The organism is Flavobacterium melibiosi (genome assembly GCF_048158545.1).
GTDB classification, from domain to species: Bacteria; Bacteroidota; Bacteroidia; order Flavobacteriales; family Flavobacteriaceae; genus Flavobacterium; species Flavobacterium melibiosi.
Map to the genome: position 1 here is coordinate 112,019 of NZ_JBLNKU010000007.1, position 57,671 is coordinate 169,689.

Genomic DNA, 57,671 nt, shown 5'->3' on the forward strand with positions numbered 1-57,671 from the left:
AGCCTTTGCATTATCCAATATTGATGATAAAAATGGGCAAGTGATGTTGCAGAACACCGCTGCAAAAAAACTGACCTATGCCTTAAAATCGTATGCTGATTATAAAGCGCAAATTCTGGAAAATCAATTGTCAGGTTTGTTGTTGAAAATAAACGGAAATGAAGTTTGGGTAAAATTGATAGGAACATTTAATGCGTATAATTTATTGGCTATTTATGGAACTGCGATTGAACTTGGTATGGAAAGTTTGGAAGTGCTTCGGTTATTGTCAGATTTAGAAAGTGTTTCGGGGCGTTTTCAATTTATTGTATCCTCTTCAAATATTACGGCGATAGTGGATTATGCGCATACACCGGATGCATTAGAAAATGTGCTGAAAACAATCAATGACATTCGTACAAAAAACGAACAATTAATTACGGTTGTAGGTTGTGGAGGAAATAGAGATAAAACCAAGCGACCAATTATGGCTGGTATTGCATCTGATTTGAGTGACAAAGCAATTTTTACTTCGGATAATCCTAGAAATGAAGATCCCGAAGTTATTATTACTGAAATGGAGCAAGGAGTTGCGCCACAAAATTATAAAAAGACATTGACTATAACAGATAGAAAGCAGGCTATAAAAACGGCATGTCAATTGGCTCAGCCCAATGATATTATTTTAATTGCTGGAAAAGGGCATGAGACGTATCAGGAAATAAATGGCGTTCGCCATGATTTTGACGACATGAAAATAGTTAAAGAAATATTAGATCAACTTCATAAATAGAAAAATATGCTGTATTACTTATTTGAATATTTAGACAAAACATTAGACGTTCCAGGGACAGGCGTTTTTCAGTATATTACTTTTAGATCTGCATTGGCATTGATGCTTTCTTTATTGTTATCTACAATTTATGGAAAAAGAATAATCCGTTTCCTGCAAAGACAACAAGTGGGAGAAACCGTTCGTGAACTTGGTTTAGCAGGTCAAAATGAAAAAGCGGGTACGCCAACAATGGGAGGATTAATTATCATATTTGCCACTCTGGTTCCGGTTGTGCTTTTTGCAAAACTGCATAACATCTACATTGTTTTATTGATTGTGACCACACTTTGGATGGGGACAATTGGTTTTATAGATGATTATATTAAAATTTTCAAGAAAGATAAAGAAGGTTTAAAAGGAATATTCAAAGTTGTAGGACAAGTAGGTCTTGGTTTAATAGTAGGTACTGTTCTTTATTTTAGTCCCAGTGTAACGGTTCGTACAGATACTTCTACATCAGATATTTTTAAAGTGCCAACAGAAACCGTAATTTTGCCTGCGCCAGTTGAAGAAAAATCTACAGCTACAACAATTCCTTTCTTTAAAAATAATGAATTTGATTATGCTGAATTATTAGCATGGACTGGCGAAGGATATGAAAAATGGGCTTGGTTAATTTTTATTCCGGTTGTTATTTTCATTATAACTGCAGTTTCTAACGGTGCTAATTTAACGGATGGTATTGATGGACTTGCCGCGGGGACTTCTGCTGTTTCAGTTCTTGCATTAGGAATATTTACGTTTGTTTCGGGGAATATAATTTTCTCCAATTATTTGAATATTATGTATATCCCTAATTCGGGGGAAATGACAGTTTTTATTGCCGCATTTGTAGGGTCATTGATTGGTTTTTTATGGTATAACTCCTATCCGGCATCAGTATTTATGGGTGATACAGGAAGTTTGACTATTGGTGGGATTATTGCTGTTTTGGCAATTGCCGTTCGAAAAGAAATGTTGATTCCTTTATTATGCGGTATTTTTCTTGTCGAAAATTTATCTGTGGTTTTACAAGTAAGTTATTTCAAATATACCAAGAAACGCTTTGGTGAAGGCCGAAGAATATTCCTAATGTCGCCTTTGCATCATCATTATCAGAAGAAAGGGTATCATGAAAGTAAGATTGTAACCCGTTTTTGGATTGTTGCTATAATGCTGGCCATATTGTCAATTGTCACTTTAAAATTAAGATAATATGAGGTTAGTAATTTTAGGTGGAGGAGAAAGCGGAGTAGGAACTGCTATTCTAGGTAAGAAAAAAGGATACGATGTTTTTGTGTCTGATTTTGGAAAGATAAAAGGAAATTACAAAGAGGTTCTTATCATTAATGAAATTTCTTGGGAAGAAGAAAAGCATACGGAAGATTTGATTTTGAATGCTGATGTGGTGATGAAAAGCCCGGGAATTCCGGATAAATCTCCAATAGTGAAAAAGCTTTTGGCAAAAGAAATTCCGGTATTGTCGGAAATTGAGTTTGCGGCTCCTTTTACAGATGCAACTATAATAGGAATCACCGGAAGCAATGGAAAGACTACCACCACGATGTTGACCCATCATTTGTTGAAATCAGCAGGATTAAATGTAGGACTGGGAGGGAATATTGGAAAGAGTTTCGCCTGGCAAATAGCAGATAATAAATACGATTCTTATGTGCTTGAATTGAGTAGTTTTCAATTGGATGGGATTGTAAATTTTAAACCACATATTGCGATTATTACGAATATAAGTCCTGATCATTTAGATCGATATGATTACAAATATGAAAATTACATTGATTCAAAGTTTAGAATTACAATGAATCAAACCGAGGAAGATTACCTCATTTACGATGCCGATGATGAAGCCATTTCAGAATGGTTTAAAACACACACAACAAAAGCCAAATTAATTCCTTTTTCATTGACAAAAACTTTCAGCGAAGGAGCTTATATAAAAAACAACAAAATGGAAATTTCAATCAATCAAGAAGAGTTTACAATGGACACAGAACATATTGCCTTAGAAGGAAAACATAACATGAAAAACGCAATGGCAGCAACCTCTGTGGCAAAATTGATGCAGATTAGAAAATCTACAATACGTGAAAGTTTATCTAATTTTCAGGGAGTAGAACACCGTCTTGAAAAAGTATTGAAAATTCAAAATGTACAGTACATTAATGATTCAAAAGCAACTAATGTAAACGCTACTTTTTTTGCATTAGACAGTATGAATACGCCTACAGTTTGGATTGTGGGAGGTGTTGATAAAGGAAATGATTACAATGAATTAATGTCGTTAGTACGTGAGAAAGTAAAAGCTATTATTTGCCTTGGTGTGGATAACAAAAAAATTATTGATGTTTTTGGAAATGTAGTTGATATGATGATTGAAGTTGACAATATGAATGATGCTGTGAGAATGGCGCAACGATTATCAGAAAAGGGAGATACAGTATTATTATCACCGGCTTGTGCTAGTTTTGATTTATTTGAAAACTATGAGGACAGAGGAAATCAGTTCAAGCAAGCAGTTAAAAATTTATAAAAAAGTTTTATTTATTTAGATTTTGAGGCTCCCCAACCTTAAAGTTTAAATAAGTAAAACTTTAAACAAACACAAAAATGAAACAACTAGTTAACAGTTTAAAAGGAGATAAAGGAATTTGGTCATTCGTGGCTTTATTAGCCTTGTTTTCATTTATGCCTGTTTTTAGTGCGAGTAGTAATTTGGCCTACTTAGGTCAAGGAAATGGAAATACATTAGGTTATTTGGTAAAACATTTGGCACATATTTGTATCGGTTTTTCTATTATTTATTGGGTGCATAAAGTGCCTTATCATTATTTCAGAGCTATTTCTAAAGTTGGATTGCCAGTTGTTTGGATATTATTGGCTTACACATTAATTAAAGGAACTGTTATAGCCGGTGCCAATGCCAGTCGATGGATTCAAGTACCTTTTATTGGAATAACCTTCCAAACATCAACATTGGCGTCCATGGTGCTATTTATATTTGTTGCACGTTATTTGTCGAAAACAAGAGAAGAGCCAGTGACATTCAAATCTTCTTTGTGGGAACTTTGGGTTCCGGTGTTTGTAACTTTGATGTTTATTTTGCCAGCTAATTTTTCTACAACAGCATTGATTTTTTCCATGATTCTGATGCTAACTTTTATTGGAAAATATCCATTAAAATATATTGCTGTTATAATAGGTTCAGGAATAGTATTTCTTGCTTTTTTTATTCTGATTGCTAAAGCTTTTCCTGATTCTAGGTTTTTTAGTAGAGTAGGAACTTGGGGAAATAGAATTGAAAATTTTACTACTGACAAACCTGATGAAGATGATTACCAAATAGAAAAAGCTAAAATCGCTATTGCATCTGGTAAAATATATGGGTTGGGTCCTGGAAAAAGTGTTCAAAAGAATTTCTTGCCGCAATCTTCATCTGATTTTATTTATGCCATTATTGTTGAAGAATACGGACTTTTAGGAGGTTTGGGAGTTCTTGCGTTATATTTATTATTGTTGTTTCGATTTGTCATTGCTTCGCATAAAGCCAATACATTGTTTGGGAAATTAGTGGTTATAGGATTAGGTTTTCCCATGATATTTCAGGCGATGATTAATATGGCTGTTGCAGTAGAATTATTGCCTGTTACAGGACAAACATTGCCATTAATAAGTAGTGGAGGAAGTTCTATCTGGATGACCTGTTTTGCACTTGGAATTATCATAAGTGTAACTAAAAAAGAGGAAGAAATCGCCCAAGAATTAAAAGATGCTGCCAAAAGAGAAGAAGCACTGCAGAAATTAATCGATAGAGAATTAGAAGAGGAAGATCTAATAGAGGAAAATTATTCTATTGAAGATAAAGCTAAGAATCCAATGCATGCAGTTTTAAATAAGTAATTCGGTTTTCAGAAAAAAGTAATTTTTAAAAACTTAGGAACTCAGTAACTTTAAAAAAAATGAAACAGTATAAATTCATATTAAGCGGTGGCGGAACAGGAGGACATATCTATCCGGCAATTGCAATTGCCAATGAATTAAAATCTCGTTTTCCTAATGCCGAAATTCTTTTTGTAGGTGCCAATAATAAAATGGAAATGCAAAAAGTACCTCAGGCAGGTTACAAAATCAAAGGACTTTGGATTGCAGGATTACAGCGAAGACTGACATTTGATAATGTGCTTTTTCCAATTAAATTGCTTTCAAGTTTATTAAAATCCAGAACAATAATAAAGGATTTTAGACCAGATGTAGTTATTGGAACTGGAGGTTTTGCAAGTGGTCCGTTGTTGCAGATAGCTGGGATTGCAGGTATTCCAACAGTAATTCAAGAACAAAATTCCTATCCTGGAATTACCAATAAATTATTGAGTAAAAAAGCAAGCAAAATTTGTGTTGCTTACGAAAATCTGGAGCGATTTTTTCCAAAAGGAAAAATGATTTTGACCGGAAATCCAGTGCGTCAGGATTTAATAGATATCGACAGCAAAAGGACTGAAGCCATTCAATATTTTAATCTAGACTCTAAAAAGAAAACATTGTTAGTTCTTGGAGGAAGTTTGGGAGCGAGAAGAGTAAACCAATTAATCGAAAAAGAATTGGAAAATATTCTTTCTCAAAATGTTCAGGTGATTTGGCAATGTGGAAAATTATATTTAGAAGATTATAAAAAGTATAATGCAGCCAATGTTCAAGTTGTTGCTTTTATCGAAAGAATGGATTTAGTCTATGCTGCTGCAGATGTTATTATTTCCCGAGCAGGAGCGTCATCAGTTTCGGAGTTGTGTATTGTTGGGAAACCAGTGATTTTTATTCCGTCACCTAATGTAGCTGAAGATCACCAAACTAAAAACGCACAAGCGATTGTAGATAAAAAAGGAGCGTTAATGCTCAAAGAATCGGAGCTTGATTCGCAATTTGGTCTTGTTTTTGAAGCCTTGTTGAAAGATCAGGGAAAACAAAACCAACTGAGTGAAAATATAAAACAATTGGCTATGCCAGAAGCAACAAAACAAATTGTTGATGAAATAATAAAATTAATAAAGTAGTCAATGGATGATGCTTTTAAAGATTGTATTTTTCTTTTAATTGGCATTGTCACTTTGTCTTATGTATTCAATAAAAGAAGAAAGCATAAAGATATAAATGATTGGAGAGGTTTTATTGGGGGATTTGGCTCTATTATATTCGGCTTATATCTAATCATACAATCATTATAATAAATATTTTAAATAAAATTCGTGTCTTAGCGCCTTTGTGGCAAAATAATAATAATATGAACTTAAATCAAATACATAACGTCTATTTTATAGGAATTGGAGGTATCGGGATGAGTAATCTGGCTCGTTATTTCAAGAATTTGGGAAAACAAGTTTCAGGTTATGATAAAACACCTTCAGCTCTTACCAGTGAATTAATAGAAAGCGGAATTTCAATCCATTTTGAAGACAGTATCTATTTAATTCCTGCAGATTTTTACGTAGAAAATACGTTGGTGATCATTACTCCAGCAGTTCCAAAAGCGCATTCGGAGTGGAATTATTTCTTGGAAAGAGATTTTCAGGTTAAAAAAAGAGCGGAAGTTTTAGGAATAATCACAAAAGATACTTTTTGTTTTGCAGTAGCGGGAACACATGGAAAAACGACTACTTCAGGTATTTTAGGACATATTTTATATGAAAGTGGCGCTGATGTTACTGCTTTTATTGGTGGAATTGTAGAAAATTACAATTCGAATTTAATAGGAAGCGGAAAAACGGTAACGGTTGTTGAAGCGGATGAATTTGATCGTTCGTTCTTGCATTTGCATCCTAATATTGCGTGTATTACATCAATGGATGCGGACCATTTGGATATATATGGAACCAGTGAAGCGATAAAAGAATCTTTTGTTGAATTTGCTTCAAAAGTGGAAGATAAGAGCAAGCTTTTTATAACGAAAGAATTACCATTAGAGGGTATAACGTGTGCTGTAAATGAAGACGCTGTTTTCAAAGCTTTTAATGTTAGAGTAGGAAATGGTAGTTATGTTTTTGACGTACAAACGCCTACGGAGATAATCAAAGATTTATATTTTGGATTACCGGGAAAACACAATTTGATGAATGCATTAATGGCTATTGCAATGGCAAATATATTCGGCACCCCAACCGATGCCATTGCAAAAGCCATTGCTTCATTCAAAGGAATAAAAAGAAGATTTTCTTACCAAATTAAAACGGATAAGTTAGTTTATATTGATGATTATGCACACCATCCAACGGAGATAAATGCAGTACATCAGGCCGTTAGGGAATTATATCCTAACCAAAAAGTTTTGGCAATTTTTCAACCACATTTATTCAGCAGAACGAGAGATTTTGCTGATGATTTTGCCAAAAGCTTATCTGCTTTTGATGACGTTGTTTTATTAGATATTTATCCGGCCCGTGAATTGCCAATGGAAGGCATAAATTCACAATGGTTGATGGATAAAATGACCAATAATCATAAAAAAATAGTCTCTAAAAGTGATTTAATTTTAACAATTTTAGCTAGCGATGCTACCGTTATTGTAACTATTGGAGCAGGGGATATTGGAGAATTAGTGCCATCCATTAAAAAAGCAATAAATGAAACTCTTTAATTGGACAAATATTCGGTTAATACTAATGTTTATAGTAGTAATTTTTCTGTTTTCGTTTACCTCAAATCGAAACAAAAATAGAAAATTGACTAAATCTGTAGTGGTTTTTGTTGGAGATAATGCGCCTTTTGTTAAACAGGAAACGGTTAATAAATTGTTAATAGAAAATAAACGAGAGGCATCAGGCATTCAAAAAGTTAATTTAGATTTGAATAAACTGGAAAGAACTCTAGATGCACAAGAAATGATTGAAAAATCAGATGTATTTGTGAGTATTGACGGTGTGTTGAAAGCAGTAGTAAAACAAAAAACTCCTATAGCTAGAGTTTTTGATGAAGGAGGCTCTTTTTATATTGATTACGAAGGGAATAGAATGCCATTGTCAACTAATTTTACAGCGAGAGTTCCACTTGTATCCGGGGGGATAAATAAAAAAAATAACGAAGATTTAGCCGACTTATTTCGCGCAATCTATGACGATGCGTTTTTGAAAAAAAACATCATTGGAATTGAAATTATGCCGAATGGTAGCTTAAAAATGCTCAATAGAAATTTTGATTATCAAATTGATTTTGGTAGAATGATAAATGTGGAGCGAAAATTTAAGAATTACAAAGCTTTTTTTCAAAAGGCGGTTTTAGATAGTTCGTTGTATAAATATAAAAAGATTGATCTCCGATTTACGGAACAAGTAGTTTGCACTAAATAATAGATAATGGAAAAAGAGAATATTGCAGTAGGTCTAGATATTGGGACAACTAAAATAGTTGCCATGATAGGCAAGAAGAATGAATATGGAAAACTAGAAATTTTAGGTGTAGGAAAATCTAAAAGTTTAGGTGTGGCAAGAGGCGTTGTAAATAACATCACTCAAACCATACAATCGATACAACAAGCGATACAAGAAGCCGAAAATAATTCTGGCTATAAAATAAAAGATGTAGTGGTGGGAATTGCGGGTCAGCACATCCGTAGTATTCAACATACGGATTACATAAGCAGAAGCAATCCCGAAGAAGTAATTGGAGGATATGATATTCAGCTTTTGATTGACCAAGTAAATAAATTGGCAATGTTACCTGGCGAAGAAATAATTCATGTTTTGCCACAAGAATTTAAAATTGACGGACAATCTGAAATTAAAGAGCCTATAGGAATGTATGGCGGAAGATTAGAGTCTAGTTTTCATGTTGTAGTAGGACAAGCCTCGTCAATTCGTAATGTAGGCAGATGTATTCAAAGTTCAGGAATTGAATTGTCAGGTTTGACATTAGAACCATTAGCTTCGGCAGATGCGGTTTTGAGTCAGGAAGAAAAAGAAGCAGGAGTTGCACTTATCGATATAGGTGGTGGAACAACTGATTTAGCCATTTTCAAAGATGGTATTATTCGTCATACTGCGGTAATTCCTTTTGGAGGAAATGTGATCACAGATGATATCAAAGAAGGATGTTCTATAATTGAAAAGCAAGCCGAATTATTGAAAGTTAAATTTGGATCAGCTTGGCCAGGGGAAAATAAAGACAACGAGATTGTTTCTATTCCGGGATTAAGAGGCAGAGAGCCAAAAGAAATTTCATTAAAGAATCTTTCTAAAATTATTCATGCTCGTGTTGTTGAGATTATTGATCAAGTTTTTACGGAAGTGAAAGCATACGGACACGAAGATCCCCGTAAAAAACTAATCGCAGGGATAGTGCTTACTGGTGGTGGTGCTCAATTGAAACACATCAAACAGTTAGTAGAGTATATTACAGGAATGGACACGAGAATAGGATATCCAAACGAACATTTAGCTGGAAATTCAGACGAGGAGATTTCAAGTCCTTTATATGCTACTGCAGTTGGATTGGTAATGAACAGCATTGAAAATAATACTCAAAGTGCGGTTAGAATGGATGCAATTGAACAACCAAAAGCACCAGTTTACAGACAGCCAATAGTTCAAGCGCCAGTGATTGAGGTTTCTGAAGAGGAAGTTGAGGAAGAGGCACGAAACACTAATGAAAAACAGAATTCGACAGTAAACAGAATTCAGAGAAATTTCTTCGACCGTTATGTGGATAAGATTAAGGATTTCTTAGATAATGCAGAATAAGGGCAGTGCCCAAAAAACACAATAAATAATAAATATCAAAAACCAAATAAAATGATGAGCAACTCAGAATTTGGAAGTATTTCATTTGATTTACCAAAGAACCAATCAAATGTAATAAAAGTTATTGGTGTAGGTGGAGGCGGAAGTAACGCCATAAATCACATGTTTAAACAAGGGATCAAAGGCGTAGATTTTATCGTATGTAATACGGATTCTCAGGCCTTACAGAGCAGTTCTGTGCCTAACAAAATACAGTTAGGAGTACATTTAACTGAAGGACTTGGTGCTGGAGCAAACCCAGATGTAGGTCAGCAATCCGCTATTGAAAGTATTTCCGAGATTGAAAAAATGTTGGATCGCAATACTAAAATGGTGTTCATCACTGCCGGAATGGGTGGTGGAACTGGAACTGGAGCTGCACCGGTAATTGCACAATTGGCTAAAGAAAGAGATATTCTTACTGTAGGAATTGTGACATTACCTTTCTTATTTGAAGGGAAAGTGCGTCAGGAACAAGCATTAATTGGTATAGAAAAATTACGTAAACAAGTCGACTCTTTAATTGTTATCAATAATAACAAATTAAGAGAAGTGTATGGAAATCTTGGTTTCAAAGCTGGATTCTCAAAAGCAGACGAAGTTTTGGCGACAGCCTCAAGAGGAATTGCTGAAGTAATCACGCATCACTATACTCAAAATATCGATTTAAGAGATGCCAAAACAGTATTGTTTAATAGCGGAACGGCTATTATGGGATCTTCTGTTTCTTCAGGTGAGAATAGAGCTAAGGAGGCAATTATTGCTGCTTTAGATTCTCCATTGTTAAATGATAATAAAATTACTGGTGCCAAAAACGTATTGTTGCTTATCGTTTCTGGAACTAATGAAATTACAATTGACGAAATTGGAGAAATCAATGATCATATTCAAGTTGAAGCAGGTCATAATGCTAATATTATCATGGGGGTTGGTGAAGACGAATCGCTTGGAGATGCTATTGCAGTGACTATAATCGCTACAGGTTTTGATATTGAACAACAAAATGAAATCGTAAATACAGAGCCAAAAAAAATCATTCACACATTAGAAGATGAGCAAAGAAGTGTTCATAATCTAAGTAATAAAACGGTTACTGCATTCGATTTGAATACAGAATCTCCGGTTTCTAATTCAAACGAAAGAATTGTTTTCGATTTGTTAGAAGATACTGTAGTTGTGCCTGAACCAGTGGTGGTAATACCAACACCAGCGCCAACAATCAATAAAGAAGAGTTGATGGTTATGTCTGAATTTATTAAAAATTTAGATGTCACTTTCGAAATCGTTTCTCCTATCACTGATATTGATTTCACAATCACATCACCAGTAGCTGAAGTTAAAGAAGTAAAAGCAGTACAACCAAAAGTTATTGAAAGACAAGAACAAACTACTTTCTCTTTTGATTTGCCACTTTTCAAAACAGAGCCAGTAGCACAAGTGGAAGAAAACAAAGTTTTGTTTGAACTAACGAATGAAACTCGTGATATTAAAGTAAATGAAGCAGTTCAATTTGTTCCGGTAACGGAATTGAGTGATAACGGAATTATCAAGTATTCTCTTGAAGAATATATGGAGCCTGAGAATGATTTCATGGCCAAGCCAGTTGCTAAGACTCCAGAAGTTGTTATTCCGGCGGAGTTGAACATTACCATGAAACAAGTGAATACACCAGTAAATACGCCTGTTGATTTTGACGCCATTTCTCCTATGGAAATGACTATCGAAGAATCATTAAGAATGAGAGCTGATGAAAGAAGAAAAAAATTAAAAGAATTCAATTATAAGTTTCATAACAATGTTTCTAAAATTGATGAGTATGAAAAAGAGCCTGCTTATAAAAGATTAGGAATAGACATTTCAAACAATCAAACTAATAATACAAATTCGAGAATTTCTGTTGGAACAGACAGCAACAACGATCTACAGTTGCGTTCTAACAACTCGTATTTGCATGACAATGTAGATTAACTAACTCAAACCAAAATGAGACAGCCCGAAAATTCAATTTAATTTTCGGGTTATTTTTTTGTGTAGTGAGAAGAAAGCAATCTATTGTTAATTCCAGTAAATTTCTTTAAATTTGTCGGGCCTTAATCCAGCTGTCGTTTCAAGCTTTTTCTCGAAAATGCTTTTTTCTAAGTCCTTAAAAGAGCTTCTAAAGTCGCTTTTTAAGTCCAAGAAAAAATCCATTTCCTCCTAAAAAGGCTTTTCACTACCATTTGGGGCATTTAAAAAGTAATCAGTTTGCAGTATTCAGTTTTTAGATTGAAAAGCAAATTTAAAATTAAATAGTAGTATGAGTTTATCAGTACAAATCATGGACGAAATGAAAACCGCCATGAGAGCCAAAGATACAGTTGCATTAGAAGCTTTAAGAGCTATAAAATCTGAAATCCTATTAGCTCAGACAGCAACAGGATCTAAAGAAGAAATAACTGAAGACGACGAGGTTAAATTGCTTCAGAGATTAGTAAAAACCCGTAAGGAAAGTGCTAGAATTTTTACAGAGCAAAACCGTTTGGATTTGGCTGAACCAGAATTGGCTCAAATTGCAGTAATCGAAAAATTCTTACCAGCACAATTAAGTGAAGCAGAAGTAGAAGCAGTGATTGCAAAAATCATCTCCGAAACTGGAGCTGCAGGTATTGCTTCAATGGGAAAAGTGATGGGATTAGCTGCTGCGCAATTAGGCGGAACTGCAGAAGGAAAAACCATTTCTACAATAGTTAAAAAATTATTGACATAACATATTTATGATTTTAGATTTAGGAATTGGGATTTCAAAATCCCTAAACCTAAAATCAAATGACTGCGTAGTTCAACTGGATAGAATATCAGATTTCGACTCTGAGGGTTGCAGGTTCGAACCCTGCCGTGGTCACGAATAAATAGAATAGGATAGAAAAAATATCAAGCTCGCTTGGAATAATTTTTTCTATCCTATTCTATTTTCAAAGCGGAGCTTTGAAGGTAGGACGAAGTCAACCCTGCCGTGGTCACGAATAAACAAAAATACTCCAAAATAATTTCAAGTAAACTTGATTATTTTGGAGTATTTTTGTTTTTAAAAGGAGACAAAAATATGAAAGAACAATTTTTTATTTCTATACTTTTTGGGACATTATTCCTTCTAATAATTATTTTTAGAGTTCTGGAACCTACTTATCTCTTACGGTTCAATAAACCACTTTATATTCATTGGTATCCTTTCTCCAAGAAATTAAAATCAAACCAACGACAAATTTTAGTAAATGAATTTCCATTTTATAATAGGCTTTCTTCTAAAAGGAAAATGTATTTTGAACATCGAGTGAATAAGTTTATTGGAAATTATCAGTTTGTAGGTAAAGAGATTGCTATTACGGAACAAATGCAAATGTTGATTGCTGGAACTTATGTAATGTTGACTTTTGGAATGAGGAATTATCTTGTTAGTTTATTCAATAAAATAATAATTTATCCTTCCAGTTATTTTTCTACCATAAATCAAGCGTACCATAAAGGAGAATTCAATCCTAAAATGAAAGCAATAGTTTTTTCATGGGAAGATTTTTTGCTGGGGCATGAGACTTCAAATGATAATGTCAATCTTGGTTTACATGAGTTTGCTCATGTGTTGCATTTTCATTGTTTAAAAAGTAATGATCCAAGTGCCATTATCTTTTTTGATGAGTTCAATGAAGTGATAAAATATTACAGCGATCCAGTTTTAAATAACGTGTTAACTCAAAAAGATTATTTTAGATTGTATGCTTATGAAAATCAATTCGAATTTTTATCGGTTATCTTGGAACATTTTTATGAGACTCCTCATGTTTTCAAAAGGGAGTATCCAGAATTATATGGTCACATTTCAAGAATGATTAATTTTAAAGAAGAATATTTAAAATAAAAGGAATAATTCAAATATCATTTTTATCATCTAAATTCGGTTTTATATTTTATTATTGTTTTTTTTTTTTGATAAAAAACCAATAAATCTCTAAAAATAAAATCGTTATGTAATATGAAATAATAATGCCATATTTTTATATATTTGTCTATAATTGTAAAAATCATTTTATACTCAAAAGAAAATGATATTAGTTCTACAAAAAAAGAACAATTACTACACGATTGAAATTATCATAATCAGGAATCATTTTTGTAAGATTAAGAAAGTCTATAATTATGGACATGATTTTAGAAAAATCAATTACAAGAATAACTGAAATTACTCTAAATTTTTTATATTGTTATTTTTATAATCATAAATCGTATGTCAAGAAGAGGCTGTTTTATACTACTGGCAAGTTTTATATGTATACTGAATTCCTGTAATTCATCAGAAAGCGATAAAGAAAAAATTTCTATTGGATTTTCACAAAGCGTTGATGACGATATTTGGAGAACATCGATGAACCATGCTATGGAAGTAGAAACTTCACTTCATCCAGAGGCTAGCCTGACAATTTATAATGCAAATCGCCAACCCAAAAAACAGATTCGTGATATTGAAAAATTTATCGAAAATAAAGTAGATATCATCATAGTTTCTCCTTTTGAATCAGATTCTATTGTTCCAGTAATAGAAAAAGCCAAGTCCAAAGGTATTCCGGTAATCGTAGTTGATAGAAAAGTAAATACCTCTAATTATACCGCATATTTAGGAGCAGATAATATTGAGGTAGGACGAATTGCTGGGAAACACATTGTTTCATTATCTAAAGGGCATGCAAATGTGATTCAAATTTATGGAGATTTAACTACATCGCCTGGTCTAGAAAGAAGCTTGGGGTTTAAACAAGTTGTTAAACAATATCCTGGTATTAAAGTTTTTGACCTAGACTCAGATGACTTCGGACATCCAAAACCAAATTATGTAAAGTTATTAGATAGCTTGCCTAATATTGACTATGTATATGCTTTTAATGATTTAATTGCATATAATGCATGGAAAATTGCCAAGGGTAAAGGTTTAGAAAACAAAATAAAATTTATAGGCGTAGATGGACTTAACGGACCTTTCGGAGGGATACAATTTGTTAAAGATAAAATATTAGAAGCGACTGTTTTATATCCAACAGGTGGAAGTGAATCCATAAGATTGGCTTTGAGAATAGCCAATCAAGAAATTGTTCCTAAAAATAATAAACTTAACACGATATTGATAGATTCGCTTAACGCGGATATAATGAGCAATCAATTTGATAAAATAACAATTCAACAATCTGATATTGAGCAGCAACAAAAAATTATTAATGATCAGGAAAAGAAATATTCGACCAGGAGTAATCTTCTGAAACTATTAATTGCTTTATTTGTTATTGTGCTAAGTTTAGCGTTATATAATATTTATTCTGGAATCACTATTCGCCGTAAGAAGAAAGAATTAGAAGAGACAAATAAAAAAGTTGTCAGTCAAAGAAATGAAATTGAAAAATTTTCTGAAGAACTAAAACTAAGTAACGAAGCGCGGCTTAATTTTTTTACAGGTTTGTCTCATGAATTCAAAACACCGTTAACTTTGATATTGAATTCCATAGAATCTTTGGGAAGTGAATTTAAGAATAAAGGAGCGACCGTGAATAAAGAAGTTAATCTGATGTATAATAACTCAAGAAGATTACTCAGATTAATCAATCAATTATTGGACTATAGAAAAACAGAGGATCAAAAATTTACTTTGAGAGCATCAAAAACTAATATTTTAGATTTTTCGAATAGTATTATTAGTGATTTTTATAGGGAAGCAAAGAAAAGAAATATTGATTTTTCATTGACAACTAACAATCCGGAACTGGAAGTTTATCTAGATCGAAATCTAATGGATAAAGTCTATTTTAATTTGTTATCCAATGCCTTTAAATTCACTCCTGAAAACGGTAAAATTTCGATTGCAATAAAAGAAGATAAAGTCAATAGCACAGTTAAAATCTACTTTAAAGATTCGGGTATAGGGATTCCGGAAAATGAGCTGAAGGAGGTTTTTAATGCTTTTTATCAAGGTTCAAACAATTACAGAAATAGTTCTGGAATAGGACTTCATTTATCAAAAAATTTTGTCGAATTGCACAAAGGGAAAATAGAAATTAATTCAAAAAATGGAGCAGAATTTATAATTACATTGCAATTAGGAAAAGAGCATCTTGATGAAAAAGATATAATAAAAGAGCCAATTCTGGATTTTGTTCATGAGCCTGATTATCTGGATTCGGAGTTTATTCAAAGTGTCGAACCCAAAAACACCGAAGATAAATATTCGATTCTATATATAGAGGACAATAAGGAGCTTTTAGACTTTGTGTCTCATAAATTCTCCGCAGAATATACTTTTTTTGCCTCTGATGGTACCAATGCAATTGAAAAAGCATTGGAGTTAATTCCAGATATTATTATATGTGATTTGAATTTGCCTGAAAAGAATGGCTTTCAAATTTGTGAAATACTCAAGAAAGATTTAAGAACCTCCCATATTCCTATAATAATGCTAACCGCTTCGGATGATCAAGAATCCTATTTAAAAGCTTTAGAAAGTGGCGTTGATATCTTTTTGACAAAGCCTTTCAATTTAAAAGTACTGGGGCAATCGATAAAAGGATTGCTCTTTAATAGAGAAAAACTACGGTTCTATTATACCAATAATATTTTAAATATAGAGGATCGTGATTTTGGTGTTTCTGAACAAGATTTTCTAGGAAAGTTAAATGATTTTATTGAAAAAAACTTAGATAATTCTGCCTATACTGTTGAAGATCTTGCGCGAAGTTTAACTATTTCACGGGTACAATTGTATCGAAAAGTCAAAGCTATATTAGGGATTAGTGTCAGTGATCATATTAATAATAGACGATTGGATAAATCAAAAGAGTTGCTGAAAAAGTCGGACTTAAACATATCAGAAATTGCATATGCAGTTGGGTTCTCATCACCAAATTATTTTTCAACTTCCTTTAAAAATAAATTTGGGGTTTCCCCGAAAGAATATAAAAGTAAAATATAGATTTTTGCTATTGATTTACTTTCTTTTTTTAACAATACTAGCGTATGTAATTATATCTATATATCCACTTATCTCTAAAAATTAATATTAAGGAAATGAAAATAATTCAGATACCTCTGTAAATTTTATAACAATTCTACTCGTTTATAAATTAGAATTGAAGAAAAGAATTATATTTCAATTCAAATAGTAGTTCAATACTAATAAATAATTATAAGAAAAGCGTAAATTTGAGTAGACTTTACATGAGGTCTGTTTTTGGCTGTTTTTTTCTTAGAAAAGTTGGCTTAAAAAAATTGTTTTTGAAATAAAATTTTGACTGTATTAATGTTGTAGTTTTTTCTTTAATATTTTTATTAATCAGTTGTTTATATTGTTATTGTAATTAACGAAACGCAAATACCCACTCAATGTCAAAGCACCCTTGAATTAAAAATAATGGTGGGAAAAACTACATTTACTGTCCTTTATTGAATATACTTAAAGCCGATTAGTGTAACCATTAAGAAATCTTAATTACCAAAACGTAAAAAACAATCATGAGAAACTTACTGTAATATTGCTTGTTTTTTTCGACCAAGCAGCGTAATGGGCAGCGACTATAATAGTGTTATTTTACTTTATCAAGATTTTTAAGAATCTATATTGGTAAGGTATTTGTAAAGTTTAAAAAACTAAATATGGGAATATATTGGTTGTACGAGGAAAGGTTCTCTGTCTTCTATGATTTTTTTAAACGATTATATGGATGCTAATGAACCCATTTATGAAACGGAACAAAAAGCTATGGTTGTCCGTGATTCCTTTATCAGTGCAAAAAGGAAAATAGAATACGCTTGAATTGGTAGATTATGTTTGGAAAAAATAAGATTGGAATTATTTTATCCATAAAAAAACGAATCATTAATTTAAAAATAAACTACAATGAACAAATTATTCGTATTTGTAGCCCTTTCCTTTTTTGCTTTTACTACAAAAGCACAAAGTTACCCCGAAATGATAATAGTCGAAGGCGGCACTTTTGATATGGGCGATGAACAAGGTATTGGAGAAGCTGATGAACAGCCCGTTCATCCCGTGACCCTAAAAACATTTAGCATTGCTAAGACAGAAACCACTGTCCTACAATGGAAAACCTACTGCGATGCTACTGGTCGAAAAATGCCAGATCCTCCATCTTGGGGTTGGATAGACAGCCACCCAATAGTAAACGTAAGTTGGGATGATGCCGTTGCCTATTGCGACTGGATGAGCGATAAAACTGGCAAAATATGTCGCTTGCCTACAGAGGCAGAATGGGAATATGCCGCTCGTGGCGGAAAGACAAGCAAAGGCTTTAAATTTAGTGGTGGACAAAGTATAGATTTGACTGGCTGGTACAAAGAAAATAGCGGTGATAAAACTAATTCAGTAGCTCAGAAACGTGCTAACGAACTAGGTTTGTATGATATGAGTGGTAATGTGTGGGAGTGGTGTGAGGATTGGTACGGTGATTATTCCGCCGGAGCACAAACAAATCCAAAAGGCTCAAAATCAGTGGGTTTCCGTGTGTTACGTGGTGGTAGTTGGTTCCTTGCTTCTACATACTGCCGTGTGGCGAGCCGCAGTCTTATGATGCCTAGCTTCCGGTATTACTACTACGGTTTTCGGATGGTTTTTATCGAGTAAACAGCGGTATCTCTGTCCTGCTCCTTTAAGCAAAAAACGTTTTCCCAAAGGGGAAGACTGACTGATAAGGCAAAACGTATAATAATCGTTTTTCGGTGTAGCCGAAAATTTTGCAGTAGTTTATAAATTATATCAGTCACTACAAAAAATTGTATTTATACGAAAGGGTGAAGCAAATAATAAATCAAATGTAAATATAATCATTCATATTCCTTTAATGGATGGTATTGGAAGCCTTGCTGAAATGAATAAATAGAGGGATCCATATATATCCACTTATCTTTAAAAAAAACATTAAGGATATGAAACAATTCACAAGGCAAGGAATAATAGAATACTTCAATATGTTTAAAAGCGATTTAGACTGTTTGGAATATTTAGTAAATAATAAATTGTAGGAAGACTATAAATGTTTCAAATAGTCATCCAAAATTGACAATCCGAAAATAGAATTTTTAAGACTTTTTTATTGATAGAAGTAATTTTTGGGAATTTATCATTTTCAGATGTTTTTGCAAAGCAAATTTCTAAAGCTCCAATTACGGAAGATTTTGATAAAATGGATGTAAGAGTAATTATTGATAAAACCTTAATCGAAGTGTTTTTGCAATAATGGTAAAACATTTTGAGAGAGATATTTTTCCCGGAAAAACCGATGGAAACATTTTTAGTCACTAAAGAGAATTTCAATTTTATTATTGAAAATTTAATAATTAGCCAATTAAGTTTTAACTAAATAATCTAAATTATGAAACGAAAAATTATCCTCTATTTAATTTTAATGGGTTCCTTCTTTTCACTTACGGCCCAAAATATAAGAATAAAAGGAGTCGTAACTTCTTCCGAAGACGGAATGGCACTTCCTGGAGCATCAGTGATGATTTCTGGAATAAATATTGGAGCCACGACGGATTTTGACGGTCATTATATACTTAACAATGTAGATGAAAACGCTGTCTTGATATTTAGTTTTGCAGGTTTTGCAATTCAAACAATTCAAGTGAATGGACAAGAATCAATAGATGTAGTTTTGAAACCAGAATCGATACAATCAATACAATTAAGCGAACTTGTTTTAACGGGTTATACAAAAGAACGAAAAGTAGATGTAACAGGGGCTATTACTGTGGTAGATTTAAAGCCATTGTTAGGGCAAAGTCTAAGTTCTGGAAACATTATGCAAGCTTTACAAGGAAGAGTGGCAGGGCTATTCGTTGAAAAATCCGGAGATCCCAGTGGATCGAATAGCAGAATTTTAATCAGGGGGGTAAGTACGCTGGGAAATACAGACCCTTTGTATGTGATTGATGGTGTCCCTACAGTAAGACCGGAAGTATTTGCCAGTTTAAATCCAAGTGCTATAGAATCTGTTCAAGTATTGAAAGATGCCTCTGCGTCTTCTATTTATGGTTCCAGGGCTGCAAACGGTGTTATAATTGTAACAACAAAGAATGTTGCTAAAGGTGGAGCAATGAGCGTTTCTTATAGTACTAGCGTTTCATCACTTTCTGAAAAGAAGCAACGGTATAAAATGCTTAATGCACTGGACAGAGGAAAGGTTTTGTGGCAGGCATCAGTTAATGATCATGCGGATCCAGCCGGAGGATATGGTGAAATATATGATTTTGATTGGAATCATGATCCTAATAATCCAGTATTAAACAGCGTAAGCGTTAAACCTTATGTTGGTGGTGATACAAATGTTCCTGCCGGAGATACCGATTGGCAGGATACGATGTACAAAACAGGGTTTGTTATTAATAATGATTTATCGGTATCAGGTGGATCAGACGATGCAAATGCAATGCTGAATTTAGGGTATTTAGATAATTCAGGAATGCTGAAATATACCAATTATGAAAGGTATTCTGCCAGACTTAATACCAGTTTTAAGTTGTTCAATGATAAAGTTAGATTTGGTATAAATTCTCAATTTACCCAATCAAACGAAAGAAATGCCGCTAATGATGTAGGAAATGTACCAATACCAAGTTTGGCTATTTCATTAGCGCCAACTATTCCTGTATATACTGCTTCGGGTGATTATGCGGGACCATTAGGGTCTGGTTATTCAGATAGGAATAACCCATTATTAATACAATATCTAAACAGATGGGATAACAACAAAAGAATTTCTTTGTTTGGAAATGTTTTTACAGAAATTGATCTGTTAAGAAATCTTACTTTCAGGAATAGTATCGGAATGGATTTTAATGACTTCAATAGAAAAGACATTGAACCAATTGTAAAAAATGGGTTTGTTAATAGAACTACAAATAGTTTGACTGTTGATGCCAATAAATATTCAAGTTTAACGATTTCAAATACTTTAAATTATAATTTTAAAATCGGAAACCATAAAATTGGAGTAATTGTAGGTACAGAAGCAATTAAAACAGATTTGAAGACTTTGTATGCTCGAGCTGAGGGATTTGCGGTAGAAACAGAATCTTATTTTACACTTTCTGCAGCTACAGGAGCCAGGACAAATAATGGTTTATCTACAGGAAGCAGGCTGCTTTCTCAGTTTGGTAAAATTAACTATGCATTTTTAGATAGGTATTTGGCTACGTTTATCATCCGAAGAGATGGTTCATCAAGATTTGGAGAAGACAACAGATATGGTATTTTTCCGGCTGCTACTGTAGGTTGGAAGATTAATAATGAAGATTTTTTCAAAAATATAACAAAGGTTTCAAGTCTTAAACTACGTGCAGGTTATGGAGAAGTGGGGAATCAATCCATTGGTGACAATGCTCGTTTTGGTTTATATGAAGCCCGATACGGACCTAATCAAGCGGTATTTGTTCCGGATTTCTTTAATGTCTTTTATAATGTAGGAACTGCCTATGATTTAAATAGTTCAAACACTGGGAATTTACCTTCTGGTTTAGTATCAATACAAGCCGCTAATTCAGGGCTAAAATGGGAAACTACCAAAGAGGTTAACGTAGGTCTTGATTTTGGTTTTTTCGGAGATAAATTATCCGGTTCATTTGATTACTTTTCAAGAAATACAATTGGAATTTTGATTAAACCACCTATTGCATCAGTTATTGGGGAAGGGCAACAGCGTTTCTTGAATGGGGCTTCTGCCCAAAATAGAGGTTGGGAATTTACATTGGGATATTCAAATACGTTAAAAAATGGATTAGATTTTAATGTTTCCACAAATTTTGGTGCAACAAAAAATAAAATAACGGATCTACCGGAAGAAGTTAGGGCAGCATATCCAGGGACAGCTGCAAACTCCATAATTGGTCATTCACAATTTGAAATTTTTGGTTTTAAAACCGATGGTTTATTTCAAAGTCAGGCAGACATTGATTCCCATGCGACCCAAATAGCTCCTAGACTTGGAGGGATCAAATATGTTGATATTAGTGGTCCTAATGGAAAGCCTGATGGGATTATCAATTCAGATGACAGGACTTTCATTGGTACAACACTTCCAAAATTAGAATATGGCATTAATATTAGTTTAGCCTATAAGAATTTTGACTTCTCCGTTTTTGGTTCCGGAGTAGCAGGAAGAATTGGAGTTGATCCTTATATTTTTTGGAATAATTTTGTCCAAGGTAGAGAAAATGCAGGCCCAGGAACATTAAATGCTTGGTCAATAACTAATACAAGTTCAACTATACCTTCTCTTTCTTTGGTAAATAATGATACGCAAACATCAGATTATCTTTTTAGAAATAACTCTTATTTTAAAATTAGAAGTATGCAAATTGGATATTCTCTTCCGGATAGTTTAGTTGATAAAACGGGTTTTATAACTAAATGCAGAATTTATGCACAAGGAGAAAATTTATTCTGGTTTACTCCCAAGGGCTATATAGGTTCCGATCCAGAGCGAACAGATGTTAACAGAATACCAGTGCCTACTACTTTGTCATTAGGAGTAAATTTAAATTTTTAAATAATAATTCTCATGAAAAAATATAATAAAATAGTTGTCAGCTTCTTGTCAATTCTATTTTTGGCATCCTGTAGCTCAAATTTTTTAGATTACGAACCTACAGGAGTATTGTCTCCTGAGAATGTAGCAACAGCTGAAAATGCTGATGCCCTAGTTAACGCGGCTTATGCAGCCATTGGTAATGACGAAATGGTGGGGCCAATAACGCACCAATGGGTTTATGGAAGTGTACGATCAGACGATGCTTACAAAGGCGGAGGGGGTCGAGGAGACGTTGATGTTGTGGATCGTTACGAACAATATAATCTGACTATTGCGGATTATGGAGATTTGATGTTACCTAGAACTTGGACTAATCATTATAAAGCGATTTCAAGAGCCAACTTTGCTTTATCGGTTATCAATAATTTACCAGATGCAGATTATCCGCTAAAAAAAACGAGACAAGCGGAATTGCGTTTTTTAAGAGCACATTCTCATTTTATGTTGAAGTTGTTGTTCAAGAAAGTTCCTTACATCACCGAAGATTTAACTCAGGAACAGATTCTGAAAACTTCTAATGATTTGTCAAATGAGGATTTATGGAATAAAATTGCAGATGATTTTCTTTTTGCATTCGATAATTTAGAGCAATCACAAGAGCAAGTTGGTAGAGCTGATAAAAATGCTGCGGCTGCTTATTTAGCAAAATTAAGATTGTATCAGGCTTACGAACAAAATGATACACATCAAGTTGTAAATATTAACCAAGCCAGATTACAGGAAGTTATTGATTATGCCGATAAAGTAACCGGAAGTTTAGAACCGGACTTTGGTTATAACTTTTTAGATGGCCATGATAACGGACCAGAATCTATTTGGGCGGTTCAATTTTCTATCAATGACGGTACCAATACCGGTAGAGTAAGTTTTGTAACAGGATTGAATTCTCCTCACGGTACTCCTCTTTATGGATGTTGTGGTTTTCACATGGCAAGCCAGAATATGGTAAATGCTTTTAAAACAGATGCTGACGGCTTACCATTGTTGGATACTTTTAATAATGATAATGATGATAATACGGATGATGATATTTTTAATACTATCAGCAATGGGGATGCACCTTTAGCTGCTGGAGTTACAATTGACCCTAGAATTGATCATACGGTAGGTATTCCGGGAAGACCATTCAAATATAAAAATACACTGAAAACTGCCGGTGATATGGTTTACAAATTCAGTTGGGCCAGAGACCCTGGAGTTTATGGGTACTTTGGTAACATGAAAGAGCAACAATCTCCGGACTGTTCCTGTTATGTGAAAAACGGACCATTCATTGGTACTTCAAAGAATGTTGATTTCATTAGATATGCAGATGTATTGTTATTTAAAGCGGAGGCATTAATACAAAAAGGCGATTTAGAATCAGCAAGAATTATAATCAATAGGATTAGAGAAAGAGCTGCCACCAGTGCTACAATGCCTTTAGCTGCAGGAGCTTCAAATGATTATAAAATTGATATATACAAAATTCCTTTTCCTTCAAAAGAGTATGCTATGAAAGCGCTTATGTTTGAAAGACGATTGGAGTTTGGAATGGAAGGGGCTCGATTCTTTGATCTTGTGCGATGGGGAATAGCAGAAAAAGTTTTGAACGAATATTTAGCTGTAGAAGAAACAAAAAGAGATTTTCTTTCAAATGCTGAGTTCACTGCGGGTAGAGATGAATATTATCCGATACCTCAAAGAGAAATTGACTTCACAGGAGGATTATACATTCAAAATCCCGGGTATTAAAAATAAGGTTAATAATAATGTTTGTTAGTGTTTTAAATTAGATCAGGAGGCTGTCTGAAAAGATAGTCTCCTAATCTATTTATTAGGGATGTCAGCGACTCCAAATCAATAATAGTTTCTATAGGGCCTTAGGCTTCAAAAACAAAACTCCCCAGACAAGTACATCCGCTCCGGCTTCAACTAGTTGTTTTGTGTTTTTATTGGCTGCACACCATCAAATTTCTATTATTGTAATTGCCCCTTTTTCTAATAATTAGTTTTTTAATCTCTGAATAGGTGTTTTCTATAAAAAATTGTTTTCAAAAACCTGGATTTAAAAACCTGATATGGGATAAACAAATTGTAAAATAATGTATATTTGTTTAATACTTTAAAATATCATTTGACATTTAATATAAAAATGATATGTGATTTCTGCAAAAAAACTAATTGTCAATGCAATTAGAAGATATTCATAAGTCTGAAAACCTTTAGGACTTTATAAAAATATTCTTTTATTATATTCTTAAGATTATTTTTACGGATATGAATTTAGAAAAATCAACTACAAGAATAGCTATTAATTACCTAAAATATTATATTAATAAACCATAAATCGTATGTCAAGAAGAGTTTGTTTTATGCTACTGGCAAGTTTCTTATATATATTGAATTCTTGCAAATCATCTGATAAAGATAAAAAAGAAGTTTTCATTGGATTTTCACAAAGTATAGATCATGATATTTGGAGAACATCGATGGACCATGCGATGGAGGTAGAAACTTCACTTCATCCAGAGGTTAGTCTGAAAATTTATAATGCAAATCGCAAATCAAAAAAACAGATTCGAGATATTGAAAAATTTATTGAAGATAAAGTAGATGTCATCATAGTTTCTCCTTTTGAATCAGACTCTATTATTCCGGTAATAGAAAAAGCAAATGCAAAAGGTATTCCTGTAATCATAGTGGATAGAAAAATAAATTCTTCAAATTACACGGCTTATTTAGGAGCAGATAATGTTGAGGTGGGACGAATTGCTGGAAAGCATATTGTTTCATTGTCTAAAGGGCATGCAAATGTGATTGAAATTAAAGGGTCTTACAATACATCACCTGGTTTAGAAAGAAGTTTGGGGTTTAGACAAATCGTTAACCAATATCCAGGAATTAAAGTAATTACTTTAGAAGCGCAAAATGATGAATTGCCTAAGAATGAGTTTGTGAAAGCGCTGGAAAGTTATTCTGATATTAATTATGTCTTTGCATATAATGATGTAATTGCATACCAATCGTGGTCAGTAGCTAAGCAGAAAAAGCTGGAAAATAAAATAAAATTTATAGGGGTAGATGGAATTAATGGTCCAAATGGAGGGATTCAATTAGTAAAAGACGGAGTTTTAGAATCAACCGTTTTATATCCAACTGGTGGTAGCGAAGCTATTAAGCTTGCATTGAGGATTGTAGGAAAAGAGATTGTTCCTAAAAATAACAAACTAAATACCTTATTGATAGATTCTCTTAATGCAGACATAATGAGCAATCAATTTGATAAAATAACAATTCAACAATCTGATATTGAACAACAACAAAGTATTATAAAAAATCAGGAAAAGAAATACTCTACTCAGAGTAATCTTCTGAAACTATTAATTTCTTTATTTGTAATTGTACTCAGTTTAGCGATATATAGTATTTATTCTGGAATCACTATTCGCCGTAAGAAGAAAGAATTAGAAGAGACAAATAAAAAAGTTGTCAGTCAAAGAAATGAAATTAAAAAATTTTCTGAAGAACTAAAACTAAGTAATGAAGCAAGGCTTAATTTTTTTACAGGTTTGTCTCATGAATTCAAAACGCCGTTAACTCTGATATTGAGTTCTATAGAATCTTTGGGAAATGAATTTAAGAATAAAGGGGCTTCTGTTAATAAAGAAATTAATCTGATGTATAATAACTCCAGAAGATTACTCAGGTTAATCAATCAATTATTAGACTATAGAAAAACAGAGGATCAAAAATTTACTTTGAGAGCATCAAAAACTAACATTTTAGATTTTTCAAAAAGTATCATTAGTGATTTTGATAGGGAGGCAAAGAAAAGAAATATTGATTTTTCATTGACAACTAACAATCCTGATCTGGAAATTTATATAGATCGAAATCTAATGGATAAAGTCTATTTTAATTTGTTATCCAATGCCTTTAAATTCACCCCTGAAAAGGGTAAGATTTCGATTGCAATAAAAGAAGATAAACTTAATAGTGCAGTTAAAATCTACTTTAAAGATTCGGGTATAGGGATTCCGGAAAATGAGCTGAAGGAGGTTTTTAAGGCTTTTTATCAAGGTTCAAATAATTACAGAAATAGTTCTGGAATAGGACTTCATTTATCAAAAAGTTTTGTCGAACTGCACAAAGGAAAAATAGAAATTAATTCAAAAAATGGAGCAGAATTTATAATTACATTGCAGTTAGGAAAAGAGCATCTTGATGAAAAAGATATAATAAAAGAGCCAATTCTGGATTTTGTTCATGAGCCGGATTATCTGGATGCGGAGTTTATTCAAAGTGTCGAGCCCAAAAATACCGAAGATAAATATTCGATTCTATATATAGAGGACAATAAGGAGCTTTTAGATTTTGTGTCTCATAAATTCTCGGCAGAATATACTTTTTTTGCATCTGATGGTACCAATGCAATTGAAAAAGCATTGGAGTTAATTCCAGATATTATTATCTGTGATTTGAATTTGCCCGAAAAGAATGGCTTTCAAATTTGTGAAATACTCAAGAAAGATTTAAGGACGTCACATATTCCTATTATAATGCTTACTGCTTCAGATGCTCAAGAATCCTATTTGAAAGCTTTAGAAAGCGGAGCTGATATCTTTTTGACTAAACCTTTCAATTTAAAAGTACTGGCTCAATCGATAAAAGGATTACTCTTTAATAGAGAGAAACTACGGTTTTATTATACCAATAATATTTTAAATATTGAGGATGGTGATTTTGGTGTTTCTGAACAAGATTTTCTAAGAAAGTTAAATGATCTTATTGAAAAAAACTTGGGTAATTCTGCCTATACCGTTGAAGATCTTGCGCGAAGTTTAACTATTTCACGGATACAATTGTATAGAAAAGTGAAAGCTATATTGGGAATTAGTGTCAGTGATCATGTTAATAACAGGCGATTAGATAAATCAAAAGAGTTGCTGAAAAAAGCGGACTTAAACATTTCAGAAATTGCATATGCAGTTGGTTTTTCATCGCCAAATTATTTTTCAACTTCGTTTAAAAATAAATTCGGGGTTACGCCTAAAGAATATAAAAGTAAAAAATAGATTTTTTCTATTGTACATTTTCTTTTTAGCAAGATCGTGTAACCTAATTGTAATTTATGTAACATAGAAGCAACTACATCCAAGTAGTTGCTTCTATTTTTATTACATAAAATACTGTTGTTCAGTATCTTGTTTTGTTTTTTTATAATTTTAAAAAGCATTGTATAAAATCATAAGATTCCTATAACAAAACTGATTTTTTAAAAATATCTTAGGAATTGAAATTTTGGATTTAAACATAATTAATTTTTTGTTTGATTTTAAAATTACATCTGAGAAATTTTTTTCATTTCTTTTAATCAATCCATTTTTCTGATAAAAAATAATAATCTGAGATTATCAAGTCTGCGTATTTGATAGTTATCGTAAACCATCAAAATATGAAAATAAACCTTAAGTTTCTATGTCTTCCACTTTGTTTTATATTATTTTATAATTGTAGTAAAGATGATAAACCTGAAAGACCCACTGTAATCACAAATGCTCCGCCTTGCCAGACTGTTAATGAGTTAGACAGAGCGTATACAATTTTCTTCAAACCAACAGTAGGTTGGGTTGGTGATCCCATACCATTTTATGAAAATGGAGTATTCCATATTTTCTATTTGCATGATGCGAGGAATACATTACCAACATTTCATCCTTGGTACAAAGTGGCTACAACTGATTTTGCGACATTCACAGGCAATAGCGAAATGATTGCTACTGGAACCGCTATTGATCAGGATGGAGCATTGGGTACAGGAGCTATTTTTAAATTGAATGGTATTTATTATGCTTTCTATACAGGACATAACGGAAATCTTGATCCGAAAGAAAAAATTATGCTTGCAACGTCTACGGATTTAAAAAATTGGACAAAAGACACTTCCTTTTTGTTACAGGCTTCTTGGGGATATGATCGTAATGAATTTAGAGATCCAATCGTGATAGAAGATAAAAGTACAGGAACGTATAAAATGTTGATTGCCACACGTTCTGAGGTTGGTTTAGTTTCTGACAATACTGTGCCATGGCGAGCAGTGATCGCGCAATACAGTTCCACTAACTTAAGAGATTGGACTTTGGAAAAGCCATTTTATGAGGATACAACTACTTTTATAACGGAATGTCCAGACGTATTTATTATAGGGGATTATCAATATTTGATTTATTCTAATATTGATGATCGAATGGTACACTATAAATACCGTCTGCTAACATCGAATACTTGGATTAATCCTATAAATAATAAGTTAGATGGAGTTGCTTTCTATGCTGGAAAAACAGTTAGCGATGGCATAAAACGATATATAAGCGGATGGTGTCCTACTAAAAATAAAAACAGTGATGCTACTATTTTTGATTGGGCTGGATCGCTAGTAACACATCGCCTTGTTCAGCATCCAAATGGAACATTAGGCATTACGATACCTGATGGTGTAAACAACAAGTTTATTATTAATGAAGCTTTAAATCCGACAATAGGTTTTGGAACTACAAAAAAAGGAGATGCATATACATTAACTGTTAATGGGGCCGAAAAAGCATTTTCAGTATTTGACAGAAAAACGGGAGCGTTTAAAATTAAAGCGCATGTAAAAGCGACATCGTCTACTCAATTTGGTTTTGAATTTGGAGCGTGTGAAACACGAAATGAAGTATTTGCCATTGTATTTGATTTGGTCAAGAATCAATTAAGATTAGATAAGGTAATAAAAAATGCCGCTTCATTAAATTTAACTCAACTCCCGCTAAATGTCCCTGCTAATAAAGAGTTTGATATTACAATCATTTCTGAAAATTCGGTTTGTGTTATATACATTAATGACGAAATAGCTTTTACAAACCGTATTTATAAAATGAATCAAAATCCATGGGCTATTTTTGCAGATAATGGGGAAGTGGTTTTTTCAAATCTAAAAAGTTTTAAATAAAATACTACAATAATTGTTCACTGTAGTATTTCCAATCTTTATTAGCTTATTTTATAAAGGCTCAGTAAAGAAATAAATCAGGTTGTCTTTTTTTTAAGCACGTTTTTTATAAGAGCGCTCATTTCCTATCTGTTTAATGTTAACATCAGGACCATCAAAATTTGATTTTGGTGGTTTTTTTATGAAAAGGGTAGAAAAACAATCAAAAGATCAGATGAAGCCTGCTCGCATAAGGTGGTGTGAGGGAGGGAGGCAAAGTTCGGTTCAGTTATTTTTAGGAGCAAAACGGAAAAAATTTAGAGAACCGTGTTTACTTCTCAATTTTCTTGTCCTCGATGCAATTTTCTATGAATAGATATATAAAAATGCTTTAGGTCTTGTTGTTATTTTGTATTTCCTTCCCGCATTTTTTTTTAAGTAGGCAATAGTCTGAATTACTTAATAAATTCATTTTTTTTGTTGATTATTTTTATACTTCTTTTAAAAATAAATTTAAAATATTATTAAATGAATAAAATCTATCAAGTAGGTTTTTTTTTAATTGTGGAACATCCATTATTTTTTAAAACTGGAGTAACATAGTTATAACAAGGGTAACATAATCAAACTATAACGAAATAGTTCTTTGTTTGTTTTTAAACGTAAGATGTTTAAAAACAGCTTGTTATGTTTTTATTTGTGGTTCTATAGTAGTATTAAATAAAATTGTAACATCCTCAAAATACAAGCAAAACTTTTCCGGATATCTTAGCAATCTAATTTAATATTTTTTGATAATGAAAAAAATTGTTGTTTGGTCTTTGATTGCGTCATTAGCAGGATTCCTTTTTGGTTTCGATACTGTTGTTATATCTGGAGCTGACAAAAAGCTACAGGATTTATGGCATTCCTCCGATGCTTTCCATGGAACAGTGGTCATGGGGATGGCTTTGTGGGGTACTGTCTTCGGAGCAATATTTGGAGGGATACCCACTAATAAAATAGGAAGAAAAAATACCTTATTATGGATAGGAATTCTATTCTTCATTTCTGCGATCGGTTCTGCTTTTGCAAATGATCCAATTATTTTTGCTGTATTTAGATTTATTGGAGGGCTTGGTGTCGGAGCTTCTACAATTGCTGCACCAGCATACATTTCTGAAATTGCGCCAGCAAAAGATAGAGGTAAACTAGTTGCTTTCTATCAATTTAATATTGTATTGGGAATTCTGGTTGCCTTTCTTTCGAATTATTTGTTAAGAAATACTGGTGAAAATTCATGGAGATGGATGATGGGAGTACAAGCAATTCCTTCTTTTATTTATACATTATTTATTTTTACGATCCCAGAAAGCCCAAGATGGTTGTTGTCTAAATCAAGAAACGAAGAAGCTAAGGATGTTTTACAAAGAATGTATCCTGGTGATGATGTAGAAGAACTAATTTCAGAAATTCATCTTGATAATAATTCAGCTGCTGCCAATGAGAATATTTTTCTCAAAAAATACCGTACTCCTTTAATTCTAGCTTTTTTCATAGCCTTTTTTAATCAGTTATCAGGAATTAATGCATTCTTATATTACTCGCCTAGAATTTTTCAAGAGGCAGGCTTAGGGGAAAGTACCGCTTTGCTAAGCAGTATCGGTATTGGTGCAACCAATTTGGTTTTTACTCTAGTGGGCGTTTTTCTAATAGATAAACTGGGAAGGAAGGTCTTAATGTACATTGGTTCAATAGGATATATTATTTCTCTTAGCCTTGTAGCTATGGCTTTCTTCTTGCATTGGCAAGGAATGGCAGTTCCAATCTTCTTATTCTTATTTATTGCTTCACATGCAATAGGTCAAGGAGCAGTCATTTGGGTCTTTATTTCAGAAATTTTCCCAAATCATCTGAGAGCTTCCGGACAAGCTTTTGGGAGCACAACACACTGGATTTTAGCAGCAATAATTCCTTCTCTTATTCCATTTTTATTTTCCACGATAGGTCCAGGAGTTGTGTTTTTGTTTTTTGCTGTAATGATGGTTTTTCAACTCGCGTTTGTAGCAGTTTTAATGCCGGAAACCAAAGGAATTTCTTTAGAAGAATTAAGTAAAAAATTAATAAAAAAATAACGTTATGAGCAAAGCGAATAAAAAAAGATGTTTCATAGTTATGTGCTGTGCAATGGGATTACTAGCCTTAATTAGTTGTAAAGAATCTTCCCTTTTGGATAAAAAAGCGTATTCTGAGGAAGAGCTTTATAGACCTAATTTTCATTTTACGCCAAAAAAAGGATGGATGAACGATCCAAATGGGATGTTTTATTATAATGGATATTACCATCTTTTTTACCAACACTATCCTGATTCAAATGTTTGGGGGCCAATGCACTGGGGACACGCTATAAGTAATGATCTTATAACTTGGACAGAAAAGCCAATAGCTATTTATCCAGATGAAAAAGGGTATATCTTTTCGGGAAGTGCTGTAGTTGATTTAAAAAACACCTCTGGTTTTGGCAGTTTGCAAAACCCGCCCATTGTAGCCATGTTTACCTATCACGATCCTATAAAAGAGAAAGCGGGTAAGACCGATACTCAATCACAAGGGATTGCCTATTCGTTAGACGAAGGATTGACTTGGACTAAATATGAGAATAATCCAGTTATCAAGAATATAAATATTCCGGATTTTAGAGACCCAAAAATGACTTGGGATAATATTCACAAGCAGTGGTTAATGGTCTTGGCGGCAGGGGATAAAACCATTTTTTATGCATCAAAAAACTTGAAAAATTGGGAATTGCTTTCTGATTTTGGTAAAAACATTGGGGCTCATGGAGGTGTTTGGGAATGTCCAGATTTTTTCCCAATGCTTGTTGATGGCTCTGATGAATACAAATGGGTGCTTCTGCTAAGTATAAACCCTGGAGGTCCTAATGGAGGTTCAGCAACCCAATATTTTATTGGAGATTTTGACGGTAAGAATTTTAAACTGGACGCTTCTTTTTCTCAGGATTTGAAACAGCATAAATCACTTTGGATTGACTATGGCCGAGATAATTATGCGGGTGTTACTTGGTCAAATATCTCAGAGACAGATGGTAGGAAGTTGTTTACGGGTTGGATGTCCAATTGGCAATATGCCAATAAAGTTCCTACCCAAAAATGGAGAGGGAGCATGACGTTGCCAAGAGAATTAAAACTTATAAAAGCAGGAAATCATTTCAGAGTTTCTTCTCAGCCAGTTAAAGAATTACAAAATTATGTATCAAAGACTATAAAAAAAGAGGTGCTTAAAATTAGTGAGAAGAAAAACATATTAATTGATAAATCACTAGTTGATCTGTCAAGATTGGATATTCAGTTTACAATGAAGAACTTGAAAAAAGATGTCTATACTTTTTCACTTTCCAATAATTCTAATAACACCATACATTTTGGCATCAATACAAAAGACAAGTACTTTTTTATCGATAGAAAAAAATCGGGGGATTTGTCTTTTTCAGATGTTTTTGCAAAGGAAGTTTCTAAAGCGCCATTTACCGAAGATTTTGATAAAATGGATGTACGGGTAGTAATTGATAAAACCTCAATAGAAGTATTTTACAATAACGGACAAACAGTTATGACCGAAATATTTTTTCCGGAGAAACCAATGGAAACATTTTCAGTCACTAAAGAAAATTTCAATTTCACTATTGAAAATTTAATAATTAACCAACTAAAATTTAACTAAACTATCTAAATTATGAAACGAAAAATCATCCTCTATTTAATTTTAATGGGTTCCTTTTTTTCACTTACGGCCCAGAACATAGGAATAAAAGGAGTGGTAACCTCTTCCGATGACGGAATGCCACTTCCCGGAGCAACAATTACAGTCTCCGGAACAAAAAATGCAACCGCAACAGATCTTGATGGTCATTATACGTTTAACAATGTAGATAAGAATGCTACTTTGGTATTTAGTTTTACAGGTTTTACAAGTCAAACAATTAAAGTTAACGGTCAAGAATCTATAAATGTTGTTTTAAAACCGGAGTCAATAAGTTTAACCGAAATTGTTGTAACTGGGTATTCTAAAGAGAAAAAAGCCGATTTAACTGGTGCTGTTACGGTGGTAGAATTGAAACCTATTACTGGGCAAACCATGAGTTCTGGAAATGCTATGCAGGCTTTACAAGGTAGAGTTGCCGGATTAACTATTGAAAAATCGGGTGATCCAAGTGGAGCGAACAGCAGGATTTTAATCAGGGGTGTGAGTACGCTAGGAAATACAGATCCATTGTATGTTATCGATGGTGTTCCAACGGTAAGACCGGAAGTATTTGCTAGTTTGAGTCCAAGTGCTATTGCATCTATTCAAGTTTTAAAAGATGCTTCTGCTTCCTCTATTTATGGATCTAGAGCTGCCAATGGAGTTATCATTGTTACTACTAAAAATGCAGCAAAAGGGGTGACGAGCGTCTCTTACAGTACTAATGTCTCAGTGCTCTCTGAGAAAAAGCAACGTTATAAAATGCTTAATGCACTGGACAGAGGAAAGGTTTTGTGGCAGGCATCAGTTAATGATAATGCTGATCCGTCGGGAGGATATGGCGAGATCTATAATTTTGATTGGAATAATGATTTTAATAATCCAATATTGAATAGCGTAAGTGTAAAGCCATATGTAGGTGGAGATACTAATGTTCCCGCAGGAGATACGGATTGGCAAGATACTGTATACAAAACAGGGCTTCTTATTAATAATGATTTATCTATATCTGGAGGATCAGATAAAGCAAATGCGGTATTGAACATGGGGTATTTAGATAATTCTGGGATGCTAAAATACACTAATTATGAGAGATATTCTGCAAGACTTAATGCCAATTTCAAGCTGTTTAATGACAAAGTAAGATTTGGTGTTAATTCACAATTTACACAGTCAAATGAAAGAGCTGCTGCAAATGATGTAGGAAATGCACCAACACCAGGTTTAGCAATAACCTTAGCGCCAACTATTCCAGTTTATACTGCGTCTGGTGAGTATGCTGGCCCATTGGGATCTGGTTATTCAGATAGAAATAATCCTTTATTGATGCAATATTTAAACAGATGGGATAATAGTAAAAAAATTGCTTTGTACGGTAATGTTTTTACAGAAATTGATATTTTAAAAGGGCTAACCTTTAGAAATAGTATTGGGATGGATTTTAATGATTTCAACAGAAAAGACATTGAGCCAATTGTGAAAAATGGATTTGTTAATAGAGGTACAAACAGTTTAGCTTTTGATACCAATAAATATTCTAGTTTAACGATTTCAAATACTTTAAATTATAGTCTTAATATTTCTCAGCATAAATTTGGAATACTTATAGGTACTGAATCAACTAAAACGGATTTGAACACCTTATATGCACGTGCAGAAGGATTTGCAGTAGAATCAGAATCGTATTTTACACTATCTGCGGCTACTGGAGCTAGAACAAACAATGGAATTTCAACTGGTAGTAGGCTGCTTTCTCAGTTTGGAAAGTTAAACTATGCTTTCTCGGACAAATATTTAGCTTCATTTACTATTCGTAGAGATGGTTCATCAAGATTTGGTCAAGACAATAGATATGGTATTTTTCCAGCTGTTACTGCAGGATGGAGGATAAATAATGAAGAATTCCTTAAAAATGTAACAGCAGTTTCAAACTTGAAACTACGAGCTGGTTATGGAGAAGTAGGAAATCAATCCATTGGGGACAATGCTCGTTTTGGATTGTATGAAGCACGATACGGACCGAATCAAAATGTATATTTTCCTGATTTTTTCAATATCTATTATAATGTTGGAACTGGCTATGATTTGAATGGAACTAATACAGGGAATTTACCTTCTGGTTTTGTGTCTATACAAGCTGCAAATTCAGGTTTAAAATGGGAAACTACAAAAGAGGTTAACGTAGGTCTTGATTTTGGTTTTTTTGAAAATAAATTATCGGGTTCTTTTGATTATTTCTCAAGACAGACGGAGGGAATTTTGATTAAACCGCCAGTTGCATCTGCTGTAGGAGAAGGGCAACAGCGTTTTGTAAATGGAGCTTCGACTGCAAATAAAGGTTGGGAACTTACAGTAGGATATGCAGATAAATTAGATAATGGATTGTCTTTTAATGTTACCACTAATTTTGGTGCAACAAAAAATAAGATTACAGATCTGCCGGCAGAAGTTAGAGCAGCATATCCAGGAACTGCAGCTAATTCGATAATTGGGCATTCACAATTCGAAGTTTTTGGATATAAAACTGAGGGTTTATTCCAAAATCAAGCAGAAATCGATTCGCATGCGACTCAAGTAGGTTCTAGGCTGGGAGGTATAAAATTTGTTGACATAAACGGTGATGACAAAATAAATTCTGATGACAGAACTTTTATTGGTACAACACTTCCAAAATTAGAATATGGTATTAATATTAGTTTAGCGTATAAGAATTTTGACTTCTCCGTTTTTGGTTCTGGTGTAGCCGGAAGAATTGGAGTTGATCCTTATATTTACTGGAACAATTTTGTTCAAGGAAGAGAAAATGCAGGTCCTGGAACGTTTAACGCTTGGACACCAACGAATACAAATACGGATGTGCCGTCTCTTTCTTTGGCACATAATGACACCCAGACTTCAGATTATCTTTTTAGAAATAATTCTTATTTTAAAATTAGAAATCTACAAATTGGATATTCTCTTCCGGATAGTTTAGTAGGCAAAACAGGATTTATAACCAGATGCAGAGTTTATGCACAAGGGGAAAATCTATTTTGGTTTACTCCAAAGGGCTATATAGGTTCCGATCCAGAGCGAACAGATGTTAACAGAATACCAGTGCCTACTACTTTGTCATTAGGTGTAAACTTTAATTTTTAATTAATTCTCATGAAAAAATATAATAAAATAGTTATCAGCTTCTTGTCAATCCTATTTTTGGCATCATGTAGCTCAGATTTTTTAGATTATGAACCTACCGGAGTATTATCATCCGGTAATGTGGCGACGGCTGAAAATGCAGATGCCCTTGTTAATGCGGCCTATGCCGCAATTGGAAATGACGAAATGGTGGGGCCAATAACACACCAATGGGTTTATGGAAGTGTACGATCAGATGATGCCTACAAAGGCGGAGGTGGTCGAGGAGATGTTGATGTCGTGGATCGTTACGAACAATATAATCTAACCACTCCGGATTATGGAGATTGGATGTTACCTAGAACTTGGACGAATCATTATAAAGCGATTTCAAGAGCTAATTTTGCTTTATCTGTAATCAATGCGATTCCTGATGCGGATTATCCGCTAAAAAAAGTGAGACAAGCGGAGTTGCGCTTTTTAAGAGCGCATTCTCATTTTATGTTGAAGTTGTTGTTTAAAAAAGTTCCTTTTATCACAGAAGAACTTACTCAAGAAGAGATTTTAACAACTTCTAATGATTTGTCAAATGAGGATTTGTGGAATAAAATTGCAGATGATTTTCTTTTTGCGTTTGATAATTTAGAGCAATCACAAGGTCAAGTTGGGAGAGCTGATAAAAATGCAGCAGCGGCTTATTTAGCAAAATTAAGATTGTATCAGGCTTACGAACAAAATGATACGCATCAGGTTACAAGTATTAATCAAGCCAGATTACAGGAAGTTATTGATTATGCGGATAAAGTAACCGGAAGTTTAGAGACTGACTTTGGGAATAACTTTCTAGATGGTCACGATAATGGAACAGAATCTATTTGGGCTGTTCAGTTTTCTATCAATGACGGGACCAATACAGGAAGAGTAAGTTTTGTGACAGGGTTAAATTCCCCTCATGGTACACCACTTTACGGATGTTGTGGTTTTCACATGGCAAGCCAGAATATGGTAAATGCCTTTAGAACAGATGCTGACGGTTTACCTTTATTGGATACTTTTAACAATTCAGATGTTTTTAATACAGTTACCAATGGCGATGCCCCACTAGCTCCCGGAGTTACTTTAGATCCAAGAATTGACCATACTGTTGGTGTTCCGGGAAGACCGTTTAAATATAAAAATACGCTAAAAAATTCAGGAGATATGGTCTACAAATTCAGTTGGGCCAGAGATCCTGGAGTTTATGGATACTTTGGAAATATGAAAGAACAACAATCTCCGGACTGTTCCTGTTATGTGAAAAATGGACCATTCATTGGTACTTCAAAAAATGTTGATTTTATTAGATATGCAGATGTGTTATTATTTAAAGCAGAAGCATTAATACAATTAAACAGATATACTGAAGCACTACCTATAATTAATCAAGTTAGGGCAAGAGCTGCAGCCAGTACAGCAATGCCATTGGCAGCAGGAGCTTCAGATGTTTATAAAATTGCTCAATACGCTTCTTTTTCTTCGAAAGATTATGCTATGAAAGCTCTTATGTTTGAAAGACGATTGGAGTTTGGAATGGAAGGCCCTCGATTTTTTGATCTTGTAAGATGGGGTAAAGCGGAACAAGTTTTGAACGCTTATCTTGGTGTAGAAAAAACAAAAAGAGATTTCCTTTCAAATGCTAAGTTCACAGCGGGTAGAGATGAATATTATCCGATACCTCAAAGAGAAATTGACTTCACAGGAGGATTATACATTCAAAATCCTGGGTATTAAAAATAAGGTTAATAATAATGTTTGTTTGGGTTAGTGTTTTAAATTAGGTTAAAGGCAAGTTTTATACTTGCCTTTAATTTTTAAACTTTTTAGTGATGTGTAGTGATTTAAACTTATCGTATGACCAAATAACTAAAATCTACAAAAAACGGTGGGGAGTTGAAGAATATCATAAATCTATAAAAAGCAACACCGGCTTTGCCAAGTCGCCAACAAAAACAATCAAAACACAAACCAATCATTATGTTTTGTCCATTGTAGCCTACGTAAAGCTGGAATGGCTCAAACAAAGAACAAACAAAAATCATTTTGCAATGAAGGCTCAAATCTATTTAGCAGCTCAAAAAGCGGCTCAAACAGAATTAGCAATGTTATCAAAACCTAGAACAGCAGCATAACTATGATGTTTTTATGCCAAATGAGTTGTTAACAAGGTAAATGTTAAAACTGGATGTTTGATAACTTTTTTTGCGTAACATGAGTCATTTAAAAAATAATTAATACCTTAATAATCAATATTTTTACTGAACGAACAGGAAAAACTAAACTAAATATTTTATGAAAAATTTTGTGAAAAATCTGTACCTTCTCCTCTTCAGTATTTACACGCTGTCGCCTTTTGCGCAAACACCTTCAATTAAAAAATCTCCTTTACTTACTGAAGCGCCTGCTAAAAGTGTTGGAATGTCAGCAGAAAGATTAGCAAGAATTGATGCTATGTGTAAAGAGGCAATAAAAAATAATGAAATTCCTGGAGCTGTTGCCCTAGTTGTAAGAAACGGAAAAATTGTTTACTACAAAGCCTTTGGAATGGGCGATAATGAATCCGGAAGAGAATTAAAAGGTGATGCTATTTTTAGAATTGCTTCTCAAACAAAAGCCATTACCGCTACTGCAATTATGATGTTATGGGAAGAAGGGAAATTCAAATTAGATGACCCCATTTCAAAATATATCCCAGAATTTAAAAACGAACAGGTTTTAGACACTCTTTATGAAAATGGCACTTATAAAACAATCGCTGCCAAGAATCCAATTACGATAAGACATCTTTTAACACATACTTCGGGAATTGGTTATGGTTTCATAGACAATGACAACTTTAAAAGAATATATAAAGACGCCGGAATAATTGATTTGGCTACCACCGAAAACATTAGTATAGGAGAGAATATTAAAAAACTGGCAAAACTTCCTTTACACCATAATCCGGGTGAAAAATTTACCTATGGCGAAGGTCTTGATGTATTAGGTTATCTGATAGAAATAGTTTCAGGAATGCCGCTAGATCAATTTTACAAAACAAGAATTTTTGACCCGCTGGGGATGAATGACACCAGATTCTATCAACCCGAATCAAAACACAACAGATTGGTTTCTGTTCAGAAAAAAGAAAATGGAAATTGGATTAAGTATACTACCACACTTTATGATCCTAATTATCCAGTGAATGGAGCACAACGCTATTTCAATGGAGGGGGAGGTTTATCTGGTACTGCGAAAGATTACGCTACTTTTCTACAAATGTATTTGAATAATGGAGAATTAAACGGCGTTCGTTTACTAAGCAGAACTACAGTCGAATTTATGATGAAGAATCAAATAGGTAATCTACGCGGTGACACTGGAGCCTATCATGGTTTAGCTTTTGAAGTTATTGATGAAAAAGGCGAAAACATGGGCGGTAGAAACAGTAAGGGTACATTTGGCTGGGGAGGATACTTCAATACCCAATATTTTGCAGATCCAAAAGAAAATGTTATCGGTATAATAATGAAACAAACACAAGGAGCCATCACAGATTCCACGGATTGGAAATTTCGTCAATTAGTTGGAGAATCTATTGATGATTAATATAAAACAGAATTGAAGAACTAAATAACGCCTTTAGTATTCGCTACTAATACAAAAGCCTTTCTATAAAAAAACCTCGCTCAAAATTTTTAAACGACGTTTTTTTTGTCTCATCTGTTTTGTATTACAACAAAAATTTTACCATAAAAGAAATTAACTTGTATCCGGGTGTTATTTCAGCAATTGCTTCCGACAAAGTTTGACAGGTGATTTCTTGATGAAAGTAGGATTTAATCCTAATGTTATTTTGCAAAGAACAAGTGTGTTGCTGGAAATAATTGAAGTTAAATAAGTAAAAATGCGTTTAGTTTCAATACTATCTTAATTATTGGAGTAGGATTTGGGAAAATATAACATGGGCTTGTGGCTTTATTTAGTAGCTTAAAAAGGCTCTTAATTTTTAAACTTTTATAATATGAATACAAAATATACGCTAAGTGTAGTTAGCTTTGGAGAGGTTTTGTGGGATCTTTTTCCAACGCATAAAAAAATAGGAGGGGCACCATTGAATGTTGCGCTTCGAATGAATTCTTTGGGGGCAGAAACAACGATTATAAGTCGTGTTGGTGCAGACGAAGAAGGGAACGAAATTATATCTTTTATAAATAATCAGGATGTGAGTTCAGATGCTATACAAATAGGAGAAGATTATAAAACAGGTGTGGTTAATGTAATGATTAACGAAAAGGGAAATGCTTCTTATGATATTCATTACCCGTCTTCCTGGGACAAAATTACACCCACTAAAGAAATGGATGAAAAGGTTTCAGAATCAGATGCTTTTGTTTTTGGGAGTTTAATATGCCGTGATGAAGTTTCCAGATCTACGCTGTATGACCTCTTGGACAAAGCTAAATATAAGGTTTTGGATGCGAATCTAAGAGCTCCGTATTACACCCAAGAAATTCTTAATGAATTGATGTTAAAAGCTGATTTTATTAAGCTCAATGATGAAGAATTATATGAGATAAGTCAGCAATTAAAATCGCCTTATAATTCTTTTGAGCAGAATATTAAATTTATCGCTGAAAAGACTAATACAAAGCATGTTTGCGTAACAAAAGGTGCATTTGGTGCTGTCTTATATTACAATGATAAATTTTATTACAATAGCGGTTATTTTATAAAAGTAGTTGATACTGTAGGTGCAGGGGATTCTTTCTTAGCTTCCCTGATAGTCAAATTGCTTAGAGGGAAATCACCACAAAAATCATTGAATTATGCTTGTGCTGTTGGCGCTTTAGTAGCTGGTCATGAAGGAGCCAATCCTAAAATTTCCGAAAAAGAAATAAGCAAATTCATGAAGCTTTAACAAAATAGGTTAAGCATAAAATTAAATTTATAAAAAAGCCAAAGAAGCAATGTCTTTGGCTTTTTTTTGCAAAATATAGTGAGGAACTAAAAAGAAGTCAATTTCTTCAAATCAGCAATAGTTGTTGTTGGATTTTCCGCTTTAAAAACAAAACTTCCCGCCACAAGAACATCAGCTCCTGCTTCCACAAGTTGTTTTGCATTTTTATTGGTTACACCACCGTCAACTTCAATGATTGTAGTTGCTCCTTTTTTAGTGATTAAAGCTTTTAGTTTTTCAATTTTAGCATACGTATTTTCTATAAAAGATTGTCCTCCAAAACCTGGATTCACACTCATGATACAAACTAAATCGATGTCATTGATTACATCTTCCAGTAAGTCAATATTAGTGTGTGGATTGATAGCAACTCCAGCTTTCATTCCTTCGGCTTTGATGGCTTGTAGTGTTCTGTGAAGGTGTGTGCAAGCTTCATAGTGTACACTTAGAACATTTGCTCCTAATTCAGCAAAAGTTTTAATGTAACGGTCCGGATCCACAATCATCAAGTGAACGTCAATTGTTTTTTTTGCATGTCGGTTAATGGCTTCCAGAACTGGCATTCCATAAGAGATGTTTGGAACAAAAACGCCATCCATGATATCAATATGAAACCAATCGGCTTCACTATTATTGATCATTTCGATGTCGCGTTGCAGATTAGCAAAATCAGCAGCAAGAACTGATGGAGCAATAAGTGTATTCTTCATTGTGTAGTTGAATTGTTTGTGCAAAAGTAGTTTTTTTAGAGCAATTGGCGAAAATTTTTTTTGGGAAGAAGGGAGAACTCGCGAGTTGTCCGTATATCGCGTAAGGGATTACTTCACTAGGGGTTTATTTTTTATATGTGTTCAGTGAATTTCATTTGAGGCGATATCCTCGAAGTGTAACGGAGAGATAAAGCCGAAAGCCCGACCCGAAGTTTTTACGGAGGGTTACGCCCAAATGATTTTAAACAGGAAATAGGGGAGAGAATCTGAAATGAATTCAGATTAAAAGATAAAACTCCGGACTCGAGACTGAAAGTCGAACAGAGCGAAGCTAAACCCGAGAGCGCAGCTCGAACTGACCGGAGTTTTGCTGAAAAAGCAAAACTCCGGTAATCAGCCGGAGTTTCAATCATCAATCAAAAAACGAACAGTTAATCAGACCGTCGTTACTTATAAGTCGAAAGCCGAAAGTCAAAAATCATAATGTTGTTGAACTTTATGACTTTTGACTTTTAGACATTTGACTGTTTTATCCTAAATAAGTTTTTAGTATTTTGCTTCTTGAAGTGTGTTTCAATCTTCGGATTGCTTTTTCCTTGATTTGACGCACACGCTCACGGGTTAGGTCGAAAGTTTCTCCAATTTCCTCTAATGTCATTGGGTGTTGATCACCAAGACCAAAGTACAAACGAACTACATCAGCCTCTCTTGGAGTCAATGTTTCTAAGGAACGCTCGATTTCAGTACGCAATGATTCGTGGATTAATTCTCTGTCTGGATTTGGAGATTCACCTGAACGTAAAACGTCATAAAGGTTAGAATCTTCTCCTTCTACAAGAGGCGCATCCATTGATAAGTGACGGCCAGAGTTTTTCATGCTCTCTTTTACGTCATTTACAGTCATGTCAAGTTCTTTTGCAATTTCCTCAGCAGATGGTGGACGCTCGTTAGATTGCTCTAGTAAAGCATACATTTTGTTGATTTTGTTGATAGAACCAATTTTGTTCAATGGCAAACGAACGATACGGGATTGTTCAGCCAATGCTTGTAAAATAGATTGACGAATCCACCAAACGGCATATGAAATGAATTTGAAACCACGTGTTTCATCAAAACGTTGTGCTGCTTTTATCAATCCTAAATTTCCTTCGTTAATCAAATCGGGAAGGGTTAAACCTTGATTTTGATATTGTTTTGCTACCGAAACGACGAAACGTAAATTGGCTTTTGTCAATTTCTCTAATGCTTTCTGGTCACCGGCTTTAATCTTTTGTGCTAATTCTACCTCTTCGTCAGCGGTAATAAGGTCAACTTTTCCAATTTCTTGTAAATACTTGTCTAATGAAGCAGTTTCACGATTGGTTACCTGCTTGGTGATTTTTAGTTGTCTCATGTTTTTTTGTCTCCTAAATTTTAAGTGTACAAATGATTATACGTATGGAGTTGCTAAAAAGTTACAATAGTTTTGAAAATAAATTAAATAAAAACAAAAATCCCGTTTCAAATACATGAAACGGGATTTTCTATAAATAAACCTTTAGTAAACTAAGATCTGATTACTCTTTTTTCTCCTCACGTGGAGGTCTTGGCAAAAGTGCTTTTCTTGACACTTTTTCTTTTCTTGTTTTTGGATCCATACCTAAGTATTTCACTTGAAAAACATCGCCCATTTTTACTACGTCAGAAACGTTTTCAGTACGTTCCCAAGCTAATTCAGATACGTGAAGTAATACTTCATTTCCTGGCGCAGCTTGGTATTCAACCACCGCTCCAAAATCAAGCATTTTGATTACTTTCACTTCATAAGCGTCACCCACAACTGGTTTGAAAGTCAATGAGTCAATTTTACGTAAAACTGCTTCAATTCCGTCAGGATCAGTTCCAAGAATTTCAACTTCACCTTGTTCGTTCACTTCGTTGATTACGATAGTTGTTCCTGTAGATTTTTGTAATTCTTGAATTACTTTTCCACCAGGTCCAATTAACGCACCAATAAAGTTACCAGGAATAGTTACTTTAATAATTTTTGGAGCATATTTTTTAACAGTTGGTCTTGGCGTAGCCAAAGTTTCTGTTATTTTTCCAAGGATATGCAAACGACCATCACGAGCTTGAGCTAATGCTTCTTCCATGATGTTATACGCCAATCCTTCGATTTTGATGTCCATTTGACAAGCAGTAATTCCATCAGCAGTTCCGGTTACTTTAAAGTCCATGTCTCCTAAGTGATCTTCATCACCTAAAATATCAGACAATACAGCAAAACGACCTGTTTTATCATCAGAAATTAAACCCATTGCAATACCAGAAACTGGTTTGATCATTTGAATACCAGCATCCATTAATGATAATGTTCCAGCACAAACTGTTGCCATAGAAGAAGAACCGTTAGATTCTAATACTTCTGAAACAATACGAATTGTATAAGGACAATCAGCAGGAATCATGTTTTTCAAAGCACGTTGTGCTAAGTTTCCGTGACCTACTTCTCTTCTGGAAGTTCCTCTTAAAGGTTTTGCTTCTCCTGTGGAGAAAGGAGGGAAGTTATAATGTAAGTAGAATTTCTCTTCACCTTGTTGAGATGGAGAATCAATTTGGTTTGCTTCTCTAGAAGTTCCTAAAGTAGTTGTAGCCAATGCTTGCGTTTCTCCTCTTGTAAAAATCGCAGAACCGTGAACTGATGGTAGATAATCTACTTCAGTCCAGATTGGTCTGATTTCGTTCGTTTTTCTTCCGTCAAGACGTAAACCTAAATCAAGGATTACATTACGAACTGCTTCTTTGCTTGATTTTGAAAAGTATTTAGAAACTAAATCTCCGTTTTCAGCTAATTCTTCTTCAGTAAATAAAGATTTTACTATCTCTTTTACTTCAGCAAATTGAGCTGTTCTTTCATGTTTCGCCGTTCCTTCTTTTGCAATTGCGTAACACAAATCGTAAGATGCCGCTTTTACTTTAGTGTAAATAGCTTCATCCTCTTTTTCTTGCTCGTATGTTCTTACTTCTTTTTTACCAAAAGCAGCAACTAATCTTTCTTGTGCAGCAATTTGTAATTTGATCGCTTCGTGAGCAAATTTAATTGCTTCAACCATCTCGTGTTCTGAAATTTCTTTCATCTCACCTTCTACCATTGCGATAGAATCTTTTGAAGCTCCAATCATCATGTCAATATCAGACAATTCTAATTGGGTACGACTTGGATTGATGATAAATTTACCGTCAACTCTAGCCACACGAACTTCAGAAATCAATGTTGAAAATGGAATATCAGATAAAGATAAAGCTGCCGAAGCGGCTAAACCTGCTAATGCATCCGGCATAACATTTTCGTCATGAGACATTAACTGTATCATCACTTGCGTTTCTGCGTGATAATCATTTGGGAAAAGTGGACGCAATACACGGTCAACTAATCTCATCGTTAATATTTCATTATCACTTGGTCTTGCTTCTCTTTTGAAGAAACCACCTGGAAAACGTCCGGCAGCAGCAAATTTTTCGCGATAATCTAATGTTAAAGGCAAGAAATCAATTCCTGGACTTGCTTTTCTGGCAGATACAACTGTTGCAAGCAACATAGCATCTCCCATTTGTACTACTACAGATCCATCGGCTTGTTTTGCCAATTTTCCTGTCTCGATTGAGATGCTTCTGCCATCTCCTAAATCGATAATTTCTTTTGAAACTTTTGGAATCATAATTTTAATTCTCTTAGATTAAACAATGGGTTCTAGTTGTGTTGTAGTTGTAGTTGTGCGTAGTTAATGCCTAAAACCCAATGAAAAACCAAACTTTTTTTATTATTGTATATAAAAACAAAAAGAGGCACTTTCGCACCTCTTTTATATTGATTATTTTCTGATATTCAATACTTTGATAATTTCACGGTATCTGTTGATTTCTGTTTTCTTCAAATAATCCAACAAAGATCTTCTTTTACCTACTAGCAATACTAATGAACGCTCTGTGTTATAATCGTGACGATTTTTTTTCAAGTGCTCAGTTAAGTGGCTAATTCTGAAAGTGAACAAAGCGATTTGAGCTTCTGCTTTTCCAGTGTTTGTTTTTTCTCCGTGTTGAGCGAAGATTTCTTCTTTAATCTCTTTAGTTAAATACATTCCAATATTTGTTTAATGATTTTTATGTATGTCATACATCCATTGTAAGACGGGTGCAAAAGTAAAAAATAATTATGACACGAACAAAATAAACCTTTCTTTATTTTGTGAACTGGCGAAGCAATTATGAATTATGAATTGTAAATTATTTTAAATCTTAATACAATTTCGCAATTTTCTCATTCACAAACTCTAGGAACTTTTCATCCTCTTGAGTGAATGGGTCTAAAACATGACTGTCAATATCAATTTGTCCTATATTTTCTCCGTTTACAAAAAGCGGAACGACAATTTCTGACTTTACTGTAAAACTACAAGCGATGTAATTGTCTTGTGCGGCAACGTCAGGAACGACAAAATTTTCATTAGAAACCGCCACTTGTCCGCAAATACCTTTTCCAAACGGAATTACAGTATGATCTGTTTCTGCTCCTACATAAGGACCTAAATGTAGCGTTTTGGTTTCCTGGTTTGCAAAATAAAATCCAACCCAATTATAATAGTCAATAGAGTCACTAAGAAGCTGACAAACAGATGAAAGCTTTTCGTCTCTTGACAATGTTGTGTTTGATGTGATTTCGGTTACTTTTGGTTGTAATTCTTGAAATGTCATGTTTTTATTTTTAATTATGCAAAAGTATTTAAAGCCGGTTTTAAAAATTATATAAATTTGTTAAAAAATAGATTTTGAAAAAATATTTTATTCTCTACAAACTTTTTCTGCTTTTTTTGGGCACCTTTTTTTTGGTTTATATTGTTCTTACTGTTTTGTATCAGGCATATCTTAATAGTTTTGGAGAAAACAAACTGGATATTATAACTAGAATGGTTGCAGAAAATACAAATCAATTGTTTCAATTATTTGATGCTAATTTTAGAATTGAAGAAAATGAATCACAGTCTTTCATAAAGTTGATTTATGACCAAAAATATGTAGGAAGAATTGTTGAGGGATGTAATGCCATTAGTGTAATTATTTTGTTTATTTCATTTGTAGTAGCTTTTTCGGGGAAACTAAAGGCGACGCTACTTTTTATCTTTGGCGGAAGCCTGCTTATTTATGTATTGAATATTTTGAGAATAGCAGTTTTAAGTGCGCTTATTTTTTATTTTCCAAAACAAGAGCCATTTTTACACGGAGTCCTTTTTCCTTTGTATATTTATGGTGTAGTTTTTATTTTGTGGTTAATTTGGGTTCGTAAATTTTCAAGATATGCTTCAAAAGATATTAAATAATAAAGTTAGATTAACGCAATTTGTTTTTTTGGTTGCATTATTAGTGCTTGTTCGTGCATTTGAAGACCAATTGTTTTATGATCCTTTTTTAGATTACTTTAAAGATGATTTCAATAATTTGCCGTTGCCTAATTTCAATTCATTTCAATTGTTTTTAGAATTACTGTTTCGTTATACATTAAATACAGTCATATCATTGGGTATCATTTATGTCCTTTTCAAAGACATTGCGATGGTAAAATTTGCTTTTGTTCTGTATTATTTTTTCTTTATGATTTTAATTTTTTCTTTTTTCTACATAATTTACTATATTAAGGAACATAATAATTTATTTCTTTTTTATATCCGACGGTTTTTGATTCAACCCATTTTCGTCCTGTTGTTTGTTCCGGCATTTTACTATCAAAAACAAAATAAGTAATCTTTTTTTTTTATATCTTTAATGTTGGTTTAATTCGTTAATTATCAATATGCTAATGATATGAAAATAATAAAACATTCAGGGGATATTGTAGAATTTAATCCTGAAAAATTAAAAACATCACTACTAAAATCGGGTGCCAGTTCTATTGCGGTAGATACTATTCTACATGCCATAAAAAAGCAAATATATGAAGGTATTTCTACGAAGCAAATTTATAAAATGGCTTTTTCATTATTGAAAAAAACGGCTAATTCCAATGCAGCACGTTATAATTTAAGAGAAGCAATACGATTATTAGGTCCGGCAGGTTTTTTCTTCGAAAAATACATTGGACGACTTTTTGCATCAGAACATTATGAAACGAAAATAAATATAACATTGCAGGGCAAATGTGTGTCACATGAAATTGATGTTTTGGTGAAGAAGAATGAACATATTTCGATGATTGAATGCAAGTATCATGCGGGTAGAGACGCTGCTTCTGACGTAAAAATACCAATGTATATTTTGTCACGTTTCAATGATTTGAAGGAAAGACAGCATGCCATTTTTGAAAAAAAAGATTCTATTTCAAAGTGTTGGATTGTCACCAATAATAGATTTACAACTGATGCAATCGATTTTGCGAAATGTTCAGGATTGAATCTGTTAAGTTGGAATTACCCTGAGGATAATAATTTAAAAACGAAAAATGACACACATTATCTTTATCCAATAACTTGTTTGACTACTTTGTCTATTGCCGAAAAAGATAAGTTGTTGATATTAGATGTGATTTTGGTAAAAGAAATAATAAACCATTCCGATTGTTTAGAGAAAATTGGATTAAGTCCAAATCGGATAAAAAATGTGTTGAAAGAAGCATCCGAATTGTGTAGGTTTATTTAAAAATAAAGGATTCCAGATTGTTTAATTTTTAAATTCAAATCAAATGAAAGTTAAATTTATTGGTGGGGCAGGCACTGTAACCGGTTCTAAAACATTAATTGAAAGCAATGGTATCCGGATTTTGATAGATTGCGGTCAATTTCAAGGAATTAAACCGCTGCGAGAACTCAATTGGGAACCATTACCCATTTTACCTTCAACGATAGATTTTGTTTTGTTGACTCATGGACATTTAGATCACTGTGGTTGGTTGCCCAGGCTGGTCAATCAAGGTTTTAAAGGTAAAATTTATTGCACAAGTCCCACTGCTGCTGTTGCCAAATTGATTCTTTTAGATAGCGCCAAAATTCAGGAAGAGGAGGCTCGAATAGCCAATGAGGGGAAGTTTTCAAAACATGAAGTTGCAGAACCACTTTATACAGTGGAACAGGCTCAAAAAGTTTTCCCCTATTTTAGAGTTATTAAAACTAACGAATCGATTCCTCTGGATGCCGAAATTGCTGCGGTTTATACTAATGCTGGACACATCATTGGAGCTTGTACAATTGAACTGCAACTAGAAAATAAGACTTTGGTTTTTTCAGGTGATATTGGGCGTGATAATGATGTATTGATGTATCCGCCAACTAAACCTAAAAAAGGCGATTATATATTTCTTGAAAGTACGTATGGTGACCGTCTTCATCCTACTGCCGATGCCAAATTAGAGCTGGAAATGTATATTAACAATACAGTTGAAAAAGGCGGGACTGTAATTATTCCCAGTTTTGCAGTAGAGCGCGCTCAAACGATTATGTATTTATTATGGCGACTCAAAGAAGAAGGCAGAATTCCCAATATTCCATATATTATTGATACACCTATGGGGATTAATGCGTTGGAAATTTTTATCAATAATAAAAAATGGCATAAATTATCCTTGCACGATTGTACAGAAATGAGTAAGATGTTCATGTTGGTTTCTGATTATCAGGAAACAATTGAACATGTTTTTGATAAGCAACCAAAAGTGGTAATTGCCGCTAGCGGAATGGTTACTGGTGGAAGGGTTTTGACTTATCTTGAGCATTATATTGGCTTGCCAGAAACCACAGTGATTATTGTAGGGTATCAGGCCGAAGGAACGCGTGGAAGGAAATTGTTAGAAGGCGCTGATGAAATTAAAATTCATGGGAAGTATTATGATGTGAAAGCAAATATTCTGGAAATTGAAGGTTTATCGGCTCACGGAGATCAAAAGGATTTACTCAATTGGTTGTCTGAATTGGAAAATAAACCAACTAAAGTATTTTTGGTTCATGGTGAAAATCAGCCGCTAGATGTGCTTCGGATAAAGATTCAGGAAAAATATGGGTTTGATTGTAAAGTTCCGTTGATGGGACAAGAATTTGAACTTTAATTTTTAACAGAAAATTTGATTTTACAGATTGATTAAATCACTAATTTTGCAAAATGAAATTCAAAAAGCACATCACTTTTTTTCTAGCCTTTTTTCTGCTGGTTTCCAATGTGGGATTTGCTTTTGACGTGCATTATTGTGGAGACAAAGTAGCCTCAATCCAGCCAGCTTATTGGAAATCTGGTGAAGCTTCGGATTCAGTTGAAAAAGGATGTTGCGAAAAAAAAGTCGGAAAAAAAGACAGTTGTTGCAAGAATAAAATAGTCCGTTTTCAAAAAAAGTCCGATAATTTAACTACCAAAGCATTTTCTTTAAATGCTGTTTTTACTTTTTTAATAGCGGAATGGAATCCGGTTGTGTTCTCTCCAAAATCAAATTTCAAAAGGTTAGGAAGCACTTCTTTTTATTGTGATAGTCATGCACCGCCTCTTTTTAAACTTTATAACCAATACCTTTTTTACGCCTGATTTTTAATGTTTTTTTAAAGTCAAACCTCTTTTTTGTGGTTTGAAATATTTTTTTTAAACATTAAAATCCTTGCTATGCAAAAAATAATAACGCTTGTTGTAATGATTTTGCTTTCGAATCCTATTTTTTCTCAAGAAAAATTGGAAGAGGTCAAAATTGTCAAAAAGCAAAAAGGAATTCAAAAATCATTTACAGTAACGGGCAATACTACTCTTATAACGAGTAAAGAATTACTTAAAGCCGCTTGTTGTAATTTGGCCGAAAGTTTTGAAACGAATCCGTCTATTGATGTGAGCTTTTCAGATGCTTTGACAGGAACAAAGCAAATCAAAATGCTGGGACTGACAAGTCCCTATCTGATGATTACCGAAGAAAATATCCCATCGGTTCGTGGTGCTTCTCAAGCATACGGATTATCTTTCACCCCTGGAACATGGGTCGAAAGCATCCAAATCACTAAAGGAGCAGGAAGCGTGGTGAATGGTTACGAAAGTATTTCGGGGCAAATCAATACTGAATTACTGAAACCCATTAATGACATTCCGTTTTTTCTGAATGCTTATGGTTCAACAGATTCTCGTTTTGAATTAAATACTCATTTCAATAAAAAAATATCGGATAAATGGAGCAGTAGCCTGTTTCTTCATGGTAATACAAGAGTTGCTAAGAACGATATGAATAACGATGGTTTTTTAGATAATCCATTGGCAAAACAAATTAATATTCTTAATAGATATCAATATTACGATGCCGAAAGAGGCTGGGTGAGTTTTGTTAATTTCAGATATATGAATGATAAAAAACAAACAGGTGAATTAGATTTTGACCCCGATAGCGATAAAGGAACTACAAATTATTGGGGTTCTGAAATCAATACGGAGCGTTTAGACGTTTCCACAAAAGTTGGCTATGTTTTTCCCGAAATGCCTTATCAAAGTATTGGTTTTCAAAATGCGTTTAATAGTCATAATCAGCAATCATATTTTGGTTTAAACCAATATAATATTAAACAAAGCAGTTATTATTCTAACTTAATTTTCAATTCGATTATTAATAACACTATGAATAAATTTGCAGCTGGTTTGAATTTCTCATATGATAAATACCAAGAATTTGTCAATGTAAATGATCATAGCAGAACAGATAATTCTGTTGGTGCCTTTTTTGAATACACCTATGATAATGGAGGGGATTTTAGTGTCATTTTGGGGGGAAGAGTTGATAATCACAACCGATTAGGGACATTCATTACGCCACGATTGCATCTGCGATACAATCCTTGGGAAAAAGGCGTTCTGCGATTTTCAGCAGGAAGAGGAAAGCGTAGTGCAAATATTTTTGCAGAAAACCAGCAGCTTTTTGCTAGTTCAAGAACATTTGATGTTTTGGATACTAATGGGAAAATCTATGGTTTGAATCCGGAAATTGCATGGAATTATGGTTTAAGTTTTGCGCAAAATTTTTTACTATTTGGCAAAAGTGCTGATATTGGGTTTGATTTCTACAGAACTGATTTTCAGAATCAGGTTGTTGTTGATGTATTGCAAAGTCCACAACAAGTTTTATTCTATAATTTGAACGGAAACTCAGTTGCTAATAGTTTGCAACTGGAATTCAATTATGAATTCTTTAAACATTTTAATCTACGTTCAGCGTATAAGTTTTATGATGTAAGAACCGATTATCTTTCTGGGAATTACCAAAAGCCACTGCAGGCCAAACATCGTTTTTTTGGAAATTTAGAATATGAAACCCATATAGGGGAGAAAGGGAAGCAATGGAAATTTGATTATACTTTCAATTGGATTGGAGAACAACGATTGCCTAATACGGCTAACAACCCAATAAATGATAGATTACCGGAATTTTCACCATCTTATTCTTTGATGAATGCGCAAATTACAAGAACTTTTTCTTCTTCTTTTGAAATGTATGTAGGTGGGGAAAATATTGGAAATTATAAGCAAGAGAAAGCTATTCTTGGTTCTGATACTCCTTTTGGCTCCACTTTTGATACTTCAATTGCATATGCACCTGTTTTCGGACAAATGTATTATGCAGGGTTGCGATTCAAAATAAAATAATCTCAGAGGTGAAAATCAATGATGTTTATGAATTGATAGATCAAAAAGCGATAACATTAAAAAAATAAAAACATGAAAAATATAATTTTAGTATTAGTACTGATTTTTACAGGATTTTCGATTCAAGCACAAGATTTGAGTGTCAGCAATCATACGAAACAAAAAAACAGTAAAAATGCACGTTATACGACTGAAGTAAATGGCAATTGTGAACAATGTCAGAAGCGGATTCAAAAAGCAGCATTTTCGGTTTCTGGAGTTAAATCAGCAAATTGGAATATTGAAACACATCAATTGAGTTTGATTTTAAATGAAGAAAAAAGTACTCTGTTAGATGTGAAAAAAGCGGTTGCGAAAATTGGACACGATACAGATGTGGTCAAAGCAACAAAAGATGATTATGACAACCTCCATAGTTGTTGTAAATATGAACGATTATAATTTAAAAAGCCCTAAATGAAAATTTTGGGCTTCTTTAAATATATTGGATTTTATTTTTCTTGGCTAAAGAAAAATCTTCATTTATACCAAATGAAATGCCAAATAAATAAAAGATTTTATTGAAAAAAAAATAGTGCTGTGTGAAACTATTTCCAATCAGGATTATTATGTTTTTAAAGCGTTAATTAAACTTTAAAATACAGCAATAAATTGTGGTTAAGGTAATTTATCCTTACTTTCACGCACGAATATATTAAATTACAAATTGATTTTATGAATAATTTCGAATGGACACAATTACTCGATCCAGAGTTTTATATTACCTTAAAAATAGCAGGAGTTCAAATAGGTTTGTACATAGTTTTATTTATCATTTTTGCTGAAACTGGGCTTTTTGCAGGTTTTTTCCTTCCTGGTGACAGTTTGCTTTTCCTTGCAGGGATTTACAGTAAAGATTTGGTTCAAAATATGGTGTCTATAGAAAGTGAATTTATAAATGTTACTTTATTGTCTTTAATGGTGGCTGCTGCCGGAATTGTAGGGAATATGGTAGGATATTGGTTTGGCGCCAAAAGTGGATATTATTTATTTAAAAAAGAAGATACTTTTTGGTTCAAGAAAAAATACCTGTTGCAATCAAAAGATTTCTTTGAAAAGTATGGTGGAAAAGCCATAATATTTGCTCGTTTTTTGCCAATTTTCAGAACTTTTGCACCAATTGTAGCTGGAATTGTATCAATGGATAAACGCAAGTTTATGTTCTTCAATGTTTTAAGTTCTTTTTTGTGGGCTTTTATTTTAATTTTTTCCGGACATTATTTATATGGTGTCTTTTTGGAAAATTTTGGAATTGATTTAAAAGAGCATATCGAATATATTATAATAATAATTGTTCTTATTACTACGGTTCCCGTTTTATTCAAGCTTTTGAAAAAAAGGGTGCATATAAAATAAAAATTAATTTTAGTTGTTTGTCTTTAAAAAGTAGACAATGCAAGAAAATAAAAAACTCCGTTTCAGTTCTGAAACGGAGTTTTTAGTATTAGGCAAATGGATAATGAATTACATCATCCCTGGCATACCTCCGCCCATTGGGCTTGCTCCACTATCCTCTTTAATGTCAATCAAAGCACATTCAGTAGTCAATATCATACCAGCTACTGAAGCAGCATTTTCTAATGCCACACGTGTTACTTTCTTTGGGTCGATAATACCTGCTTTAAGCATATCAACATATTCGTCAGTTTTTGCGTTATATCCAAAATCACCTGATCCTTCAGCAACTTTTGCAACAACAACTGAACCTTCAAGACCTGCATTTTCAACAATAGTTCTCAATGGAGACTCTACTGCACGAGATACAATTTGAATTCCTGTTGCTTCATCAGCATTGTCAGCTTTAATAGTACTAAGTGCATTTTTAGCTCTCAATAAAGCAACACCACCACCAGCTACAATTCCTTCTTCAACAGCAGCACGAGTTGCGTGAAGGGCATCATCAACTCTGTCTTTTTTCTCTTTCATTTCTACTTCAGAAGCAGCACCAACATAAAGTACAGCAACTCCACCAGCTAATTTAGCCAAACGTTCTTGCAACTTTTCTTTGTCATAATCAGAAGTTGTAGCTTCCATTTGACCTTTGATTTGGTTTACACGATTTTTGATAATGTCAGCTTCGCCAGCACCACTTACAATCGTTGTATTGTCTTTATCGATAGTCACTTTTTTAGCAGTTCCTAACATCTCGATAGTTGTGTTTTCTAAAGTATAACCTCTTTCTTCTGAAATTACAGTTCCTCCAGTTAAGATAGCAATATCTTCAAGCATTGCTTTTCTTCTGTCACCAAAACCAGGTGCTTTTACAGCAGCAATTTTCAAGGCTCCACGTAATTTATTTACTACCAATGTAGATAATGCTTCACCATCAACATCTTCAGCAATAATCAATAATGGTTTTCCAGATTGAGCAACTGGTTCCAAAACTGGTAATAATTCTTTTAATGAAGAAACTTTTTTGTCGTATAAAAGGATGTAAGGATTTTCCAATTCTACTTCCATTTTTTCTGAATTGGTAACAAAATAAGGAGAAAGGTATCCTCTGTCAAATTGCATACCTTCAACAACATCAACGTACGTATCTGTTCCTTTGGCTTCTTCCACAGTGATAACACCCTCTTTTCCTACTTTTGCGAAAGCAGCAGCGATTAACTCACCAATTACTTCATCATTATTAGCAGAAATTGAAGCAATTTGCTTGATTTTTTCAGAATCACTTCCAACAACTTTAGCTTGTTTTGCTAAATCAGCAACAATAGCTTCAACTGCTTTATCAATACCACGTTTCAAATCCATAGGATTCGCTCCTGCAGCAACATTTTTCAAACCTTCTTTTACGATAGCTTGTGCCAAAACAGTTGCAGTTGTAGTTCCATCTCCTGCTAAATCATTAGTTTTAGACGCTACTTCTTTCACCATTTGAGCTCCCATATTTTCCAATGGATCTTTCAATTCAATTTCTTTTGCAACGGTAACACCATCTTTAGTAACATTTGGTCCACCAAAAGCTTTTCCAATAATTACGTTACGACCTTTTGGTCCAAGAGTTACTTTTACCGCATTTGCTAATGCATCTACACCACGTTTTAATCCATCACGTGCTTCTATATCAAATTTTATATCTTTTGCCATTTTAATGTTTATTTGTTAATTCGTTTACTTGTTAATTCGATTATATTATTGCTAAAATATCGTCTTCACGCATGATCAAATAATCCTTTCCTTCTAGTTTCAACTCAGTTCCAGCATATTTTCCGTAAAGAACAGAATCACCTATTTTTACAGTCATTGTGTGGTCTTTTGTTCCGTTTCCAACTGCAACTACAGTTCCTTTTTGTGGTTTTTCTTTGGCTGTATCTGGAATAAAAATCCCTGACGCAGTTTTAGTTTCAGCTGCAACTGGTTCGATAAGAACTCTGTCTGAAAGTGGTTTAATGTTTAAAGCCATGATTTTATGTTTTTTTATTATTTTTATGATTGCATTTATGATTTCAGAAATTGTGCCATCCTATTTAAAACTGACATATTTTCTTATAAAAAATGCCAGCTTTGACAGGCTGGCATTCAGAATATGTGGTGTTAATTTATTCTGCTGGATTTGTTGTAGCAGGTGTATTTTGAACAGGGACTGCTGGTGTAGCAGTAGTTTCTGTTTGTTCAATAATTTTAGAATCAGTGTCACTTAATGCTCCAGTAAAGCTTAAACTTGAAAGTAGTATAAGTGCAATCAAAATAGTAGCTAATGTCCAAGTGCTTTTGTCTAAAAAATCTGTTGTTTTTTGTACACCACCTAACATTTGAGAACCACCTATAGTAGAAGATAATCCACCGCCTTTAGGGTTTTGAACCATTATTACTACGATTAATAGGAAACAAACTATTGTTATTAAAACTAAAAAAATTGAAAATGTGCTCATTGTTTAATTATTGTTTTGTTGTAAAATCTTAATATCCGATATACGGTCTGCAAAGAAACTACTTTTTTCTGGATATTTCAAAATTAATATTTCATATGCTTGAATCGCTTTTTGATATTTTTTTTGTTCCAAATAAACCCTAGCCAAAGTCTCTGTCATCAAATAGGAATTATCATCTTTATTAATGTCAAAAGTTACTGTTGATGCGACACCGTGTTTTACAGGTGAAATCTTTGGGCTGGTTTCTATAAATCTGTCAATTATTGCTGCTTTTTTCTTTTTGTTGTCATCTATTGGTAGGGTTTTAGAAATGTTCACACTTTCCGTTTCTCTAACAATAGGCTGCGTTCGGGATAATTGAAGCCACTCTTGGAAGGAATGTTTTTCACTTACGGAAAAATCCAAAGGTGTTCCAATAGCTAATTTTTCTTCTGTAGTTTTCGAATTCTCATTAGATTCTGAAGGTAAAGCTTCCTTTATAGAAGTAAGAATTGATTGTTCCAGAGTATTTATCTTGAGCTCCGATTCTCCTTCCTGAGTAATTATTTCACTATCAACTACTGTAATGTCAAGAAGTTCGAGTGTTTTTTTATCATATAAATCTTTTTGAATTGCAGTAAAAGTTTCCGAAGTGATAAAATCAAACAATACCGTTCTGTCAGTTGTGTGTGCTGCAGTAACTTTTAACGCAAAATTATACTTAAAACTATTTTGATTGTAAAGGCCTTTTAAGCGTAAAGCTCTGGCACTTTGAAAATAAGGAAATTCATCCAGCACATTTCCTAATGCTTCCGTTTGCTTTTCATTGATAGCATCTGGTCTGTTTATTAAATAAGTATAATCGGATATGTTCATTTTTTGAGTGTTCAATGTTCAGTAATCAGTGTTTGGTTTCCGATAGCTCTGGACAGTGTTCAATTTTTAGTGTAGCTAACTGAATACTAAAAACTGCCAACTGAACTCTTCTTCATTTACCATTTAGCAAGAGATTCATTAAAGATATCTTGGGTTATTCTTTCGAAGATTTCTTTTAATGCACTATTCAGAGTTGAACCTACAAGTTGTTGATCAGCCGGATAATCATAATAGAACTCGAATGGTTTTTCAAAGTCATCAGTTTCTTTATTTTTATTGGTAAACCGAACATTTACTCTTATTTTTAATCTGTTTTGAGAAGCTTGCTGATCCGCAGTAGCGGTCATAGGGCTTATTCTGTAATCAACAATTTCCCCTTCGTACGTTAAATCTGCACCGCTTTTTACTAAATTTAAGTTGGTTTGATTCTGAATAATGTCTTGCAATGCCAGGGTAAAAGTTCTGTCAATTCCAGGTTCAATCAATTCTGCATTGTTTTGGAAAAAATTAACCTGAAAGGTTTTTGCATCAATCTTTCCTGTTCCGGTAAAATTGTAAACGGAGCAACTATTGAAAGTTACTGCGATTAACAAAATAAAAATATAT

General features: G+C 33.5%; 43 protein-coding genes, 1 tRNA gene and 1 pseudogene (2 of these 45 running past the window's edge). 35 read left to right on the forward strand and 10 right to left on the reverse strand.

All coding sequences use genetic code 11. The features are described from left to right. From ACM55F_RS10460 to ACM55F_RS10590, 27 genes and pseudogenes are all read left to right on the forward strand, one after another. On the forward strand, positions 1 to 772 hold the 3' portion of the coding sequence (locus ACM55F_RS10460; protein WP_416853742.1) for a UDP-N-acetylmuramoyl-L-alanyl-D-glutamate--2,6-diaminopimelate ligase. Its footprint begins 692 nt before the window's first position; the window shows 772 of its 1,464 coding nt (coding positions 693-1,464); its start codon lies beyond the left edge, outside the window; its stop codon occupies positions 770 to 772. 6 nt (positions 773 to 778) lie between these two features. Beyond that, positions 779 to 2,008, forward strand: coding sequence for a phospho-N-acetylmuramoyl-pentapeptide-transferase (gene mraY, locus ACM55F_RS10465; RefSeq protein ID WP_416853743.1), 1,230 nt, complete (start codon positions 779 to 781; stop codon positions 2,006 to 2,008). 1 nt (position 2,009) lies between these two features. Next, positions 2,010 to 3,341: a UDP-N-acetylmuramoyl-L-alanine--D-glutamate ligase gene (gene murD, locus ACM55F_RS10470; protein WP_416853744.1), complete on the forward strand. Its 1,332-nt coding sequence runs from the start codon at positions 2,010 to 2,012 to the stop codon at positions 3,339 to 3,341. A 77-nt stretch (positions 3,342 to 3,418) separates the two neighbouring features. Further along, on the forward strand, positions 3,419 to 4,708 hold the full coding sequence (locus ACM55F_RS10475) for an FtsW/RodA/SpoVE family cell cycle protein (RefSeq protein WP_416853745.1): 1,290 nt from the start codon (positions 3,419 to 3,421) through the stop codon (positions 4,706 to 4,708). A 59-nt stretch (positions 4,709 to 4,767) separates the two neighbouring features. Then, positions 4,768 to 5,856 carry an undecaprenyldiphospho-muramoylpentapeptide beta-N-acetylglucosaminyltransferase gene (murG, locus tag ACM55F_RS10480; protein ID WP_416853746.1) on the forward strand — a complete coding sequence of 363 codons (1,089 nt, stop codon included), beginning with the start codon at positions 4,768 to 4,770 and terminating at the stop codon, positions 5,854 to 5,856. 227 nt (positions 5,857 to 6,083) lie between these two features. After that, the gene (gene murC, locus ACM55F_RS10485; RefSeq protein ID WP_416853747.1) at positions 6,084 to 7,433 is read left to right on the forward strand and encodes a UDP-N-acetylmuramate--L-alanine ligase; all 1,350 of its coding nucleotides are present in this window, start codon (positions 6,084 to 6,086) and stop codon (positions 7,431 to 7,433) included. Further along, entirely contained in the window at positions 7,420 to 8,142 is a 723-nt protein-coding gene (locus tag ACM55F_RS10490; protein WP_416853748.1) for a cell division protein FtsQ/DivIB, read from the forward strand. Before murC ends, ACM55F_RS10490 begins: the two co-directional genes overlap by 14 nt. Positions 8,143 to 8,148: 6 nt before the next feature. Continuing rightward, positions 8,149 to 9,531 carry a cell division protein FtsA gene (ftsA, locus tag ACM55F_RS10495; protein WP_416853749.1) on the forward strand — a complete coding sequence of 461 codons (1,383 nt, stop codon included), beginning with the start codon at positions 8,149 to 8,151 and terminating at the stop codon, positions 9,529 to 9,531. 51 nt (positions 9,532 to 9,582) lie between these two features. After that, positions 9,583 to 11,538: a cell division protein FtsZ gene (gene ftsZ / locus ACM55F_RS10500; protein WP_416853750.1), complete on the forward strand. Its 1,956-nt coding sequence runs from the start codon at positions 9,583 to 9,585 to the stop codon at positions 11,536 to 11,538. Between the two features lie 328 nt (positions 11,539 to 11,866). Further along, a complete protein-coding gene (locus ACM55F_RS10505) occupies positions 11,867 to 12,316 on the forward strand; it encodes a GatB/YqeY domain-containing protein (RefSeq protein WP_416853751.1) in 450 nt (149 codons plus the stop codon). A 61-nt stretch (positions 12,317 to 12,377) separates the two neighbouring features. Continuing rightward, positions 12,378 to 12,451 (forward strand) — tRNA-Arg (locus ACM55F_RS10510). 201 nt (positions 12,452 to 12,652) lie between these two features. Further along, positions 12,653 to 13,462, forward strand: coding sequence for a zinc-dependent peptidase (locus tag ACM55F_RS10515; protein ID WP_416853753.1), 810 nt, complete (start codon positions 12,653 to 12,655; stop codon positions 13,460 to 13,462). A gap of 366 nt (positions 13,463 to 13,828) precedes the next feature. Continuing rightward, on the forward strand, positions 13,829 to 16,552 hold the full coding sequence (locus ACM55F_RS10520; RefSeq protein WP_416853754.1) for a substrate-binding domain-containing protein: 2,724 nt from the start codon (positions 13,829 to 13,831) through the stop codon (positions 16,550 to 16,552). 996 nt (positions 16,553 to 17,548) lie between these two features. Continuing rightward, the gene (locus tag ACM55F_RS10525; protein WP_416853807.1) at positions 17,549 to 18,220 is read left to right on the forward strand and encodes a formylglycine-generating enzyme family protein; all 672 of its coding nucleotides are present in this window, start codon (positions 17,549 to 17,551) and stop codon (positions 18,218 to 18,220) included. 302 nt (positions 18,221 to 18,522) lie between these two features. Continuing rightward, positions 18,523 to 18,612, forward strand: a pseudogene (locus ACM55F_RS10530) (IS1595 family transposase); the annotation flags it as partial. Between the two features lie 77 nt (positions 18,613 to 18,689). Then, a complete protein-coding gene (locus tag ACM55F_RS10535) occupies positions 18,690 to 18,833 on the forward strand; it encodes a GH32 C-terminal domain-containing protein (RefSeq protein WP_416853755.1) in 144 nt (47 codons plus the stop codon). A gap of 135 nt (positions 18,834 to 18,968) precedes the next feature. Then, positions 18,969 to 22,142, forward strand: coding sequence for a SusC/RagA family TonB-linked outer membrane protein (locus tag ACM55F_RS10540; protein WP_416853756.1), 3,174 nt, complete (start codon positions 18,969 to 18,971; stop codon positions 22,140 to 22,142). A 12-nt stretch (positions 22,143 to 22,154) separates the two neighbouring features. Continuing rightward, positions 22,155 to 23,918, forward strand: a complete 1,764-nt coding sequence (locus ACM55F_RS10545) for a RagB/SusD family nutrient uptake outer membrane protein (protein ID WP_416853757.1) — start codon at positions 22,155 to 22,157, stop codon at positions 23,916 to 23,918. A 599-nt stretch (positions 23,919 to 24,517) separates the two neighbouring features. Then, a complete protein-coding gene (locus tag ACM55F_RS10550; protein ID WP_416853758.1) occupies positions 24,518 to 27,241 on the forward strand; it encodes a substrate-binding domain-containing protein in 2,724 nt (907 codons plus the stop codon). Positions 27,242 to 27,621: 380 nt separating this feature from the next. Next, positions 27,622 to 29,157 (forward strand): glycoside hydrolase domain-containing protein, encoded by a 1,536-nt coding sequence (locus tag ACM55F_RS10555; protein WP_416853760.1) that lies wholly within the window; start codon positions 27,622 to 27,624, stop codon positions 29,155 to 29,157. Positions 29,158 to 29,933: 776 nt separating this feature from the next. Further along, on the forward strand, positions 29,934 to 31,250 hold the full coding sequence (locus tag ACM55F_RS10560) for a sugar porter family MFS transporter (protein ID WP_416853761.1): 1,317 nt from the start codon (positions 29,934 to 29,936) through the stop codon (positions 31,248 to 31,250). A 4-nt stretch (positions 31,251 to 31,254) separates the two neighbouring features. Further along, complete coding sequence (locus ACM55F_RS10565; RefSeq protein ID WP_416853763.1) at positions 31,255 to 32,856, forward strand: glycoside hydrolase family 32 protein; 1,602 nt, start codon at positions 31,255 to 31,257, stop codon at positions 32,854 to 32,856. 12 nt (positions 32,857 to 32,868) lie between these two features. Beyond that, positions 32,869 to 36,015 carry a SusC/RagA family TonB-linked outer membrane protein gene (locus ACM55F_RS10570; RefSeq protein WP_416853764.1) on the forward strand — a complete coding sequence of 1,049 codons (3,147 nt, stop codon included), beginning with the start codon at positions 32,869 to 32,871 and terminating at the stop codon, positions 36,013 to 36,015. Between the two features lie 9 nt (positions 36,016 to 36,024). Then, the gene (locus ACM55F_RS10575; protein ID WP_416853766.1) at positions 36,025 to 37,764 is read left to right on the forward strand and encodes a RagB/SusD family nutrient uptake outer membrane protein; all 1,740 of its coding nucleotides are present in this window, start codon (positions 36,025 to 36,027) and stop codon (positions 37,762 to 37,764) included. Positions 37,765 to 37,859: 95 nt separating this feature from the next. Beyond that, positions 37,860 to 38,162 carry a hypothetical protein gene (locus ACM55F_RS10580; protein WP_416853767.1) on the forward strand — a complete coding sequence of 101 codons (303 nt, stop codon included), beginning with the start codon at positions 37,860 to 37,862 and terminating at the stop codon, positions 38,160 to 38,162. A gap of 160 nt (positions 38,163 to 38,322) precedes the next feature. After that, positions 38,323 to 39,618, forward strand: coding sequence for a serine hydrolase domain-containing protein (locus tag ACM55F_RS10585; RefSeq protein WP_416853768.1), 1,296 nt, complete (start codon positions 38,323 to 38,325; stop codon positions 39,616 to 39,618). Positions 39,619 to 40,033: 415 nt separating this feature from the next. Further along, positions 40,034 to 40,930, forward strand: coding sequence for a carbohydrate kinase family protein (locus ACM55F_RS10590; protein ID WP_416853769.1), 897 nt, complete (start codon positions 40,034 to 40,036; stop codon positions 40,928 to 40,930). A gap of 86 nt (positions 40,931 to 41,016) precedes the next feature. On the opposite strand, the gene rpe is transcribed toward ACM55F_RS10590, so the two are convergent. The 5 genes from rpe to ACM55F_RS10615 all read right to left on the reverse strand — a co-directional run bounded on the left by rpe (position 41,017) and on the right by ACM55F_RS10615 (position 46,410). Further along, positions 41,017 to 41,679 (reverse strand): ribulose-phosphate 3-epimerase, encoded by a 663-nt coding sequence (gene rpe, locus ACM55F_RS10595; RefSeq protein ID WP_416853770.1) that lies wholly within the window; start codon positions 41,677 to 41,679, stop codon positions 41,017 to 41,019. Between the two features lie 529 nt (positions 41,680 to 42,208). Beyond that, a complete protein-coding gene (locus ACM55F_RS10600; protein ID WP_007137700.1) occupies positions 42,209 to 43,072 on the reverse strand; it encodes a sigma-70 family RNA polymerase sigma factor in 864 nt (287 codons plus the stop codon). Positions 43,073 to 43,235: 163 nt separating this feature from the next. Continuing rightward, positions 43,236 to 45,377 carry a polyribonucleotide nucleotidyltransferase gene (locus ACM55F_RS10605; protein ID WP_416853771.1) on the reverse strand — a complete coding sequence of 714 codons (2,142 nt, stop codon included), beginning with the start codon at positions 45,375 to 45,377 and terminating at the stop codon, positions 43,236 to 43,238. A gap of 153 nt (positions 45,378 to 45,530) precedes the next feature. Continuing rightward, entirely contained in the window at positions 45,531 to 45,797 is a 267-nt protein-coding gene (rpsO, locus tag ACM55F_RS10610; protein ID WP_113634840.1) for a 30S ribosomal protein S15, read from the reverse strand. Positions 45,798 to 45,954: 157 nt separating this feature from the next. Further along, positions 45,955 to 46,410, reverse strand: a complete 456-nt coding sequence (locus ACM55F_RS10615) for a GAF domain-containing protein (protein WP_416853772.1) — start codon at positions 46,408 to 46,410, stop codon at positions 45,955 to 45,957. 74 nt (positions 46,411 to 46,484) lie between these two features. Here ACM55F_RS10615 and xrtF point away from each other — a divergent pair, with 74 nt between their 5' ends. From xrtF to ACM55F_RS10655, 8 genes are all read left to right on the forward strand, one after another. Further along, positions 46,485 to 47,033 (forward strand): exosortase family protein XrtF, encoded by a 549-nt coding sequence (gene xrtF, locus ACM55F_RS10620; protein WP_416853773.1) that lies wholly within the window; start codon positions 46,485 to 46,487, stop codon positions 47,031 to 47,033. After that, positions 47,011 to 47,454 carry an exosortase F system-associated membrane protein gene (locus ACM55F_RS10625; RefSeq protein ID WP_416853774.1) on the forward strand — a complete coding sequence of 148 codons (444 nt, stop codon included), beginning with the start codon at positions 47,011 to 47,013 and terminating at the stop codon, positions 47,452 to 47,454. Before xrtF ends, ACM55F_RS10625 begins: the two co-directional genes overlap by 23 nt. Positions 47,455 to 47,514: 60 nt before the next feature. Then, the gene (locus ACM55F_RS10630; RefSeq protein ID WP_416853775.1) at positions 47,515 to 48,345 is read left to right on the forward strand and encodes an ATP cone domain-containing protein; all 831 of its coding nucleotides are present in this window, start codon (positions 47,515 to 47,517) and stop codon (positions 48,343 to 48,345) included. 43 nt (positions 48,346 to 48,388) lie between these two features. After that, on the forward strand, positions 48,389 to 49,744 hold the full coding sequence (locus ACM55F_RS10635; RefSeq protein ID WP_416853776.1) for an MBL fold metallo-hydrolase RNA specificity domain-containing protein: 1,356 nt from the start codon (positions 48,389 to 48,391) through the stop codon (positions 49,742 to 49,744). Positions 49,745 to 49,797: 53 nt separating this feature from the next. Beyond that, positions 49,798 to 50,211 (forward strand): HYC_CC_PP family protein, encoded by a 414-nt coding sequence (locus ACM55F_RS10640; RefSeq protein ID WP_416853777.1) that lies wholly within the window; start codon positions 49,798 to 49,800, stop codon positions 50,209 to 50,211. 75 nt (positions 50,212 to 50,286) lie between these two features. Continuing rightward, entirely contained in the window at positions 50,287 to 52,296 is a 2,010-nt protein-coding gene (locus tag ACM55F_RS10645; protein ID WP_416853778.1) for a TonB-dependent receptor plug domain-containing protein, read from the forward strand. Positions 52,297 to 52,368: 72 nt separating this feature from the next. Continuing rightward, a complete protein-coding gene (locus tag ACM55F_RS10650; RefSeq protein ID WP_416853779.1) occupies positions 52,369 to 52,737 on the forward strand; it encodes a heavy-metal-associated domain-containing protein in 369 nt (122 codons plus the stop codon). Positions 52,738 to 53,010: 273 nt separating this feature from the next. Continuing rightward, entirely contained in the window at positions 53,011 to 53,691 is a 681-nt protein-coding gene (locus ACM55F_RS10655) for a DedA family protein (RefSeq protein ID WP_416853780.1), read from the forward strand. Between the two features lie 108 nt (positions 53,692 to 53,799). Here the strand turns inward: ACM55F_RS10655 and groL are convergent, their stop codons facing one another. The 5 genes from groL to ACM55F_RS10680 all read right to left on the reverse strand — a co-directional run. After that, a complete protein-coding gene (gene groL / locus ACM55F_RS10660; RefSeq protein ID WP_416853782.1) occupies positions 53,800 to 55,425 on the reverse strand; it encodes a chaperonin GroEL in 1,626 nt (541 codons plus the stop codon). Between the two features lie 40 nt (positions 55,426 to 55,465). Further along, positions 55,466 to 55,741, reverse strand: a complete 276-nt coding sequence (locus ACM55F_RS10665) for a co-chaperone GroES (RefSeq protein WP_035670228.1) — start codon at positions 55,739 to 55,741, stop codon at positions 55,466 to 55,468. A 136-nt stretch (positions 55,742 to 55,877) separates the two neighbouring features. Next, positions 55,878 to 56,210 carry a preprotein translocase subunit SecG gene (gene secG, locus ACM55F_RS10670; RefSeq protein ID WP_416853783.1) on the reverse strand — a complete coding sequence of 111 codons (333 nt, stop codon included), beginning with the start codon at positions 56,208 to 56,210 and terminating at the stop codon, positions 55,878 to 55,880. A gap of 3 nt (positions 56,211 to 56,213) precedes the next feature. Then, complete coding sequence (locus ACM55F_RS10675) at positions 56,214 to 57,065, reverse strand: tetratricopeptide repeat protein (RefSeq protein ID WP_416853784.1); 852 nt, start codon at positions 57,063 to 57,065, stop codon at positions 56,214 to 56,216. Positions 57,066 to 57,181: 116 nt separating this feature from the next. Continuing rightward, positions 57,182 to 57,671 carry the 3' portion of an LptE family protein gene (locus ACM55F_RS10680; protein WP_416853785.1) on the reverse strand. 14 nt of this gene lie beyond the right edge of the window, so the window shows 490 of its 504 coding nt (coding positions 15-504); its start codon lies beyond the right edge, outside the window; the stop codon is at positions 57,182 to 57,184.

What these genes read in the sequence shown, in the direction of transcription:
- mraY (WP_416853743.1), top strand. Translation starts at nt 779, where the DNA reads ATGCTGTATTACTTATTTGAATATTTAGACAAAACATTAGACGTTCCA.
- murD (WP_416853744.1), top strand. Translation starts at nt 2,010, where the DNA reads ATGAGGTTAGTAATTTTAGGTGGAGGAGAAAGCGGAGTAGGAACTGCT.
- ACM55F_RS10475 (WP_416853745.1), top strand. Translation starts at nt 3,419, where the DNA reads ATGAAACAACTAGTTAACAGTTTAAAAGGAGATAAAGGAATTTGGTCA.
- murG (WP_416853746.1), top strand. Translation starts at nt 4,768, where the DNA reads ATGAAACAGTATAAATTCATATTAAGCGGTGGCGGAACAGGAGGACAT.
- murC (WP_416853747.1), top strand. Translation starts at nt 6,084, where the DNA reads ATGAACTTAAATCAAATACATAACGTCTATTTTATAGGAATTGGAGGT.
- ACM55F_RS10490 (WP_416853748.1), top strand. Translation starts at nt 7,420, where the DNA reads ATGAAACTCTTTAATTGGACAAATATTCGGTTAATACTAATGTTTATA.
- ftsA (WP_416853749.1), top strand. Translation starts at nt 8,149, where the DNA reads ATGGAAAAAGAGAATATTGCAGTAGGTCTAGATATTGGGACAACTAAA.
- ftsZ (WP_416853750.1), top strand. Translation starts at nt 9,583, where the DNA reads ATGATGAGCAACTCAGAATTTGGAAGTATTTCATTTGATTTACCAAAG.
- ACM55F_RS10505 (WP_416853751.1), top strand. Translation starts at nt 11,867, where the DNA reads ATGAGTTTATCAGTACAAATCATGGACGAAATGAAAACCGCCATGAGA.
- ACM55F_RS10515 (WP_416853753.1), top strand. Translation starts at nt 12,653, where the DNA reads ATGAAAGAACAATTTTTTATTTCTATACTTTTTGGGACATTATTCCTT.
- ACM55F_RS10520 (WP_416853754.1), top strand. Translation starts at nt 13,829, where the DNA reads ATGTCAAGAAGAGGCTGTTTTATACTACTGGCAAGTTTTATATGTATA.
- ACM55F_RS10525 (WP_416853807.1), top strand. Translation starts at nt 17,549, where the DNA reads ATGATAATAGTCGAAGGCGGCACTTTTGATATGGGCGATGAACAAGGT.
- ACM55F_RS10540 (WP_416853756.1), top strand. Translation starts at nt 18,969, where the DNA reads ATGAAACGAAAAATTATCCTCTATTTAATTTTAATGGGTTCCTTCTTT.
- ACM55F_RS10545 (WP_416853757.1), top strand. Translation starts at nt 22,155, where the DNA reads ATGAAAAAATATAATAAAATAGTTGTCAGCTTCTTGTCAATTCTATTT.
- ACM55F_RS10550 (WP_416853758.1), top strand. Translation starts at nt 24,518, where the DNA reads ATGTCAAGAAGAGTTTGTTTTATGCTACTGGCAAGTTTCTTATATATA.
- ACM55F_RS10555 (WP_416853760.1), top strand. Translation starts at nt 27,622, where the DNA reads ATGAAAATAAACCTTAAGTTTCTATGTCTTCCACTTTGTTTTATATTA.
- ACM55F_RS10560 (WP_416853761.1), top strand. Translation starts at nt 29,934, where the DNA reads ATGAAAAAAATTGTTGTTTGGTCTTTGATTGCGTCATTAGCAGGATTC.
- ACM55F_RS10565 (WP_416853763.1), top strand. Translation starts at nt 31,255, where the DNA reads ATGAGCAAAGCGAATAAAAAAAGATGTTTCATAGTTATGTGCTGTGCA.
- ACM55F_RS10570 (WP_416853764.1), top strand. Translation starts at nt 32,869, where the DNA reads ATGAAACGAAAAATCATCCTCTATTTAATTTTAATGGGTTCCTTTTTT.
- ACM55F_RS10575 (WP_416853766.1), top strand. Translation starts at nt 36,025, where the DNA reads ATGAAAAAATATAATAAAATAGTTATCAGCTTCTTGTCAATCCTATTT.
- ACM55F_RS10580 (WP_416853767.1), top strand. Translation starts at nt 37,860, where the DNA reads ATGTGTAGTGATTTAAACTTATCGTATGACCAAATAACTAAAATCTAC.
- ACM55F_RS10585 (WP_416853768.1), top strand. Translation starts at nt 38,323, where the DNA reads ATGAAAAATTTTGTGAAAAATCTGTACCTTCTCCTCTTCAGTATTTAC.
- ACM55F_RS10590 (WP_416853769.1), top strand. Translation starts at nt 40,034, where the DNA reads ATGAATACAAAATATACGCTAAGTGTAGTTAGCTTTGGAGAGGTTTTG.
- rpe (WP_416853770.1), bottom strand. Translation starts at nt 41,679, where the DNA reads ATGAAGAATACACTTATTGCTCCATCAGTTCTTGCTGCTGATTTTGCT.
- ACM55F_RS10600 (WP_007137700.1), bottom strand. Translation starts at nt 43,072, where the DNA reads ATGAGACAACTAAAAATCACCAAGCAGGTAACCAATCGTGAAACTGCT.
- ACM55F_RS10605 (WP_416853771.1), bottom strand. Translation starts at nt 45,377, where the DNA reads ATGATTCCAAAAGTTTCAAAAGAAATTATCGATTTAGGAGATGGCAGA.
- rpsO (WP_113634840.1), bottom strand. Translation starts at nt 45,797, where the DNA reads ATGTATTTAACTAAAGAGATTAAAGAAGAAATCTTCGCTCAACACGGA.
- ACM55F_RS10615 (WP_416853772.1), bottom strand. Translation starts at nt 46,410, where the DNA reads ATGACATTTCAAGAATTACAACCAAAAGTAACCGAAATCACATCAAAC.
- ACM55F_RS10625 (WP_416853774.1), top strand. Translation starts at nt 47,011, where the DNA reads ATGCTTCAAAAGATATTAAATAATAAAGTTAGATTAACGCAATTTGTT.
- ACM55F_RS10630 (WP_416853775.1), top strand. Translation starts at nt 47,515, where the DNA reads ATGAAAATAATAAAACATTCAGGGGATATTGTAGAATTTAATCCTGAA.
- ACM55F_RS10635 (WP_416853776.1), top strand. Translation starts at nt 48,389, where the DNA reads ATGAAAGTTAAATTTATTGGTGGGGCAGGCACTGTAACCGGTTCTAAA.
- ACM55F_RS10640 (WP_416853777.1), top strand. Translation starts at nt 49,798, where the DNA reads ATGAAATTCAAAAAGCACATCACTTTTTTTCTAGCCTTTTTTCTGCTG.
- ACM55F_RS10645 (WP_416853778.1), top strand. Translation starts at nt 50,287, where the DNA reads ATGCAAAAAATAATAACGCTTGTTGTAATGATTTTGCTTTCGAATCCT.
- ACM55F_RS10650 (WP_416853779.1), top strand. Translation starts at nt 52,369, where the DNA reads ATGAAAAATATAATTTTAGTATTAGTACTGATTTTTACAGGATTTTCG.
- ACM55F_RS10655 (WP_416853780.1), top strand. Translation starts at nt 53,011, where the DNA reads ATGAATAATTTCGAATGGACACAATTACTCGATCCAGAGTTTTATATT.
- groL (WP_416853782.1), bottom strand. Translation starts at nt 55,425, where the DNA reads ATGGCAAAAGATATAAAATTTGATATAGAAGCACGTGATGGATTAAAA.
- ACM55F_RS10665 (WP_035670228.1), bottom strand. Translation starts at nt 55,741, where the DNA reads ATGGCTTTAAACATTAAACCACTTTCAGACAGAGTTCTTATCGAACCA.
- secG (WP_416853783.1), bottom strand. Translation starts at nt 56,210, where the DNA reads ATGAGCACATTTTCAATTTTTTTAGTTTTAATAACAATAGTTTGTTTC.
- ACM55F_RS10675 (WP_416853784.1), bottom strand. Translation starts at nt 57,065, where the DNA reads ATGAACATATCCGATTATACTTATTTAATAAACAGACCAGATGCTATC.